General features: G+C 63.2%; 37 protein-coding genes (1 of these 37 only partly in view). 7 read left to right on the top strand and 30 right to left on the bottom strand.

Features of this window, described 5'->3' with window-relative positions; all coding sequences use genetic code 11:
* The 3 genes from fabA to fabV form a co-directional block, all read left to right on the top strand.
* A partial coding sequence (fabA, locus tag IVB22_RS37090) for a bifunctional 3-hydroxydecanoyl-ACP dehydratase/trans-2-decenoyl-ACP isomerase (protein WP_247522074.1) occupies positions 1-275 on the top strand: 275 nt, incomplete at its 5' end.
* Between the two features lie 78 nt (positions 276-353).
* The gene (fabB, locus tag IVB22_RS37085; RefSeq protein ID WP_247522073.1) at positions 354-1,577 is read left to right on the top strand and encodes a beta-ketoacyl-ACP synthase I; all 1,224 of its coding nucleotides are present in this window, start codon (positions 354-356) and stop codon (positions 1,575-1,577) included.
* A gap of 61 nt (positions 1,578-1,638) precedes the next feature.
* On the top strand, positions 1,639-2,808 hold the full coding sequence (gene fabV / locus IVB22_RS37080; RefSeq protein WP_249805604.1) for an enoyl-ACP reductase FabV: 1,170 nt from the start codon (positions 1,639-1,641) through the stop codon (positions 2,806-2,808).
* Between the two features lie 116 nt (positions 2,809-2,924).
* Here fabV and IVB22_RS37075 read toward each other — a convergent pair whose 3' ends face one another.
* The 4 genes from IVB22_RS37075 to IVB22_RS37060 all read right to left on the bottom strand — a co-directional run bounded on the left by IVB22_RS37075 (position 2,925) and on the right by IVB22_RS37060 (position 5,902).
* A complete protein-coding gene (locus tag IVB22_RS37075) occupies positions 2,925-3,521 on the bottom strand; it encodes a glutathione S-transferase family protein (RefSeq protein WP_247522071.1) in 597 nt (198 codons plus the stop codon).
* Positions 3,522-3,571: 50 nt separating this feature from the next.
* Complete coding sequence (locus IVB22_RS37070; RefSeq protein WP_247522070.1) at positions 3,572-4,423, bottom strand: hypothetical protein; 852 nt, start codon at positions 4,421-4,423, stop codon at positions 3,572-3,574.
* Between the two features lie 90 nt (positions 4,424-4,513).
* Positions 4,514-5,353 carry a hypothetical protein gene (locus tag IVB22_RS37065; protein WP_247522069.1) on the bottom strand — a complete coding sequence of 280 codons (840 nt, stop codon included), beginning with the start codon at positions 5,351-5,353 and terminating at the stop codon, positions 4,514-4,516.
* A gap of 81 nt (positions 5,354-5,434) precedes the next feature.
* The gene (locus IVB22_RS37060) at positions 5,435-5,902 is read right to left on the bottom strand and encodes a GNAT family N-acetyltransferase (protein WP_247522068.1); all 468 of its coding nucleotides are present in this window, start codon (positions 5,900-5,902) and stop codon (positions 5,435-5,437) included.
* A 105-nt stretch (positions 5,903-6,007) separates the two neighbouring features.
* Between IVB22_RS37060 and IVB22_RS37055 the strand changes: the two genes are divergently transcribed.
* Entirely contained in the window at positions 6,008-7,999 is a 1,992-nt protein-coding gene (locus tag IVB22_RS37055; protein WP_247522067.1) for an autotransporter outer membrane beta-barrel domain-containing protein, read from the top strand.
* Positions 8,000-8,009: 10 nt separating this feature from the next.
* Here the strand turns inward: IVB22_RS37055 and IVB22_RS37050 are convergent, their stop codons facing one another.
* Positions 8,010-8,945, bottom strand: a complete 936-nt coding sequence (locus IVB22_RS37050; protein WP_247522066.1) for a LysR substrate-binding domain-containing protein — start codon at positions 8,943-8,945, stop codon at positions 8,010-8,012.
* Positions 8,946-9,045: 100 nt separating this feature from the next.
* Between IVB22_RS37050 and katG the strand changes: the two genes are divergently transcribed.
* Positions 9,046-11,199, top strand: coding sequence for a catalase/peroxidase HPI (gene katG / locus IVB22_RS37045; RefSeq protein WP_247522065.1), 2,154 nt, complete (start codon positions 9,046-9,048; stop codon positions 11,197-11,199).
* A gap of 90 nt (positions 11,200-11,289) precedes the next feature.
* Here katG and IVB22_RS37040 read toward each other — a convergent pair whose 3' ends face one another.
* The 9 genes from IVB22_RS37040 to rimP all read right to left on the bottom strand — a co-directional run bounded on the left by IVB22_RS37040 (position 11,290) and on the right by rimP (position 22,746).
* On the bottom strand, positions 11,290-12,036 hold the full coding sequence (locus IVB22_RS37040; RefSeq protein WP_247522064.1) for a superoxide dismutase: 747 nt from the start codon (positions 12,034-12,036) through the stop codon (positions 11,290-11,292).
* Between the two features lie 227 nt (positions 12,037-12,263).
* On the bottom strand, positions 12,264-14,417 hold the full coding sequence (gene pnp, locus IVB22_RS37035) for a polyribonucleotide nucleotidyltransferase (protein WP_247522063.1): 2,154 nt from the start codon (positions 14,415-14,417) through the stop codon (positions 12,264-12,266).
* Positions 14,418-14,735: 318 nt separating this feature from the next.
* Positions 14,736-15,005, bottom strand: coding sequence for a 30S ribosomal protein S15 (gene rpsO, locus IVB22_RS37030; RefSeq protein ID WP_074272228.1), 270 nt, complete (start codon positions 15,003-15,005; stop codon positions 14,736-14,738).
* 2 nt (positions 15,006-15,007) lie between these two features.
* Complete coding sequence (gene truB / locus IVB22_RS37025; RefSeq protein ID WP_247522062.1) at positions 15,008-16,222, bottom strand: tRNA pseudouridine(55) synthase TruB; 1,215 nt, start codon at positions 16,220-16,222, stop codon at positions 15,008-15,010.
* Positions 16,223-16,245: 23 nt separating this feature from the next.
* Positions 16,246-16,659, bottom strand: a complete 414-nt coding sequence (gene rbfA, locus IVB22_RS37020) for a 30S ribosome-binding factor RbfA (protein ID WP_247522061.1) — start codon at positions 16,657-16,659, stop codon at positions 16,246-16,248.
* 180 nt (positions 16,660-16,839) lie between these two features.
* Positions 16,840-19,506 carry a translation initiation factor IF-2 gene (gene infB, locus IVB22_RS37015; protein WP_247522060.1) on the bottom strand — a complete coding sequence of 889 codons (2,667 nt, stop codon included), beginning with the start codon at positions 19,504-19,506 and terminating at the stop codon, positions 16,840-16,842.
* Positions 19,507-19,596: 90 nt separating this feature from the next.
* Complete coding sequence (locus tag IVB22_RS37010) at positions 19,597-20,277, bottom strand: RNA-binding protein (protein WP_247522059.1); 681 nt, start codon at positions 20,275-20,277, stop codon at positions 19,597-19,599.
* A 75-nt stretch (positions 20,278-20,352) separates the two neighbouring features.
* Complete coding sequence (nusA, locus tag IVB22_RS37005) at positions 20,353-21,963, bottom strand: transcription termination factor NusA (RefSeq protein WP_247522058.1); 1,611 nt, start codon at positions 21,961-21,963, stop codon at positions 20,353-20,355.
* A gap of 3 nt (positions 21,964-21,966) precedes the next feature.
* Positions 21,967-22,746: a ribosome maturation factor RimP gene (gene rimP, locus IVB22_RS37000; protein WP_247522057.1), complete on the bottom strand. Its 780-nt coding sequence runs from the start codon at positions 22,744-22,746 to the stop codon at positions 21,967-21,969.
* A gap of 340 nt (positions 22,747-23,086) precedes the next feature.
* On the opposite strand from rimP, the gene IVB22_RS36995 reads away from it, so the two are divergent.
* The gene (locus IVB22_RS36995; protein ID WP_247522056.1) at positions 23,087-24,157 is read left to right on the top strand and encodes a DUF2336 domain-containing protein; all 1,071 of its coding nucleotides are present in this window, start codon (positions 23,087-23,089) and stop codon (positions 24,155-24,157) included.
* A gap of 151 nt (positions 24,158-24,308) precedes the next feature.
* Here IVB22_RS36995 and IVB22_RS36990 read toward each other — a convergent pair whose 3' ends face one another.
* From IVB22_RS36990 to tsaB, 13 genes are all read right to left on the bottom strand, one after another.
* The gene (locus IVB22_RS36990) at positions 24,309-25,052 is read right to left on the bottom strand and encodes a tRNA (guanine(46)-N(7))-methyltransferase TrmB (protein ID WP_247522055.1); all 744 of its coding nucleotides are present in this window, start codon (positions 25,050-25,052) and stop codon (positions 24,309-24,311) included.
* Positions 25,049-26,176: a M20 family metallopeptidase gene (locus tag IVB22_RS36985; RefSeq protein WP_247522054.1), complete on the bottom strand. Its 1,128-nt coding sequence runs from the start codon at positions 26,174-26,176 to the stop codon at positions 25,049-25,051. The genes IVB22_RS36990 and IVB22_RS36985 overlap by 4 nt, the downstream gene beginning before the upstream one ends.
* Positions 26,177-26,275: 99 nt before the next feature.
* Positions 26,276-26,692: a helix-turn-helix domain-containing protein gene (locus IVB22_RS36980; protein WP_247522053.1), complete on the bottom strand. Its 417-nt coding sequence runs from the start codon at positions 26,690-26,692 to the stop codon at positions 26,276-26,278.
* Between the two features lie 240 nt (positions 26,693-26,932).
* Entirely contained in the window at positions 26,933-28,519 is a 1,587-nt protein-coding gene (lnt, locus tag IVB22_RS36975; RefSeq protein WP_247522052.1) for an apolipoprotein N-acyltransferase, read from the bottom strand.
* Between the two features lie 20 nt (positions 28,520-28,539).
* Positions 28,540-29,658: a hemolysin family protein gene (locus IVB22_RS36970; protein ID WP_247522051.1), complete on the bottom strand. Its 1,119-nt coding sequence runs from the start codon at positions 29,656-29,658 to the stop codon at positions 28,540-28,542.
* A 1-nt stretch (position 29,659) separates the two neighbouring features.
* Positions 29,660-30,163: an rRNA maturation RNase YbeY gene (gene ybeY, locus IVB22_RS36965; RefSeq protein ID WP_374207827.1), complete on the bottom strand. Its 504-nt coding sequence runs from the start codon at positions 30,161-30,163 to the stop codon at positions 29,660-29,662.
* A gap of 83 nt (positions 30,164-30,246) precedes the next feature.
* On the bottom strand, positions 30,247-31,302 hold the full coding sequence (locus tag IVB22_RS36960) for a PhoH family protein (protein WP_247522050.1): 1,056 nt from the start codon (positions 31,300-31,302) through the stop codon (positions 30,247-30,249).
* A 4-nt stretch (positions 31,303-31,306) separates the two neighbouring features.
* Positions 31,307-32,725, bottom strand: coding sequence for a tRNA (N6-isopentenyl adenosine(37)-C2)-methylthiotransferase MiaB (gene miaB, locus IVB22_RS36955; protein WP_247522049.1), 1,419 nt, complete (start codon positions 32,723-32,725; stop codon positions 31,307-31,309).
* Between the two features lie 134 nt (positions 32,726-32,859).
* Positions 32,860-34,890 carry a glycosyltransferase family 39 protein gene (locus IVB22_RS36950; protein WP_247522048.1) on the bottom strand — a complete coding sequence of 677 codons (2,031 nt, stop codon included), beginning with the start codon at positions 34,888-34,890 and terminating at the stop codon, positions 32,860-32,862.
* Positions 34,891-34,957: 67 nt separating this feature from the next.
* On the bottom strand, positions 34,958-35,647 hold the full coding sequence (locus tag IVB22_RS36945) for an HAD family hydrolase (RefSeq protein WP_247522047.1): 690 nt from the start codon (positions 35,645-35,647) through the stop codon (positions 34,958-34,960).
* 4 nt (positions 35,648-35,651) lie between these two features.
* Positions 35,652-36,101 carry a Fur family transcriptional regulator gene (locus IVB22_RS36940; protein ID WP_247522046.1) on the bottom strand — a complete coding sequence of 150 codons (450 nt, stop codon included), beginning with the start codon at positions 36,099-36,101 and terminating at the stop codon, positions 35,652-35,654.
* Positions 36,102-36,154: 53 nt separating this feature from the next.
* Positions 36,155-36,640, bottom strand: coding sequence for a ribosomal protein S18-alanine N-acetyltransferase (gene rimI / locus IVB22_RS36935; RefSeq protein ID WP_247522045.1), 486 nt, complete (start codon positions 36,638-36,640; stop codon positions 36,155-36,157).
* Positions 36,637-37,341 (bottom strand): tRNA (adenosine(37)-N6)-threonylcarbamoyltransferase complex dimerization subunit type 1 TsaB, encoded by a 705-nt coding sequence (gene tsaB, locus IVB22_RS36930; protein ID WP_247522044.1) that lies wholly within the window; start codon positions 37,339-37,341, stop codon positions 36,637-36,639. Before tsaB ends, rimI begins: the two co-directional genes overlap by 4 nt.
* Positions 37,342-37,726: 385 nt before the next feature.
* Between tsaB and IVB22_RS36925 the strand changes: the two genes are divergently transcribed.
* On the top strand, positions 37,727-39,412 hold the full coding sequence (locus IVB22_RS36925) for a PAS domain-containing methyl-accepting chemotaxis protein (RefSeq protein WP_247522043.1): 1,686 nt from the start codon (positions 37,727-37,729) through the stop codon (positions 39,410-39,412).
* A 146-nt stretch (positions 39,413-39,558) separates the two neighbouring features.
* Here the strand turns inward: IVB22_RS36925 and IVB22_RS36920 are convergent, their stop codons facing one another.
* The 3 genes from IVB22_RS36920 to trpS all read right to left on the bottom strand — a co-directional run.
* On the bottom strand, positions 39,559-40,128 hold the full coding sequence (locus IVB22_RS36920) for a NifU family protein (protein WP_247522042.1): 570 nt from the start codon (positions 40,126-40,128) through the stop codon (positions 39,559-39,561).
* A gap of 116 nt (positions 40,129-40,244) precedes the next feature.
* A complete protein-coding gene (locus IVB22_RS36915; protein WP_214488044.1) occupies positions 40,245-40,739 on the bottom strand; it encodes a universal stress protein in 495 nt (164 codons plus the stop codon).
* 275 nt (positions 40,740-41,014) lie between these two features.
* Positions 41,015-41,299, bottom strand: the 3' end of a protein-coding gene (gene trpS, locus IVB22_RS36910) for a tryptophan--tRNA ligase (protein ID WP_247522041.1). It continues 768 nt past the right edge of the window; 285 of the gene's 1,053 nt are visible here — the last part of the coding sequence; its start codon lies off the right edge, out of view — the gene reads right to left on this strand; it ends in the stop codon at positions 41,015-41,017.

Here is a 41,299-nt window from a genome sequence, read left to right as displayed (position 1 = left end):
TACTCGATGCGCTGTGGCAAATGGTCGGCTTTTATCTGGGCTGGAGCGGCGGTGAAGGTCGCGGTCGCGCGCTTGGCCTGAACGAGCTGAAGTTCTCCGGCCAGGTGCTGCCGAACGCCCGCAAGGTTGTGTACAACATCGACATGAAACGCGTGATGCGTTCAAAGCTGGTGCTTGGCGTTGCCGACGGCTGGCTTTCCATGGATGGCGAGATTATCTATCGCGCCAAGGACCTGAAGGTCGGGCTGTTCAAGCAAGGCACCGCGCCTGCCTGAGCACCGCGATCACGCTATCAAAATATCTTCACGCAAAATATCTTCACGGACGAACGGAAACGGTAGGGCGAGGCGATCATGAAGCGGGTTGTCATAACGGGGATGGGCATTGTCTCGTCCATCGGAAACAACACCCAGGAAGTGCTTGCGAGCCTTCACGACGCGAAATCCGGGATCACGCGCGCGGATAAATATGCCGAGATGGGCTTCCGTTCGCAGGTGCAGGGCGCACCGACGCTCAATCCGGCCGACGTCATCGACCGGCGCGCGATGCGCTTCCTCGGCGAGGGCGCGGCGTGGAATCACATCGCGATGGAGCAGGCGATCCAGGATTCCGGGCTGTCGCCTGAGGAAGTGTCCGACGTCCGCACCGGCATCATCATGGGATCGGGCGGGCCGTCCGCGCGCACCATCGTCGAAGCCGCCGACATCACCCGAAGCAAGGGGCCCAAGCGGGTCGGGCCGTTCGCGGTGCCGAAGGCGATGTCGTCGACGGCGTCGGCCACGCTTGCGACCTGGTTCAAGATCAAGGGCGTGAACTACTCGATCTCGTCGGCCTGCGCGACCTCGAATCATTGCATCGGCAACGCCTATGAGACGATCCAGATCGGCAAGCAGGACGTGATCTTCGCCGGCGGCTGCGAGGAGCTCGACTGGTCGCTGTCGGTCTTGTTCGACGCCATGGGCGCGATGTCCTCGAAATACAATGACACCCCCGCCACCGCCTCGCGCCCCTACGACATCAGCCGCGACGGCTTTGTCATTGCTGGCGGCGCCGGCGTGGTGGTGCTGGAAGAACTCGAACACGCCAAGGCGCGCGGCGCGCGCATCTACGCCGAAGTGGTCGGCTACGGCGCGACATCTGATGGTTACGACATGGTTGCGCCGTCGGGCGAAGGCGCCGAACGCTGCATGCGCATGGCGCTCGAAACCGTGAAAACCCCGATCGATTACATCAATCCGCACGCGACCTCGACGCCGGCCGGCGATCCCCCGGAAATCGAGGCGATCAGAAAGGTGTTCGGCACCGGCGACAAGTGCCCGCCGATCTCGGCGACCAAGGCGCTGACCGGCCACTCGCTCGGCGCCACCGGCGTTCAGGAAGCAATCTATTCGCTGCTGATGATGAACAACGGCTTCGTCTGCGAAAGCGCCAACATCACCGAGCTCGATCCGGTCTTTGCCGACATGCCGATCGTGCGCAAGCGCATCGACAACGCCAAGCTCGGCACCGTGCTGTCGAACTCCTTCGGCTTCGGCGGCACCAACGCCACGCTGGTATTCAAGCGGATGGATGCGTGATTTCGCTTTTACCCCTCCTCGCTTGCGGCGAGGCTTTGCAACGATCTGAAACGGGGCGGGCATGATTATCGAACCGCGCGTGCGAGGCTTCATCTGCACGACGGCACATCCCATTGGCTGCGCCACAAATGTTCGCGAGCAGATCGCTTATGTTTTCCGGCAGGGTTCGATTCCGGAGTGCCCCAAGCGCATCGCTGTGCTGGGGTGTTCGACCGGTTACGGTCTCGCGAGCCGCATTGTCGCGACCTTCGCTGGAGGCGCGGAAACCATCGGCGTGTCGTTGGAGCGCGAGCCTTCAGCGAGCAGGACAGGCAGCGCCGGCTGGTACAACAACCGCGCATTTGAGATTGAGGCCCAGAAGATCGGACGATCTCCCCTCACTTTGGAGGGCGACGCTTTCTCGAACGACTTGAAGAAAGCCTTCATCGACCGTGTGCGCGAAAAGTTCGGACAGCTGGACATGCTGGTCTACAGCATGGCCGCTCCTGTCCGGACAGATCCGGACACGGGCAAGACCTATCGCTCGGCGATCAAGCCGCTCGGCAAGCCCGTCGAAATCAAGACCCTTAACACTGAAACCGGCGAGGTCTTCGAGACGACGATTGCGCCGGCGAGTGAGGATGAAGCGGCCGCCACGGTCGCGGTGATGGGCGGCGATGACTGGAAGCGCTGGATCAACCAACTCGCGGACGCCGGTGTCCTAGCGCCGGGCTTCCGGACGCTCAACTACACCTATATCGGCAGCGAACTGACCTGGCCTATCTACTGGCAAGGTACTCTGGGTCGCGCCAAGGTCGATCTCGACCGCAAAGCGGAAGCGATCCGGGGCCGGCTCGGTCAGGATGCGGCCCGCGTGGTGGCGCTGAAGGCCGTGGTCACTCAGGCGAGTTCAGCCATTCCGGTGGTGCCGCTCTATGGCACGGTGCTGTTCAAGGTCATGAAGCAACTCGGGCTTCACGAAGGATGCATCGAACAGATCGATCGCCTGTTCCGGACACGCCTTGGCCCGGATGTCGCAGTTGACGAGGCGCAGCGCATCAGAGTCGACGACTGGGAGCTCTCGCCCGAAGTCCAGGCGGAGGTGTTGCGACGATGGCCCCTCCTCTCCACGGAAACGCTCGGCGAATTGGCAGACCTTCCAGAATACAGGAGACAATTCCTTCGCCTGTTCGGGTTTGGCATCGACGGCGTCGACTACTTGCAGGACGTGGACCCCCGCGTCGTCGCGTGAGTCATCCCCTAGATTCGTAGGGTGGGCAAAGCGAAGCGTGCCCACCATTTCAGGACAAAGCCTGACGATGGATGGTGGGCACGGCGCAAGCGCGCCTTTGCCTACCCTACGGCTTTTCACCCCGCCATGATCTTCTCCGCGCGCTGGAACGCAGGACGCGCCACGCAGCGGTCGATATAGGCGTCGAACGACGGCCGCGGCGGCACCATCTTGAACATCCGCACCGCGAAGTTCAGGCCCGAGCCCAGCATGATATCGGCCGCAGAGAATTTTTCGCCGAGAATCCATGGGCCCTTCTGCAAGGCGGCATCGAGCACGTCGAAGGTCTGGTCAGCACTTCCCCACGCCGCCGTGCTCGCCGGCACTTCGAGCTTGGTGAAGAGCTGGATCAGCGCCGGCTCGATGCAGCTTGGCGAAAAGAACAGCCACTGCAGATATCTCGCCCGCAGCGGATCGGTGGCGGCGGGCGCCAGTTCGGTTTCCGGATAGCGGTCGGCGATATAGGCACAGATCGCGGCCGCCTCTCCGAGCGCGGCGTCGCCGTCCTTCAACCCCGGCACCTTGCCCATCGGATTGATCTCGAGATACTCCGGCGCCTTCTGCGCGCCGGTCGAAATGTCGGTCAGCACGCGCTCGTAAGGCAGCCCAGTTTCTTCGAGCAGCCAGATCGCGGAGATCGAGCGCGAGCGGGGTGACCAATAGAGCTTTATCATTCTTCAACGTCCTCTTTGATCAGTTGAACGTGAGTTCAGGTGGCGCGATCTCACTCCTGCTTAAGGTAAGCCGCGACCGCCTTGTCCAGTCTGGCCGCAAGTAAGGCGCGGGTATGATCGCGCAAGGTCGAACTGGCAACTGCGTCCGCCGGGGCTGCCGGGAAGTCCGCCGCCTCGAGCTTGGTGAGCGGATCTTGTCCCAGGCGCCCAAAGCTTCCCGCAAGGATGGCGCCTAGATCCGCAGACGGCCTCTTAGCGATGGCGAAACTCTGACCGTCAAATACCCTCACCACAAAATTGGCGAACAGGGACGTGTTGCTCAGGGGTCCCGAGCCGTGATGAAGCACGCCAATGCCCGGGAGCGATTGATTGGTGCCCTGCAATTGTGCTGCGTAGGTCGTGAAAACGAAGTAGCGCGCGCAATTCGAACTTGCCGCGATCTGTCTGACGACGGCCGTCAGCTCTTCGTCGTCGTTCCGAAGCAGCCTTGTCGGGGGACGGTAATAGGGCTCGAACGCGCCCTTGGCATAGGCGATCTTCCGCACGTGAACCCCGGAAGTGGCCGCGCGAACGCGAGCGACGACGAGATCATCAAGGCTCCACGCGTCGATGGGCACCTCCGTCAGCTCGTTCCCGAACACGGTAAGGCCGACTTTCTGAACCGCAAACTTGTCGCCAATCGCTGAGATGATACCGATCTGGCAAGGCCCGCTCTCCGCCGGTGCGGACCGCTTGGCACCGGTTTTGGTTTTTGGCGCGGCTTTCTTGGCGGCGGGTGCCGCCGACGGCGCTGTGCCTCCCGGTGCGGGCTGGGTTTGTGCCGATGTGGAAATAGTGAAGCACGACAGCAGGATCGCGGCGGCGAAGGATCGAATCATGAAAACCCAGAGCTGGCAGAGCATGTGGCGGGAGTAACTAAACTAGAGCGTGTGAGCCTCCCTCGCAAGGCGAAGGTCGTCCACGTTCGCTCGCCCTGCTGCTGCGCTAACGCTTCAAGGCCGAAGCATATACGGTAGTGTCTTGTCCAGGCTCGCTGTCAGCAAGGCGCGCGCGTATTCACGAAAGGCAAGGTTGTTGGCCGCCTCCTCAGGCTTGGTTGGGAACGATGCCTCGGCCAGTTCGCTGTAAGGACCCAAAATCAGCGTGCCCAGCAGCATCCGCTTCACCAGCGGGTCTACGTGCGTAAGCGCCGAGCCGTGTCTGATGATCGAGAAATCGCGCCCGTCAAATACGCGGATGTAGCTGAGGGCGAAGAAATAGATTCGATGTCCGACCAGGACATCATGGTTCACGATGCCGATGCCGCGAACAGTGTAGCTGTAGGTGCTGAATCTGCTAATCGAGTTGCCCACCAGCACGTATCGCTGGCAACTTGTCCCTTGAGTAACCTTCCGCATGCGATCGGCCAGTTCCGCTCTCTCATCGCGAAACAACTCGTTCTTGGGCTCCTCACGTGCCGGAAATCTGGATTTGATATAGGGGATTCTGAGCACCGTAAGCCCGGGCGGGGCGGCGGCGCGGGCCCGTGCGAAGACGAGATCCTCAAGTCCCCAATTGATCGGCACCACCGTCTCCTTGCTCTGGAACACGGTCAGGCCGATCGTCTTCACCGTGAACTCGTCGCCAACGACGACAATGACGCCGAGCCCGCATGAGCCGCTGCCGCCGGAAGCTTGTTTGCCTGCCGTTACGCTTCGCGCCGCCGGCTTCCGGACGGCGGATTTGACGGTCGATGGTGCTGGCTGCGTCGCAGTTGTTTGCGGCGCAGGTTGGGCCTGTGCCGACGCCGAAAAACACGATAGAACGATAACGGCGGCGAACAATCGAAGCATGAAGGGTTCAGGCGGGAAGCACTGCAGGACAGAAGAGCTAAACTAGAACGTGCAATTCTGCTTCGCAAGGCTGCGTCGTGCCTATCGTCCCGCTTCCGAGGTCTTCTTCCATCGGTAATACTTCATCATGCGGCCCGTCATCGGCTCGATCTGTTCTTTCTCGAACACAAAGCCTTCGCGCTCGTACCAGCGCCAGGCCTTTTCATTCTCGCGCACGCAGCGCAGCCAGATTTCATTCGGCAGATGTCGGCGCGTAAAGGCGAGCAACTGGCGCCCCAGGCTGTTGCCCTGATATTCCGGCGCCACGAACAGCTGGTCGAGATAGCGGTCGGGCAGATGCAACGCGAGCATTGCCGCCAGCGCGTCATTGTCATCGGCGACGTAGAGGCTCCAGCCCTTTTCCACTTCCATCGGAACGCGGGCGCGCAATTTTTCCAGCAGGGAGTCGCTGGCGTCTTCCAGACCGGTCGAGACCCAACTGTCCATCCAGACTCTCGCGACCTTGTCATATTCATCCGATCGGGCAGGGCGGATCGTCGGCGGTGTCATTTTCCTCGTCCTCGGTGGCAGCGTGTTGTCATCCCATGAACGTGGGACGGACGCCCTGACGAATCTGATATAGCCCTGAAGGTTGGGGGAGGGGCGATCTTGTCGATGGCTGATTTGCTGGTCCGGCCTGGCGTCATGGGCTTCGCGGCCTGCGTCATGGTAGCCGGCGGCAACGTGCCGGCCTCGGCACAATCCGCCGTCTGGGATACGGCGATCTCGAACACGAACTGGTATGTGCCGGTCCCGCAGCTGCTGGCCTATGCGGCGCCGACGACCGGCTTTTCCAATCCGATTCCGATTGGCGATCAGACCCTTTGGGCGCTCGGGACCTCTACCAACGGCTCCTTCACCGGGACCAGCTCCGCGCAGCTTGCCATCGGCTCGAATATTTCTACCAGCAATTCCACCATCCAGGGATTTGTCACGACCTCGGGCCAGATCACCATGGTGTTCACGCCGACCTCCGGTGGGGTCACGACCGTCGGCCTGGGCCAGATGCGAACCATCAACGGCGTGGCGCAGATGGAAATGCAGATGATCACCGGGCAAAGTCTTCTGGTCACGCATTGGGCGTACATGCTCCCGTACAATCCGGCCACCTTCACGCCGCCCGCGCCGGCGCCGATTCCGGCCAATTCGGTGCCGGAATGGGCGTGGACGTTGGGCTCGCGCTGGCGGATCGCCAGCCCCGCCATGTTCGGTACCGCCTCGCCGGGACGCTTCGTGATCTCCAACTATCAGAACGGATATTTCTGGGGCAACGGCGCCGCGCCCGCGGGAAGCAGCAGTGGAAATTTCACCTTGCTCGGCTCCGTCACGCCCGAGGGGAGGGTGCTGTTCAACACCCTGTCGAACGGCAATCTGACGAGCCTCTATGGCGCAGCCACGGGCGACGCGTCCGGCTCACAAATGCTCACCAGCACCTACGATCTCGCGGGCAATCCTACCGGCGCGCTGGCCTACATGTCCCTGGTTCAGCCCTACGCCCAGGTGCTGGCGGGGCAGAACAATCGCGCCGGGCTTGGTGCCGCTGCGGTGCTTGACCAGATGGCGTCGACCCCGCTGGGGCTGACGGGAGCCATGGCGCCGACATTCTCGATTCTCGACAATCTCGATGCGCCGGCACTGTCGAGCGCCGTCAGCCAGACCCTGCCTGTCCTCGCCGGCGCGGCGTCGCAGGCGACCTACGTCACGCAACGTGCGCTTCAGCAGACGGTTGCCGGCCGCCTTGACGAGGCCTATGGGCTGCGCACTGCGGAGGCTGCGGCAGAACGGCATCTATGGCTGCGGCCGCTCGGCGGCGTCGCTAGCCAGAACGGTTCCGACGGCGCGCCGGGATATCGTGCAACCGGCGGAGGCGTTGCCGCCGGCATCGACGCGCCAGTGTCGCCGCGTGCGGTGCTGGGTGGCCTGTTTTCGTATTCGAACCAGACGATCACCGGCAGCAATGACGCGGCGCCCAATCGTCTGGGGCTGCAGACCTATCAGCTTGGCCTCTATGGCGCCTACGCGTTGAGACCCGGCACCGAGATCGCTTTCCTGGTTGATGGCGGCATCAATCAGAACCAGGGCAACCGCTCGCTGCTATTTGTGAACAGCATGGCTGTTGCGGATTATCTCAGCTACACCGGCCACGCCGGGGTTGCGGTTAAGCAGTTGATTCCGGTGCAGCCGGGCCTCTCGTTTCTGCCATCGCTGCGCCTCGACTATGCGGAGGTCCGCGCTAATGCCTACAGCGAAAGCGGCGCGGGCGGCTTGAGCCTCAATGTGGATTCGCAGATCTATCGCGAACTGATGCTAAGTGCGGGAGTGAAGGGGTCTTATCGGATCACCGATCGGATCCATCTCGTCGCCGATACGGGCGTCGGCTACAATTTGCTGAATGACCGGTTGCAGATATCAGCGACCTATGTCGCCGGTGGCGACAGCTTTGTGACGACGGCGTTCAATAGCTCGCCTTGGCTTTATACGGCGGGCATCGGACTGGTCGCGAACTGGACCGACAATCTCGATCTCAGCGCTCGCTATGGCGTGCAAACCAGCCCCTCCGGCTTTCTCGGCCAGTCCGGTTCGTTCGCGCTCAGGATAAATCTCTAGCGGGAACGTTTCAGGTCCGTGATTTGCGCGACGGCGGTCCCACCTTGCGCGCTTCGCGCAACGCGTCGGCTGCGAGGCAAACCACCTCAGAGATCTGCTGAAGCTGTCCAGCCAGCGGACTTGTCTTGCGCCAGACCATGCCGATGGTTCGCGACGGCTGCGGATTGCTGAAGCGCGCGACCGAGACCGTCGCCGAGCGTGTTTCCACCGTGACTGCCATTTCCGGGATCAGGGTGACGCCGATGCCGGCGCCGACCATTTGCACGAGCGTCGACAGCGAGCTTGCGTCCAGCACTTCCCGTGGCGGCGACTGCATGTTGCAGAACGACAGCGCCTGGTCGCGGAAGCAGTGTCCCTCTTCGAGCAGCAAAAGGCGCATCTCGCGCAGCGTCTCGTGGCTCGGGACCGGCGTTCCCTCGTCCTCGCCCGGCCGCACCAGCAGGAAGTTTTCTGAAAAACACACGACCTCGGTCAGCGAAGGTTCGGATACCGGTAGTGCTACGATCGCCGTATCCAGCCGGCCTTCGACGACCTCCTTGATCAGCTTCGGCGTCAGCGTCTCGCGGACGTGAATGTCGAGTTCCGGATGCATCCGCGCGAGGTTTTCGATCACCTTCGGCAGCAGATAGGGTGCAATCGTCGGGATCATGCCGATGCGCAGCCGCCCCGCGAGTCGGTCACGCGAGGCGCGCGCGAAGTCGCCGAGTTCGTCGACCGAGCGCAGGATCTCTCGGACGCGCTGGACGATCTCTTCGCCGAACTTCGTCAGCGTGACCTGTCGTGCGCTTCGCTCCAGCAGCACGCCGCCGAGGGTTTCCTCCATTTCCTTGATCTGCATCGACAGCGCCGGCTGCGAGATGGAACACGACTCGGCCGCGCGCCCGAAATGGCCGTGGCGTGCCAGCGCATCGAAGTAGCGGAGCTGTCTGAGCGTCATCTGGATCATCAGGACATCTTATCGGTTCGATCATTAAAATCAACTTTACCTGATGGAAGGCGATGCTTAGATTGCTTCCAATCCGACCAGGAACCATCAGGAGACGACCATGGATGACAAAACCAAATGCCCGTTCTCGGGCGGCAATCGCGTGCGCTCGAACCGCGACTGGTGGCCGGACGCGCTGGACGTTTCGGTTCTGCACCGGAATTCCACACTGTCCGATCCGATGGGCGAGGCGTTCGACTACGCCAAGGAGTTCAAGACGCTCGACCTCAACGCCGTGGTGAAGGATCTGCATGCGTTGATGACGGAATCGCAGGAGTGGTGGCCGGCAGACTTCGGCCACTATGGCGGTCTGATGATCCGCCTGGCGTGGCACAGCGCGGGCACCTACCGCATCACGGATGGCCGCGGCGGTGCGGGTGCGGGTCAACAGCGCTTCGCGCCGCTGAATAGCTGGCCTGACAACGCCAACCTCGACAAGGCGCGCCGGCTGCTGTGGCCGATCAAGCAGAAATATGGCCGGAAACTCTCTTGGGCCGACCTGATGGTTCTCGCAGGCAACGTCGCCCTCGAATCGATGGGCTTCAAGACCTTCGGTTTCGCCGGCGGCCGCACCGACGTCTGGGAGCCCGAAGAGCTGTTCTGGGGTCCGGAAGGCACCTGGCTCGGCGATGAACGCTACAGCGGCGAACGCCAGCTTGCGGAGCCGCTCGGCGCCGTGCAGATGGGCCTCATCTACGTCAATCCAGAAGGGCCGAACGGCAATCCGGACCCGCTCGCGGCGGCCAAGGACATCCGCGAAACGTTCTTCCGCATGGCGATGAACGATGAAGAAACCGTAGCCCTGATTGCCGGCGGTCACTCCTTCGGCAAGACCCATGGCGCCGGCGATCCGTCGCTGGTGGGAGCGGACCCGGAAAGCGGTGCCCTTGAGGATCAGGGTCTTGGCTGGAAGAGCAAGCATGGCACCGGTGTCGGAGCCGATGCCATCACCGGCGGTCCGGAAGTCACCTGGACGCAGACGCCGACCAAGTGGAGCAACCTGTTCTTCAAGAACCTGTTCGAAAACGAATGGGAGCTGACCAAGAGCCCGGCGGGTGCGAAGCAGTGGAAGGCGAAAGGCGCGGAAGCATCGATCCCGGACGCCTATGACACGTCGAAGAAGCATGTGCCGACCATGCTGACCACCGACCTGTCGCTGCGTTTCGATCCGGCCTACGAGAAGATCTCGCGGCGCTTCCTGGAGCATCCGGACCAGTTCGCCGACGCGTTCGCGCGGGCGTGGTTCAAGCTCACGCATCGCGACATGGGCCCGATCGCGCGCTATCTCGGCCCGCTCGTGCCGAAGGAAACGCTGATCTGGCAGGACCCGATCCCGGCGGTGGATCATGAGCTGATCGGCGAGCAGGACATCGCCGCGCTGAAGGCGAAGATTCTTGGCTCAGGCCTGTCGGTGTCCCAGCTCGTCTCGACCGCATGGGCGTCGGCGTCGACGTTCCGCGGCTCGGACAAGCGCGGCGGCGCGAACGGCGCGCGCATTCGTCTCAGCCCGCAGAAGGACTGGGAGGTCAACCAGCCGGCCGAACTCAAGACGGTGCTGCAGAAGCTCGAAGCGATCCAGAAGGAGTCCGGCAAGAAGGTTTCGCTTGCCGACCTGATCGTTCTCGGCGGCTGCGCGGCGGTCGAAAAAGCCGCCAAGGACGCTGGCCTGGACGTGAAGGTGCCCTTCACGCCGGGACGCGCCGATGCGTCGCAGGATCAGACCGACGTCGAGTCCTTTGCCCCGCTCGAACCGCGGGCCGACGGCTTCCGCAACTATGTCAGCGGCAAGAAGCATCAGTTCATGGCGCCTGAGGAGGCGTTGGTGGACCGGGCGCAATTGCTGAGGCTGACGGGGCCCGAGATGACGGTTCTTGTCGGCGGCCTGCGCGTCCTTGGCGCGAACGCCGGCAATTTCAAGCACGGTGTGTTTACCACGCGGCCCGAGACGCTGACGAACGACTTCTTCGTCAATTTGCTCGACATGAGCACGCAATGGCAGCCCGCCGGCTCTGACGGTGCGTATGAGGGCCGGGACCGCAAGACGAATGCGGTCAAGTGGACCGGCACCCGCGTCGACCTGATCTTCGGTTCGCACGCGCAGCTCCGCGCCTTCGCGGAGGTCTATGGGGCCGCCGACTCGAAGGAGAAGTTCGCCAAGGATTTTGTGGCGGCGTGGACCAAGGTGATGAACCTCGATCGTTTCGAGGCTGCCTGATCCGTAAGAGAAGCTTGCGCGGTTTGCGCGAAGTCATTCGTAAAATAAAAAGGGCGGCCGAAAGGCCGCCCTTTTTCACATGGCATGCGATCAAGCGCCCAGCGTACCGGCCTTCGCCGCCGCATAGCGCTCGGCGATCTTGGCCCAGTTCACTGTGTTCCACCACGCCTTGAGATAATCCGCGCGGCGGTTCTGGTAGTTCAGATAATAAGCGTGCTCCCAGACGTCGTTGCCCATCAAAGCCCGCTTGCCGTCCATCATCGGGTTGTCCTGGTTCGGACGGGTCTCGATCGCGAGCTTGCCGTCCTTGGCTACGGTCACGAACACCCAGCCCGAGCCGAACTGGCGGCCGCCGGCGGCGTTGAAGTCGTTCTGGAATTTTTCCATGCCGCCGAGATCGCGGTCGATTGCGGCCAACACCTCGCCTTCGGGCTTGCCGCCGTTCGGGCCCATGATCTGCCAGAACATGGTGTGGTTGGCGTGGCCGCCGAGATTGTTGCGGACGGTGAATTTGATGCTGTCGTCCAGCGCATTCAGATTGCCGAGTACGTCCTCTATCTTCGCCGTTCCCAACTGGGCATTGGTCTTGGCGACATTGTTCAGGTTGGCGACATAGGCCGCATGGTGCTTGTCGTGATGGATTTCCATCGTCTTGGCGTCGATGTGCGGTTCGAACGCATTGGTCGGATAGGTCAGCGGCGGCAGCGTGAATGGGCCGGTTGGGGCCGCGGCCGGTGCAGGAGCGGCGGCCTGCGCAAAGACAAGACGTGGGGCTGCCGCAACGGCCGCAATACCGGTTGCAGCAAACATCAGTTGGCGCCGAGACATGGATGACATCGATTTCTCCTTACCTGTGGGCAATTGGTTGGGTAACCTGTAAACGGGACGCCATAAGCCGCTGCACGCGGCAAGCTACGGGTGATTATCGGGATCGGGTTTCGTTTTCTGTCCTCGCGCCCCTGCGGCGGAACCGCACAGGTGCCTCAATACTCCCAATGTAACGCAGGCGGATAACAAAAAAGGGCGGCCTTTCGGCCGCCCTTTGTTCACATTCCAGCGATGCCTTACTCGCCGGCGGCTTCGCGCTGCGGCGCTTCCGCCTTCTGCTTGGCCTCGAGGTCCTCGCCGGTGGCCTGATCGACCACCTTCATCGACAGCCGGGTCTTGCCGCGGTCGTCGAAGCCGAGCAGCTTGACCTTGACCTTGTCGCCTTCCTTGACGACGTCGGAGGTCTTCTGCACGCGCGCCGAAGCAAGCTGGCTGATGTGGACGAGGCCGTCCTTGGCGCCGAAGAAGTTCACGAACGCGCCGAACTCCATCACCTTGACGACGGTGCCTTCGTAGATCTGGCCGATCTCCGGATCGGAGGCGATCGACTTGATCCACTTGATCGCGGCCTTCATCGCCTCGCCGTCGTTGGAGGCGACCTTCACGGTGCCGTCGTCCTCGATGTTGACCTTGGCGCCGGTCTTCTCGACGATCTCGCGGATCACCTTGCCGCCGGTGCCGATCACTTCACGGATCTTGTCAGTGGCGATCTTGAAGGTCTCGATGCGCGGCGCGTATTCGCCGAGGTCGGCGCGGGCATTGGTCAGCGCCTTGGCCATTTCGCCGAGGATGTGGATACGCCCGTCCTTGGCCTGGCCGAGCGCGACCTTCATGATCTCCTCGGTGATGCCCTCGATCTTGATGTCCATCTGCAGCGAGGTGATGCCCTGGTCGGTGCCGGCCACCTTGAAGTCCATGTCGCCGAGATGATCCTCGTCGCCGAGGATGTCGGACAGAACCGCAAAGCGCGAACCTTCCAGAATGAGACCCATCGCGATACCCGCGGTCGGCCGTTTCAAGGGAACGCCCGCATCCATCAGCGCCAGCGAGGCGCCGCACACCGAGGCCATCGACGAGGAGCCGTTGGATTCGGTGATCTCGGAGACCACGCGCACCGTGTAGGGGAATTCGTGGTGCGGCGGCAGGACCGGGTGGATCGCGCGCCAGGCGAGCTTGCCGTGGCCGATTTCGCGGCGCTTGGTGCCGCCGAGGCGTCCGGTTTCACCGACCGAGTAGGGAGGGAAGTTGTAGTGCAGCAGGAACGTCTCTTTGTACGTTCCCGACAGCGCGTCGATGTACTGCTCGTCCTCGCCGGTGCCAAGCGTGGTCACGACCATCGCCTGGGTTTCACCGCGGGTGAACAGCGCCGAACCGTGGGCGCGCGGCAGCACGCCGACTTCGGCGATGATGTTGCGCACGGTCTTGGAATCGCGGCCGTCGATCCGCTTGCCGGTGTCGAGGATGTTCCAGCGAACGATCTTGGCTTCGAGCTCCTTGAACACGGCGGCGATGCGCAGCTTGTCGTATTTCGGCTCCTGCCCTTCCGGGAAGTAGTGCGCCATCACCTTTTCCTTGGCCTTGCCGACCGCGGCGTACCGGTCCTGCTTGATCGGAATGGCGTAGGCGGAGCGCAGCTCCTGCTCGATCAGGCCGAGCATTTCCTTTTCCAGCGCGCTTTCGTCGACGACCTTGACTTCGCGCGGCTCCTTGGCGGCCTTCTCGGCCAGTTCGATGATCGCCTTGATCACCGGCTGGAAGTGGCGATGGCCGAACATCACGGCGCCGAGCATGATGTCTTCGTTGAGCTCTTTCGCTTCCGATTCCACCATCAGCACGGCGTCGGCAGTGCCGGCGACGACCAGGTCGAGCTGGGTCTCGACCATTTCGTCGAGCGTCGGGTTGAGCACATATTCGTCGTTGATGAAGCCGACGCGGGCAGCACCAATCGGACCCTTGAATGGAGCGCCTGATATCGTCAGCGCCGCCGAGGAGGCGACCAGTGCCAGGATATCGGGATCGTTTTCCATGTCGTGCGACAGCGTCGTCACGATTACCTGGGTTTCATTGCGCCAGCCGTCGACGAACAGGGGCCGGATCGGGCGGTCGATCAGGCGGGAGACCAGCGTCTCCTTTTCGGTCGGACGTCCCTCGCGCTTGAAGTAGCCGCCGGGAATGCGGCCCGCGGCGTAGGTCTTTTCCTGATAGTCGACGGTCAGCGGCAGGAAATCGACGCCCTCGCGCGGCGACTTCGCGGCGACGACGGTGGCGAGCACGATGGTCTCGCCATAGGTGGCGATCACGGCGCCATCGGCCTGACGGGCGATCTTGCCGGTTTCCAGCTTGAGGGGACGTCCACCCCAGTCGATCTCGACGGAATGCTTATTGAACATAGTGGTTTCTTTCATGGGTTCACGAGAGCGCGGGGCCCAGAAACACAAAGACCATGCGCAAGATTGCGGGACGTTGATCGCGATACGAGATCAGCATCCGGCGATCCTGCCATGGTCTTTATCTTTCGGATGGCGTCCATCCTCTCGGCAGTCACGGGCACCTTGCCCTGCCCAGCGGCCGGATTGCTGCTGGACGTTTGTCGGGCACGATCCATTCCGGATGATGCCCTTGCGCATGATCGTCTCCGAACAATTCGGAGTCCGTTTCTCGGAAGATCATGCGAAAACGCGCGCAAGCTGCGCGCGCGTACTCTCAAATCAACGACGAATGTTATGCTTTTCTAGCAGCGCCTTGTAACGCGCCTCGTCCTTCCGCTTGATGTAATCGAGCAGAGAACGGCGTGTTGCGACCATTTTCAAAAGGCCCCGGCGCGAATGATTGTCCTTCACGTGGGATTTGAAGTGCCCGGTGAGATTGTTGATGCGTTCCGACAGGATCGCAACCTGAACCTCGGGCGAGCCGGTGTCGCCGGCCTTGTTGGCATTCGTCTTGATGACTTCCGCTTTGCGTTCGGCGGTAATCGACATCGTCAAACTCTCTCATTGCTGCGACCGGAACTGGCAGTCAGTCCGGTCAGGTTGAACACGCGCTTGGGGATGAGTTCGCCATTGCCAATTTCGGCGAGGGCCAGAAGCCGGCCTGCCACCGTGACATAGACTGTGCCGCTACTATTGGGCGCATCCCGTCCGCGCAACAAAACGGCCTGGCCCCGGTGGAGCCTTGCCGCATCAGCCCGTGTGACGGCCAGTGCCGGGATGTCGTCCAGCGCGGTCTCAACGGGCAAAAGCGCGTCGGCGAGGCTTCCCTCGCCAGACGCGGCTCTATTGCATAAAGCCTCCAACTCTTCCAGCGGAATCATGTCCGTCTCGCGGAATGGGCCCACCAGGGTCCGCCGCAACGCGCAGATATGACCGAAACAGCCCAGAATCCGGCCGATATCGCGGGCCAGCGCCCGGACATAGGTACCCTTGCCGCACTCCGCCTCGAACACGGACTGGCCGTTATCTCCATGTTCTACAAGGGTTAATTCGTGAATCTCGACCGGGCGGGGCTTCAATTCGACGGTTTCGCCGTCCCGCGCCAGGTCATAGGCGCGTTCGCCCTGGACCTTGATCGCCGAATATTGCGGCGGGATCTGCTCGATCAAGCCGGTGAACTGCGGCAGCAGCGCCCGGACAGCGTCGGCCGACGGCCTGATCTCGCTGGTCCGGGTCACCCGGCCCTCGGTATCGTCGGTGTCGCGCTCCTCGCCCCAGGCGACCGTGAAGCGGTAGCGCTTGCGGCCATCCATCACGAACGGAACCGTCTTGGTGGCCTCGCCGAGCGCGATCGGCAGGCCGCCGGACGCCAGCGGATCGAGCGTGCCGGCGTGACCCGCCCGCTTGGCCTGGAACAGCCGCTTGAGCACGGCAACCGCGTGCGTCGAGGTCATGCCGATCGGCTTGTCGAGAATCACCCAGCCATGAACATCGCGCTTGTCGCGTCGCGGCTGGTTGTTCTGGCGCGGCTGCTTGTTGCGCGGATCGTTGTTGCTGCGGCGCTCGTTATCGCCAGCGCGGCGCTCGCCGTCGCCAGCGCGGCGCTCGCCGTCGCCAGCGCGGCGCTCGCCGTCGCCAGCGCGGCGCTCGCCGTCGCCAGCGCGACGTTCGTCGTCGCCAGCGCGGCTCTGGCCGTCGCCACGCGACTCACCTGAAAAAATATTTTTTTCAGGGTCGTGCGAATCGGCGGTCTGCTGCGCGATCACGCCGTTGGCGGTGGGCATCGTCATCACTTGTCGTCCGAATCGGGTGCAAGGTCTCTTTGCACCGCAGGTGTTCTCAGTAATTTCTCGATCCGTTCCGCTTCGTCGAATCGTTCGTCGACGCGAAAGCGAAGGTCAGGAGCAAATTTCAGGTTAACGCGGTGAGCGATCTCGCCGCGCAGGAATTTTTTGTTGCGCGCGAGCGCCGCGAGCACGACGTCGGTATCGCGGCCGCCGAGCGGCATCACGTAAATCGTCGCAAGCTTAAGGTCAGGCGACATCCTCACCTCAGGAACGGTGATGATGTGACCCTCCAGGTCAGGGTCGTGCACGTTACCCTGCGATAGAATATCGGCGACGGCATGGCGCACGGTTTCGCCGACGCGCAATTGCCGTTGCGAGCCGCCTGGGGCGGAACCCTTGGTATGATGGCGAGGCATTGTCGGAAATCCCAATTGTCGTCATCACCCGCCTTGTGCGCAATTGCGCACTGGGCGGGTGATCCAGCATTCCATGCTCAAAGCAAAATTTCGCTGACTACTGGATGCCCCGCCCCAGTGCGCAATTGCGCACAGGGCGGGGCATGACGGTTTAGAAAATAGCCCTTGTAAGATTTGGACTTACAGAGAGCGCTGGATGGTCTCCACGCGGTAACACTCGATTACGTCGCCGGGACGCATGTCGCCGTAATTTTCGAACGCCATGCCGCATTCCTGGCCGGACTGCACTTCCTTTACTTCGTCCTTGAAGCGCTTCAGCGTCGAAAGCTTGCCTTCGTGCACGACGACGTTGTCGCGGATCAGGCGCACATTGGCGCCGCGTTCCACGGTGCCGTCGGTGACGCGGCAGCCGGCGACCTTGCCGACCTTGGAAATGTTGAACACTTCCAGGATCTGCGCATTGCCCAGCATGGTTTCGCGCAGCGTCGGCGCGAGCAGGCCGGACATCGCCTTTTTGATGTCGTCCACGAGATCGTAGATGATGTTGTAGTAGCGGATCTCGATGCCGTTGCGCTTGGCGGCGGCCGCGGCTTCCTTGTTGGCTCGCACCGAGAAGCCGATGATCGCGGCGTTGAAACCTTCCGCCAGCGTGACGTCGGATTCCGAGATGCCGCCGACGCCTGCGTGCAGGATGCGGGCGGCGACTTCATCGGTGCCGAGTTTCTCCAGCGATCCCAAAATGGCTTCGAGCGAGCCCTGCACGTCGGCTTTCACGATCAGCGGGAATTCCTTGCGGCCCGCGGTCTTGAGCTGCGACATCATTTGCTCGAGCGAGCCGCGCATGCCGGAAATCGAGGCGGCGGCGTTCTCGCGCTTCTGGTGGGCGCGATAGCTCGTGACCTGGCGGGCGCGGGCTTCGTTTTCGACCACGGCGAGCCGGTCGCCGGCTTCCGGCGGGCCGTTGAAGCCGAGCACTTCGACCGGCACCGAAGGTCCGGCCTCGTCGAGATTCTCGCCCTGGTCCGAAATCAGCGCGCGGACGCGGCCCATTTCGGCGCCCGCCACGATGATGTCGCCGACCTTGAGCGTGCCGCGCTGAACCAGCACGGTGGCCACCGGACCACGGCCGCGATCGAGCTTGGCTTCGATCACGGTGCCTTCGGCCGGACGTTCCGAATTGGTCTTGAGGTCGAGCAGTTCGGCCTGCAGCGCGATCATCTCGAGCAGCTTGTCGAGATTGGTCTTGTTCTTGGCTGATACCTCGACGTCGACGACTTCACCGCCGAACGATTCGACCTGAACTTCGTGCTGCAGCAGTTCGGTGCGCACGCGCTCCGCCCTGGCGTCGGGCTTGTCGATCTTGTTGATCGCGACGATCATCGGAACCTTCGCCGCCTTGGCGTGGTTGATCGCTTCCACCGTCTGCGGCATGACGCCGTCATCGGCCGCGACCACCAGGATAACGATATCGGTGACCTTGGCGCCGCGCGCGCGCATCGCGGTGAACGCGGCGTGGCCGGGCGTATCGATGAAGGTGATTTTCTTGCCGCTTTCCGGCGAGGTCACCTGATAGGCGCCGATATGCTGGGTGATGCCGCCGGCTTCGCCCGATACCACGTTGGCGTGGCGAAGCGCGTCAAGCAGCGAGGTCTTGCCGTGGTCGACATGACCCATCACGGTGACGACCGGCGAGCGCGGCTCGGTATCGGTGGAATCGTCGACGACGTCGAACAGGCCCTCTTCGACGTCGGACGCGGCGACGCGCTTGACGGAGTGGCCCAATTCCTCGGCGATCAGTTGCGCGGTGTCGGCATCGATCACGTCGGTGATCTTGTGCATCGCGCCCTGCTTCATCAGCATGCGGATGACGTCGACCGCGCGCTCCGACATGCGGTTGGCGAGTTCCTGGATCGTGATCGCTTCCGGGATCGTCACCTCGCGGATGAGCTTTTCCTTCGGTTCGTTGGAGGCGTGTCCCTTCAGGCGCTGGGTGCGGCGGCGGAACGAGGCGATCGACCGTTCGCGCACGTCATCGGCGTTGAGCGCGGTGACCAGCGTCAGGCGCCCGCGTTCCTTTTGCGGGCCCGGCTTGTGGGTAGTCTTGGGGGGCACCGCGGGGCGCATGGCGCCGCCTGGGCCACGGCGAACCTGGCGCGGACCTTCGTCTTCATCGGAACCGTCGGCGGCAACGCCGGGCGCGCGTGCAGGGGGCACCGCTGCAGCCGGACGGGCGGCGGTGGGACGAGCGGCGGCGGGACGGGCAGCCCCGGGACGGGCCGTAGCAGCCGGCGTTGTCGTCGCAGTCTTGGCCTCGGCCTCGCCAAATCGCTTCTTGGCCTCGACTTCGGCCTTGCGCTTGGCTTCCTCTTCCAGCCGGTGCCGTTCTTCCTCGGCCTTGCGGCGGGCTTCGGCGGCCTCGCGCTCGGCTTGTTCGATGCCTTCGCGGCTGGCGCGGCGCTTGGCTTCTTCCTCGGCCAGCCGCCGTTCCTCGACTTCGCGCACCTTGGCGTCGGCCAGGGCGCTGGCGCGGGCGGAACGCTCGTCTTCCGTCAGCGTCCGAAGCACCACGCCGGAACCGCTGCGCGGTGCGCCGGGCGCTGCCGCGGGGCGGGAGAGGGGGGCCTTGGCAGGCGCAGGCTTGGCGACGACCGGCTCGGGCGCATGCGTTTCGGGCGCGGGCGCGTCTCCGCCAACGCGGCGCTTGCCACGCTTTTCGACCACGACCTGCTTGGTCCGGCCATGGCTGAAGCTCTGGCGTACGGTGCCCGTCTCGACCCGCGGCTTCAGCGTCAAGGTCTTGGTCGGAACACTCAGAGTCTTGTCGCCAGGCGTTTTGGTATCAACCATTCAGCAGTCCTAATCTCGTTACGTTGTGCGCATCCGCACAGTCATTGAAACAGGTCTTCGAAACAGGTCTTCGGAACCGGTTTTCGTCCGTCAGAATTTCTGGCCGCCATCCCCGGTCTTGTCGTCGTCGTCCAGCCGGTATCGAACCAGGATCTGGCAGCGCGACAGGAACGTTTTGCTCGCCGGGCCCGCGAGCAGCGCAGCATGTATCACATTTGACCGGCCCAGTGCCAAATCCAATTGTGCCGAGGTTAAAGCGGTAACAATCGGTAAACCCCGCGATTCACCGATATTTCCGGTCCTTTGCCCGGCGATAGCGTCCAATTTGCGGATTCCGTCGGCCGCGCCGTCGGAAGCGTGAATCAGAGCTCCGGCCCTGCCCTGTTCGAGCAGGCCCTCGACCTTGGCAAAGCCGGAAATGACCTGACCGGCCTTGGCCGCCATGGCCAGCGCCTCGGTGCAGCTTCGTTCCAGCAGTGCCTCGGTATCGGCGGGAAGGGTCGCCGCGGCGCGAACATTGCGCTTGAACCCTCTGCTAAATTGGTGACGCCGCACCGCTTCCGCAACGGTCCGGCGCGAGGCCTCGACCCACAGGCCGCGGCCGGGCAGCTTGCGCTTCAAATCGGGGATTACTTCGCCCGACGGGGCGACCACGAACCGGATCAGCTCGTCGATCGGGCGCACCTCGCGACTGACCGCGCACATCCGCACGGTCGCGGACTTGTCGGTCCGTGGCCCATGGTCGAGATCGGGGTCAGCCAAAGCGAGCATGCCTGTTTAGTGGCTCCGGTCATCTGCGCACGGTCTGCGCGCAGAAAGGATTTTCGGTTATGCGGAACACCCGCATTACGCCGTCTGGTCTTCGGTGGTCTCGGTCGCCTCGGATTGTTTGGCGAGTTCGGCTTCGGTGATCCAGCCGGCAATGACGCGGGCCTGCATGATCATGCGTTCGGCATCGTCGCGCGAGATCTCGTTGGCGTCGAGAACGCCCGGGTACTTGGTCGGCTCGCCGCCTTCCTTGCGCTCGGTCCAGCCGACCAGATCGTCGGTCGCACAGCCCGCCAGATCCTCGACCGACTTGATGTCGTTCTCGCCGAACTTGACCAGCATCTTCGAGGTCACGCCGGGCACCGTCTTCAAAGCATCATCCACGCCGAGCTCCTTACGCTTGTTTTCCAGCTCCGTTTCGAGCTGTTCCAGATATTCTTTCGCCCGGCTCTGCAGTTCGTTGGCGGTTTCCTCGTCGAAACCTTCGATGCCGGCCAGTTCCTTGACGTCGACCAGCGCGAGTTCCTCGACCGAAGTAAAGCCTTCCGACGCCAGCAATTGACCGACCACCTCGTCGACATTCAGCGCTTCCATGAACACCCGCGTGGAGTTCTCGAAATCGGCCTGGCGGCGCTCGGATTCTTCCTGCTCGGTGAGGATATCGATATCCCAGCCGGTGAGCTGCGAGGCGAGGCGGACGTTCTGGCCGCGGCGGCCGATCGCCAGCGACAGCTGATTGTTGGTGTCGGGAACCACGACCTCGATCCGCTCGCGGTCCTCGTCGATCACGACCTTGGCGACTTCGGCAGGCGCCAGCGCGTTGACGACGAAGGTCGCGATGTCGGGCGACCACGGAATGATGTCGATCTTCTCGCCCTGCAGTTCGTTCACCACCGCCTGCACGCGCGAGCCGCGCATGCCGACGCAGGCGCCGACCGGATCCACCGAGGAATCCCGGGAAATCACGCCGATTTTCGCGCGCGAGCCGGGATCGCGGGCCACCGCCTTGATCTCGACGATGCCGTCATAGATCTCAGGCACTTCCTGGGCGAACAGCTTTGCCATGAATTGCGGATGGGTGCGGGAGAGGAAGATCTGCGGTCCGCGGGTTTCGCGGCGGACATCGAAGATGTAGGCGCGGACGCGGTCGCCGTTGCGGAACACCTCGCGCGGCAGCATTTCGTCGCGGCGGATGATGGCTTCGCCGCGGCCAAGATCGACGATCACGCTGCCATATTCGACGCGCTTGACGACGCCGTTGACGATGTCGCCGATGCGGTCCTTGAATTCCTGGTATTGCCGGTCGCGCTCGGCCTCGCGCACCTTTTGCACGATCACCTGCTTGGCGGATTGCGCGGCGATGCGACCATATTCCAGCGGCGGCAGGGTGTCGGCGATGGTGTCGCCGACCTGGGCGCCCGGATTGGCGCGCTGCGCGTCCGCCAGCGAAATCTGGTTCGAGGAGTTCTCGACCTGCTCGACGACCAGCATGTGGCGCGATAGCCGCAGCTCACCCTTCTTGGCGTCGATCTCGGCATGAACGTCGGTCTCGCTGCCGTAACGGGCGCGGGCCGCCTTGGCGATGGCGTCTTCCATCGCAGCGATCACGATCCCGCGGTCGATCGACTTTTCGCGGGCGACCGCGTCTGCGATCTGCAGCAGTTCGAGTTTGTTGGCACTGACGGCCATGGCCTAGTCTCCTTCGGTAGGATCGAGGTCGCCTCTGCGCAGTCTTTCTGCGGCGAGGCGGTGTTTCTTGGTATTGGTCGGCTCGGGCTTTTTGGGCTCCGGCTTCTTGCCAGGCTTCGGCTTCGGTTTGTTGCTCCTGGCCGGATCGCTCTTCTTGGCGTGCGGCGGCGGTGGCGGTGCCAGCCCGAGATTCTGCTTCAACTCGCGCTCGGCCTGCTTGCCGCGCCGCATCGATTCCGCAATCAATTCGTCGGTCAAAACCAGTCGCGCGTCGGAGATGTCTTCCATCACCAGCAGCACGTCGGCATCTTCGCCCGCGCGTATGTCATCCCGATGTAACTGCACGGCATCGCCTTCGACGGCACCGAGCGTACCACGGAAACGCTTGCGGCCCTGATGGGCGACCGCCATCTCGATCTTCACGAGATGGCCGCTGAAACGCTCGAAATCGGAACGGCGCACCAGCGGGCGATCAATGCCCGGCGAGGAAATCTCCAGCCGGTAGGCCCGGTCGATCGGATCGGCGACGTCGAGCACCGGCGACAGCGCCCGCGAGATCGCCTCGCAATCCTCGATCTGCATCGTACCATCAGGCCGTTCGGCCATGATCTGGACGGTGCAGCCGGCCTCGCCTGAAATCTTGATCCGGACCAGCCGGTAGCCCATTCCCTGCAGAACCGGTCCGGCCACCGCCGATACCCGCGCGGCCGCGCCCGGCTCGACGACGAGACGGGGCTCGGCCAAGAGATCGGCATCCACGGAACCAGCAGTTGGATCGGTCATGTCCAGGGTCAAAAGCGTCTTACTTGCATGGGTTTAGGCCGGGCCTTAACCGGCGGTCCGGCCGGCTCCCCGAACCTCGCCTTTAAGGCCCTTCTGGGCCGGGCTCGTTCAGGTAATAAAAAAGAGCGGGTCCCGGGGGGCCCACTCTCAATACGCGATCGTATGAGAACCATAAGTTGCCGCGGATATAGCGGTTTTTCCGCAATCCGACAAGGCCCGCGATCCCGTTAAGTCCGATTTTGCCAAGCTTTGAAAGCGGGGGCAAAGTCTAACCCTTCATTCACGAACGCTGCCTAGATTTCCCGAAAACCAGCCAATTCAGGCCGGTTTGGGCGGGTTTATGATAATTTCACCATCGCTGATCCCGGAACTCGACGACATCGTCAGTCGTGGCGACCCGAAGCGCCGCGCCGATGCCGCGCGCCGCATCAGCGAGCTTTTCCTGCAGGGTGCGGCGAGCTTCCGCTCCGATCATGTCGAACTGTTCGACGGTGTCCTGACCAGTCTCGTCCCGCATGCCGAGCTTGCCGAGCGCGCCGAACTGGCCGAGCGCCTGTCGATGCTGGCGAACGCCCCGCGTGGTTTGGTCGGGCAACTCGCCCACGACGATGAAATTGCCATCGCAGGCCCGCTGCTGCGGCGCTCGCCGCTCATCGACGAAAAGATGCTGATCGAAATCGCGTCCGTGAAGGGCCAGGGTCACCTGCTGGCGATGGCGGAACGGCCCACGCTTTCAACCGATCTCACCGACGTCATCGTCGCCCGCGGCGAACGCGACGTCGTCAGGCGTGCCGCCGGCAATGCTGGCGCAGCCTTCTCGTCGGACAGTTATTCGACGCTGATCAAGCGCGCCGGCCAGGATGGCGTGCTGACGATCAGGCTCGGCCAGCGCGACGATCTGTCTTCCGAACAACTGAAGGACCTGCTGTCCGGCTCCATCGACGTCGTCCGCCGTCGCCTGTTCCAGGTCGTCAAGCCCGAACGGCAGGCCGACATCAAGCAGGCGATGACTATCATCACCGGCTCGTCTGAACGCGAGGAGCGGCGCGACTTTGCGCCGGCGCAGCGCACCGTGCTGAAGCTGCATCGCGAAGGCATGCTCGGCGAAGGCGCATTGCTCAATTTTGCCAGGGCCTTCAAATACGAGGAATCGATCGCGGCGCTGTCGGCGATGACCGGCGTCAAGATCGAAACCCTCGACCGCCTGATCAGTGGCGATCGTCACGATCCGATTCTGATCGCCGGGAAATCCATCGATGTCGAATGGGCGACCGTGCGCGCGCTGATCCTGCTTCGGCTCGGCCCGAACCGGACAGCATCTCCCGCCGACATCGAAAGCGCGCGGGTGAACTATGTGCGCCTGATGCCCTCGACCGCCCAGCGCGTCGTCGCGTTCTGGAAGACGCGGTAATCGGTCTCGCCGACCGCCTCTCCCGTCATTGCGAGCGAAGCGAAGCAATCCATCTCTCTGCTTGCCGAGCGATGGATTGCTTCGTCGCTTTGCTCCCTTGCGCAAACGCTTCGCGTTTGTCGCAGGCAATGACGGACAGAGATCGTGCTCGCTACCCCACCCGCCGAAACCGCAAATACGCCGCCACCCGTCTCTCGCGCTCGGCTTTGCGGCCGTAGCGCGTCATGGTGTAGCCGTCCCACGGTTGTCGCCAGTCGGTGGCGCGTTCGGCGGTCCAGAGAAAATCGGAGCTGCGCATCAAATGCGCCAGCGTCCAGGCGCAGTAATCGTCGATGTCGCTGACGAAACGAAACTCGCCGCCGGCTTCGATGATGCGCGCCATCGCGTTGACCGTTGCGTCCTGCACGAAGCGCCGCTTCCAGTGGCGCCGCTTCGGCCAGGGATCGGGATGGATCAGGTCGATCCGCGCCAGCGAACGCGGTGGCGCCCAGGCCAGCAATTCCGCGGCGTCGCCGGCATAGAGGCGGATGTTGCCGATGTTGCGGGCCTCGATCTGCGTCAGGATCTTGGCCATGCCGTTGACATAGGGCTCGCAGCCGATGAACCCGATGTTGGGAAAGGCTTGTGCCTCGGCGATCAGATGCTCGCCGCCGCCAAATCCGATTTCGAGCCTGACATCGGAGGTGTCGCCGTCGAACAGCTCGGCAAGCCGTGCCGGCGCGGGCGCCCCGATGTCGAGCGCCAGATGCGGCAGCAGATTGTCGATCAGGTCGGCCTGATGGATGCGGAGCTTGTGACCCTTGCGGCGGCCGAAGAACGAGCCGTGCGCATGTGCAGATGCGCCATCATCGGGCGGTGCGTCGCGGTCGCCGGTATCGCGCGGTGCTGATATCATCGCAGCGTCTGGTACAGCCGATACAACAGCCGCGCCCTCGGTTCGATCGAGGAGATGTACATCTGCTCGTAATGGGTATGCGCGCCCTTGCCGTCGACGCCGAGCCCGTCCAGCGTTGCGGTATGCGGCGCGGTGAAATTGCCGTCGGATCCGCCACCGGTCGCCGTGTCGACCAGATCAAAACCGATCTCCGCCGCTATCGTTTTGGCATGCTCGTAGAGCGCGGCGCCGGCATTGCTCTTTTCGTACGGCGGACGATTCAATTCGCCGATCACCCTGACGGTGACGCCCGCGGTACGCGATTTCAGATTGAGGATTTTCGCCGTGAGCTCGTCGGAATCTGAAATCGTCGGCACGCGCAAATCGACCTCGGCATAGGCCTCTTCCGCAATCACGTTCGGTCTTGTGCCGCCTCTGACGACGCCGACATTGACGGTGATGCCGCGCGCAAGATCGTTCATCGCCTCCAGCGTTTGGATGACGTTGCCGAGTTCGCGGATGGCGCTGCGGCCGTCCTCGGGTCGAGTGCCGGCATGCGAGGGCACGCCCTTGATGAAGACCTCAAAGCGCCCGACGCCCTTGCGCCCCGTCACGATCTTGCCGCCATCGCGCGCCGGCTCCGTGACCAGCACGTATTTCGCCTTCCGTCCCTCGGCCTCGATCAGCGCGCGCGAGGTCGGGCTGCCGATCTCTTCATCCGAGACATAGAGCTGGGTGATGCCAAGCGACGGCCGCGCGCCATCAGTGCAAACCTGCCGAAACGCATGATAGGCGAGATAGGCGCCGCCCTTCATATCGTAGATGCCCGGGCCGAAGGCGCTGTCGCCCTCGATCTTGAACGGCAGGCGCTCGACAAAGCCAAGCGGATGCACCGTATCGAGATGGCTCAGCACCAGGATTCCCGGTGCGTCCTGCCCCCATGACGAGCGCGCCACCAGATGATCGCCGCAGCCGGCGTGACCGGTGATCCGCTCCACGGTTGCGGGCAGGCCGCGATAGCCGTCAGCGACGAGGTCGGCGAGCTTGTTGACCTGCTCAGGTGCTTCGGTCGGGGTCTCGATCTCGACCCAGCGGCGGATGCCCTCGAGGATCGGATTGGCATCGAAGGGATTGGCTATCGTCATGTCGTATCCGATACAGCGTCATTCCAAGATGCGCAATTTCGCACCGGGAAATGATGGCATATTCCAGAACACGAAATTCTCAAACCGGCGCGGATGAAATCAGCGCGGATCGGGGCCGTCGCGCGAAGCGATCTGCTCGACCAGTTCGACGATCGAGCGCCGCATTTTGGAATCGCCGATGCGCGTGAACGCGCGCGTCAGAGCGAGACCCTCTGATGTGGCGAGGAAATCGGACACGTAGGCCGGGGAGGCGCCTTCGGCGAAGCCGTTGCCATTCACCGCGCCGCTCGGCCCGCCATCGAACAGAAACGACACAGGTACCTGCAATATTTCGGATATCTGCTGCAGGCGGCTGGCGCCGACCCGGTTGGTGCCTTTTTCGTATTTCTGAACCTGCTGGAAAGTGAGGCCGAGCGCTTCGCCCAGTTTTTCCTGGCTCATGCCCAGCATGATGCGACGCATCCGGACGCGGCTGCCGACATATTTGTCAACCGGATTGGGCGCTTTGGTGGACATCTGCATCGCTCCTGAGATCGCGCGCCGGGAATGAGGCAGTGGAAGGGCTATGCCCGCCGTGACCGTCATATCCTGCTCGAAGGATCGGGTAGAATTGCGGGACGATCTGAGCAATGAAGTGACTGGTTGTTGTTCTTGGCTTGCAACCGCAGAAAGCGAATCGCAGGCTGTCTGTCAACTGGTGGAACCGCGCAGTCGGCGTTTTTTAGTAAACCAGTGACAACCTGTGACGCGAAAATCTCAGGCAGCGCGTTTCGCTGTGCGGCGTCGGAAGACAAGCAGGAGTGCGGCGGCCACGATGATGGCGGCCGGGATATCTCCAAGGCGAGCATAAATCGTCGGCGGCAGCGCCGACGGCAGGCTGGCATCCAGTACGCCTTCGATGCCGAGGCCGAGCCGTGCGACAATACGCCCCGAGGGATCGATCACCGCCGAGATGCCGGTGTTGGCAGCGCGCACCATCGGCAGCCCTTCCTCGATCGCACGCAGCCGCGCCTGCTGCAGGTGCTGATAGGGACCCGTCGAATTTCCGAACCAGCCGTCATTGGTCAGGTTGACGATCCAACCGGGGCGATCGTCACGCGCTGCCACATTTCCAGGAAAAATCGCTTCGTAACAAATCAGCGGTAGCGCGCGCGGCGCGTTCGGTATCTCCATCGCGTGGCGCCGCGTGCCCGGAATGAAGCCGCCATGCACCTTTGTCAGCTGCACGAAGCCGAGCTTTTCCATCCACTCCTGAAACGGCAGGTATTCGCCGAACGGCACCAGATGCAGCTTGTCGTAGACCGACAGCACGCCACCGTCATGGTCGATCACATATATCGAGTTATAGGCACGGCTGACGCGGGCGCCGGGCGGACCGTCGGGGGCGCGCACCGAACCGGTGATCAGCACCGTGCCTTTGGGCAAGAGCTCGGCGATCTGCGCCATCGCGTCCGCTTCCCGCGTCAGGAAGAACGGGAAAGCCGATTCCGGCCAGATCAGGATCTGCGCGTCGCGTACGCCGGTGGATTGCGGTCCCGAAGCGCGGTCGGAAAGCGTCAGATATTTCTGCATCACCTCCGCCTTGGCGCCGTAGTTGAATTTGACGTCCTGCTGCAGGTTCGGCTGCATGATGCGCAGCTTGACCTTGGTCATCTCGGTCGGCTGCAGCGACAGTCGCACGGCCCCGTAGACGCTCATCGCCATCAGCAGCGACAGCGCCGCCACCGGCGCGATCCAGGGCTTTCGGCCGCGCGAAGACCCGTCGATCAGCACTGCCGGGCTGGCAAAGATCGCGACGCTGAGGAAAGTCATGCCCCACAGCCCGATCACCGATGCGGTCTGCGCCAGCGCCAAGGGTTCCGACAGCGCGTAGCCGAAGGCATTCCACGGGAATCCCGACAGCACATAACCGCGCAGCCATTCGCCGGCCGTGAGCCCGATCGCGAGCGCCAGCACCCGCGAAGCATCCCGCGTCCAGATCAGGCGCGCCAGCGCGAAGCCGAGCGCCGGAAATAAGGCAAGGTAGGCCGGCAGGCCGAGCACCGCGAACGGCATCAGCCAGGCAAAGGTCGGCGCATCGACCAGGAAGGCGTTGCCGGTCCAGTAAAGCCCGGGCACGAAATAGCCGAGTCCGAACCAGAAGCCCGACATCGCCGCCGCGGGCACACCGCGCCGTCTTCCGGCCGCCGCTCCGTCGATCAGCCAGACCACGACCGGAAAGGTCACAAACAGCACCGGCCAGGCATTGAACGGCGCCATCGCAAGCGCCGACATCGCACCCGCGACGAGCGCGATCGCCGCACGCCTCCAGCCCCAGGCCAGGATGATCGAGAGTCCCGCCATGCGGAATTTGCTGGTTGGAATCACTGCGAGCCGGCTCCATCGCCGGGGGGCGGCGGCGTATTATCATTGGTCGGCGGCACGTTGGTATCGGGCGCGGCCTCGCGGCGGCTTCGCTCGCGCGTCACGCGCGTCGCCGGGCGCTCCTTCCGAATCCCGATCCGCAGCCGCTTGACCCGCCGCGGATCGGCATCGAGCACCTCGATCTCGAAATTGCCGGGGCCCGCAATGACTTCGCCGCGCACCGGCAGACGGCCGACCTGCGCCACCAGATAACCACCCAGCGTCTCGACTTCCTCGCCGGCCTCGCCGGTGACGAATTCCTCGCCGATCATCTTGCGGGCATCCTCGAGGCTGGCGCGGGCGTCCGCGATGAATGCATTGTCGCCCTGCCGGACGATCGACGGCGGCTCGTCGCTATCATGCTCGTCGTCGATCTCGCCGACGATCTGCTCGACGATGTCCTCGATCGACACCAGCCCGTCGGTGCCGCCATATTCGTCGACCACCAGCGCCAAATGGATGCGCGAGGCCTGCATCTGCGCCAACAGGTCGATCGCCCGCATCGACGGCGGCACGAACAGCAGCTTGCGGATGATGTTGGCTTCCGCCAGCGGCAATGCGAGGTCGACGGCGCGCAGGTCGAGGCCCGCCGGGAACGGCTTCTTGCGCTTCGGCTTGGTGGTGTCGCCTATCCGCGCCTTCGAGGTCATGAACGCCAGCAGGTCGCGGATGTGAACGATGCCTTCGGGGTCGTCGAGGGTTTCGTTGTAGACCACGAGCCGCGAATGCGCCGCGCTTTCGAACAGGCTCATTAGTTCGCCGAGCGGAATATCCCGCTTCACCGCGACGATGTCGGCGCGATGCACCATCACGTCGGCGATGCGCCGCTCGTTGAGGCCGAGGATGTTGCGCAGCATGGTGCGCTCGATGGCGGAAAAGCCGACCTCGTCCGGCGTGGAGGCGTCGAGCACGACCTGGAGATCGGCACGAACCGATCCCGCCCTCCAGCCGAACAGCGTGCGGATCGCCCGCAGCAGCCAGTTGTCGGCGGCCGGGCGCAGCACCTCGCCTTCCTTCACCACCGCCGGCAGGTTGGGCGTGTCGCGCGGATTGTCCTGTATTGGGTCGGAGTCCGGCATTTCAGTCCACCCGCTCCCGGCCAGAATACGGGTCGGGAATACCGAGCTGCGCGAGAATCTCCCGTTCGAGACCTTCCATGGCTTCGGCGTCGTCGTCGTTCTCGTGGTCGTATCCGATCAAATGCAGAAAGCCGTGGACCGCAAGATGGCTGAGGTGATGATCGAACGGCTTCTCTTCGTCATCGGCCTCTTTCCGCGTGGTCTCGTAGGCGATGGCGATGTCGCCAAGCATGCGCGGCGCGTCGCGAGGTGCGCCCGCGGTCGGCTGCAGCGCCGGAAACGACAGCACGTTGGTCGGCTTGTCGATGCCGCGCCAGTTATTGTTGAGCGTGCGGATGCCGGCATCGTCGGTCAACATGACGGCAAGTTCCGCCTCGCCGACATCGGCATCGGCGATTTCGGCCGCGGCATTGATGGCGCGATGGATCACTGCCTCGGCTTCCGGCTCCGTCTGCCAGCAATCGGCGACGACGAGAACCTCGGTGAGGGGAAGGGCGGACGACACGGGCGTTCCAGCGCTTTGCATTTCAGAGTTGGGGTTACGGCCGCGGCCTGCCTGCAGCAGGTCCACGGCCGAAGATTGTTGGGTCAAGATTTTCCGGTCGCCGGTTTCTGCGGCAACCCCTCATAGGCGGCGACGATCCGCGCCACCAGTTCATGGCGAATGACGTCTTCCGCGGTAAATTTCACCTGCGCGATGCCCTCGACGCCGTCGAGCAGCTTGACGGCTTCGGCAAGCCCCGACGCCTGCCCGTTCGGCAGGTCGACCTGCGATGGATCGCCGGTAATGATCATGCGGCTGTTCTCGCCGAGCCGGGTCAGGAACATCTTCATCTGCATCGAAGTCGTGTTCTGCGCTTCGTCCAGGATGATGACGGCGTTGGTCAGCGTGCGCCCGCGCATGAACGCCAGCGGCGCGATCTCGATCTCGCCGGCCTGCAGCGCGCGCTCGACGATGCGCGAATCCATCAAATCGTACAGAGCGTCGTAGATCGGCCTTAAGTAAGGATCTACCTTTTCCCGCAAGTCGCCGGGCAGGAAGCCGAGCCGCTCGCCGGCCTCGACCGCGGGCCGCGACAGGATGATGCGATCGACTTCCTTGCGCTCGAACAATTGCGCGGCATGCGCCACCGCAAGCCAGGTCTTGCCGGTACCCGCGGGGCCTACGCCAAACACCATCTCGTGGCGTTTCAGCGCACGGATGTAGGAATCCTGCGCCGCGGTCCGTGCCCGCACCGGACGCTTGCGTAAATTGATGGTCTCGAACGACGATTTGGCGGTCTTGGCGTCGTACTCGAACAGCGAGCCCTGTGCCAGCACGGCGCGGATCGCGCCTTCGACTTCGCCCTGCGAGAGATCGTGACCTTGCAGAGCCTGCGCATAGAGCGTCTCCAGCACGCGCCGCGCGGCGTCGCAGCCGTCGCGGGAGCCGGCGATGGTGATGTGGTTGCCGCGGGAATCGACGACGATGCCGAGCCGCCGTTCGACCAGCGCCAAGTTTTGGCCGTAGGGGCCGACGAGCGCGGAAGCGGCGCGGTTGTCGTCGAAGTCGATGACGACCTGGGTCTCGGGCGGAATTTGCATGTCGCGGTCAAATTTGCGGCTGGGAGCAAGTGAAGGTGAATCCGATGCGCTTTTTGGCAAGGGTTCAGGCTCCCTGAGTTTCTTGAGAAGAATTGGACATGGTTGAAAGTGTTGAAGAGACTGGCTGCGCGGCTGCGCCGGCGAGTTCGCCGAGCAGGCTGTAACGCTCGAGGCTGTCGATTTTGACCGGCAGCACCTGTCCGATGATGTCAGGTGAGGCAAAGACATGCGCGGGCTGCAGGTACGCGGTGCGGCCGACGATCTGGCCGGGATTGCGGGCCGCGCGTTCGAACAGCACATCGACGGTGTTGCCAATCATGGCCTTGTTGAAGGCCGATTGCTGGCTGTCGATCAATTCCTGAAGCCGCACCAATCGCTCGTCCATCTCAGCCGCTGACACCGTCTCCTGCATGTCCGCCGCCGGCGTGCCGGGCCGTGGCGAATATTTGAACGAATACGCCCCAGCGTATCCGATTTGCATGACAAGCGCGAGGGTCGCGGCGAATTCTCCCTCGGTTTCGCCGGGGAAGCCGACGATAAAATCCGAAGAAAAAGCAATATCTTGGCGCGCGGTACGGAAACGGTCGATGACGCGCCGATAATCATCGGCGGTATGCTTGCGGTTCATGGCAGCCAGGATCCGGTCGGAGCCGGATTGCACGGGCAGGTGGACGAACGGCATCAGCGCGGCGAGATCGCGATGCGCCGCGATGAGCGAATCGTCGACATCGCGAGGATGGCTGGTCGAATAGCGCAGCCGCACGATACCCTCGATTTCGGCAAGCCGATGCAGCAGTCTGCCCAGCGGCCACGTCCGTCCGTCGGGACCTTCACCGTGATAGGCGTTGACGTTCTGTCCAATCAGGGTGATCTCGCGCACGCCGCTATCGGCGAGCCGCTTCACGTCGTCGACGATCTTCGCCACCGGGCGCGAGACTTCCGCGCCGCGCGTATAGGGCACCACGCAGAAGGTGCAGAACTTGTCGCAGCCTTCCTGCACGGTGACGAAAGCGGAGATGCCGCGCGCGCGGATCGCGGCCGGTTTGGGGGCCGGGAGGAAGCCGAACTTGTCCTCGACCGGGAATTCGGTCTCGAGCGCACGGCCTTCGCTCTTCGCGCGTGCCAATAGCTGCGGCAGATGATGATAGCTCTGCGGCCCGACCACGACGTCGACCGTTGGCGCGCGGCGGATGATCTCCTCGCCCTCGGCCTGCGCGACGCAGCCCGCGACCGCGATCCGCATCTCGCGTCCGTTCCGTGCAGCCTCATCCTTGGCGACGCGCAGCCGCCCGAGTTCGGAGTAGACCTTTTCGGAGGCCTTTTCGCGGATATGGCAGGTGTTAAGGATCACCAGGTCCGCATCCTCGGCGCTGTCGGTCTCGACAAAGCCCTCGGGAGCCAGCGTATCCACCATGCGTTGCGCATCGTAGACGTTCATCTGGCAGCCATAGGACTTGATATGCAGCTTGCGCGGCGGCTTCATGGAACCTGAGTGCGGGTGGAAAGGCGCCTGACGGCGGCTGGAGCTCAGATATAGCCTAAATGGCCAAAAAGCCAGAGTTGGGCCTGTCATTCCGGGTTCGAGCTGCGCATGGCCCCGCGGAATGACGGGCAGGCTCAGTTCGCCTTGCCCCACAGGTCGAACAGTTCGGGCGGCGGAACCTCCACCCATTCGTTGCCGAGGTTGATGCGGTAGGGGGTGCCGGCTGATGCGGACAGGCGCCACAATTTTGGATCGACGGGGCGGCCATTGGCGCGCACCCATCGCGCGATCGGATCGAGCGCCGCCGCCTGCTTTGCTGGCGCCAGGGTAAATCCGCCGAGCATCACGAAGCGCAGTTGCCTGTCCGAGGCCAGCCGTTCGATGTCGGAAGGCGTCAGAATCGGATCGTCGCCGAGATATCCGCCGATCGCCATGACGGGCAGGCCGGTCGAGATGATGAGCGGAGCGGCGACGTTGGCGTTGGGGACCGCGACGAGAAACTTTGCGGCCTCGCGATGGGCGATCAGGTAACCGGTGAGCTTCTGGCGGGCGGCTTCCAGCCGCGATGTCCTCAGTGTCGCACGCTCGGTATCCGGCGGCGCGAGCAGGGCGGTCATGTTGGCGACCGGCGCTGCGATGTTGGGGCGTCTCAGGACGACGCTTGCGGTGGTCAGGATCGGCGCCACGAGCAGCGCGCCGATGGAAGCACCGGCGAACAGTTTTGCGAATCGGCTGCCCTGCTGCGGCAATGCATAAAGGACACCAGCGCAAATCGTGGCGATCGCGATCGACGTCAGCCATGTCAGGCTGAGCCAGTCGGATCCGATTCCCTCGGACTGCGCCATGCAGAGATAGATTTGCCAGGCGGCCGTGGCCACGATGATCAGCGGCAGGTATATCCGCCCCTGCTTGCCCGCTTTCCACCTCGACCAGAGCGCGGCGACGGCGATGCCGGAAAACACGGCGAGCGGCGGACCAAGCACGGCGACATAGTAGGTGTGGATCAATCCGCCCGCAAAGCTGAGCACGATCCAGTACATCACGAGCCAGCCGGTCCACACACCGGCACTGATGCGGCGTGACACGGGCGTGCCCGCGCCCCATGCATCCGACCAGGCGAGAACAAGGCCCGCGAGCGCGAGCGGAAGCAGCCAGGCGAACTGTGCCGCGGCTCTTGGCCGAAACAGGCGGAGAGGGCCTGTCGGCGAATCGTCGGTCATAACAGGCTGCCGGACTTCGGTGGTTGCCGGCGCCGTCTCGCCGGAGGCGGCGGGCGAGGAGATTGCCGGATTGCCTGCGGGCGCGGACATCGCAAGGAAGCGGGCCGCGCCATTGTGCACCAACGCGAGCTCCAGCATCGAATTGTGTTTGGTGCTGCCCGCATAGGGCCGATTCTGGGGCGGCGCGAGATCGAAGAAGATCGCCCATGACAGCGCGACGGCAACGAGGATGATGCCGGCGATGGCTTGTCGCTGAACATGCCAGGTGACGGGAGCGCCCGGCCGGGCAAGGCTGAACGTCAAGGCCAGTACCGGAGCCAGCACCAGCGCAGCTCCCATCTTGACGTTGAAGCCTATGCCGATCGCCGTCATCGCGGCGCAGAATGTCGTGAGCCGGCCAGTTTCGGCTGCGCGCATCCCCAACCAAACGGCGGCCAGCAGCACCAGGATGAGACAGCTCTCGGTATTGTTCGACCGGTCGACGGCCACATTGATCGGGCTGCACGCGAGCGACAGCGCGGCGATAGCCCCAGCCGTCCCGCCCCAATATTTCCGCACCAGAATGTAAACGACGAGAATCGCGGCCAATCCCGCCATCACCTGGGCGGCCATGATCGAAAGCGCGCTAAAACCGAGCAGCTTGGCGCTGGCGACTTGCAGCCAGATCGCCACGGGCGGCTTGTCGATGGAAACAAAGCCTGCGGGATCGAACGAGTTGAAGATGAAATTGTGCCAGCTATCGAGCATGCTGCGCACGCCCGCGGCGTAGTACTGCCTTCCAAAATCGTTCTGCGAAAGCTGCCAGGTCCGCGCAAGCACAGCCACCGCCGCAACGATCGAGAGCGGCAAGGCTGCCTTAAAGATCAAGGCCGTCTTCAACATCTGGCTGTCGGGTGATTTCAGGATGCGCCGCTCCCCTCGCGCAGGTTCGCCTGAAACTATCACCTGCGGGTTCCGCGCCCAGTTAACTCGCGGCAAGATTGACGCCGGACTTCAACCAAGCGATGCGGGACTAACCAGCCTTTCGACCGATGCGTGCAATCAGATCGGGCAGTTGCCGCATATCGTCGAAGATCATGGCCGCTCCGGCGTCATGCAGCATCTCGGCATGGCCCGGCTGACAATGGCTGCCGCCGTGGAAACCGAGCACGGTCATCCCGGCGGCGCGGCCGCCGGTGACACCAGGAACGCTGTCTTCGATAACCAGGCACTGGGCCGGTTGCACCTTCATCTGTTCGGCGGCGAACAGAAACAGATCGGGTGCCGGCTTGCCGCGGCTGACCTGCGTAGCGGAGAAAATATGCGGCGCGAGTTGGTCGTAGAGGCCGGCGCAGCTGAGGCCGTGGCGAATCTTTTCGGGCGTCCCACTGGAGGCGACGCATTTGGGCAGGCGTATCGCGCCAATCGCCTCGCCGACATGCGCGATCGCCTGCAAATCGCCCTCGTAAAATTTCAGCGTGGCTGCGTTCACCTGTTGTTCGAAGTCATCAGGCAGCTTCCGGTCGATCTCGCGTTCGATCATTTGGCGCGCCTCGCGTTCAGACACGCCGAGAAAGCGAACGAGCACCTGTTCGGAAGTGATCGGATAGCCATGACGCGTCAACGTCTCAGCATGTGCGCGGCATGAAATGACTTCGCTGTCGACCAGCACGCCGTCGCAGTCGAAGATGATCAGATCGAAGTTCGGATTTGAGTTTTGCACGCGATCAGGATTTATCTTCGTCGAGCGGGACGCAATACAGTTCCAGCCGGTGATCGACCAGCTTGTAGCCGAGCTTGCGGGCGATCTCGGCCTGCAATTTCTCGATCTCCTCGGAGGTGAACTCGATCACCTTGCCGTCGCGCAGATTGATCAGATGATCATGATGGCTGTCGGGCATCTGCTCATAGCGCGCCCGGCCCTCGCGGAAATCGTGCCGCTCGATGATCCCGGCGTCTTCGAACAGTTTTACGGTGCGATACACCGTCGAGATCGAGATCTTGTCGTCCACCGCAACACAGCGCCGGTAAAGTTCCTCGACGTCGGGATGGTCGACCGAATCGGCCAGCACGCGCGCGATCACGCGGCGCTGTTCCGTCATGCGCATGCCGGTGGCGGCGCAGCGGGCCTCGATGCCGGTATTCTTGTGCGCAGGCGGGGATTTCAGTACGGGCATGGTCTCAGGGCCTAGGGACGTCAGGTCGGGGGTCTTTTGCCACCGCCCGCATATTACGACAAGTCACGCCGCATCAGAAGCGCATTCAATTGATCGCCGCCCGGCTGCTGATAATAGCGTTCCCGACGGCCAATGACCTCAAATCCGGCCCATTCATACAGGCGCCGCGCCGGCTGATTATTTTCTTCGACCTCGAGGAACACCTTGCATACGCCGCGGCCCGCGAGATGACCGAGATGCGTCAGCAACAGGTCGCGCGACAAACCACGGCCACGTTGGGTCGCATCGATGGCGATCGACAGTAACTCCGCCTCGTCGGCCGCCATGCGCGACACCGCAAAGCCGATGACCTTGCGTCCCTGTCTGAGCCGGTGAACGAGCGTATTGCGCTCGGTCAGCATGACCTCGAATTCGCCTTCGCCCCAGCCGCGGTGAAATGATGCGCCATGCAGTTGCGCCAGACGCGCCGCGTCGCGCGGACTGGCCGGTTCGATCACGGCCGTGCCGCCGCTCCACCAATCGGAGAACCATGTCATCATGATGCCGGCGGCTGCGCGGCGCCGGCCAGCGGATCCTTCGGCGGCTTGGCATCGGGCGCGCGCAGATAATAGGGCCGTGCCGGTGAGCTCTCGGGACTGACCGCGGCGCCGAGCCATGCCACCCAGGCGATATCGGGCGCGGCCTGCTGATCGATCTTGAAGGGCGGCGGCGCGTCGGCCGGCCAGCGGTCGGCCAGAATCGTCGCCGCATTGCCGACCAGGTGTGGCGCATCGGGACCGAAGCGTGCAGCGTCGAGAACTTCCGCGATCGGCGCCACCTTCGGCTTGATCAATGAACGGCCGTCGCCGGCCAGCACCTGGAAATAGACGTGATCATGCCGCGCATCTATCGCGGTGATGACGGGATGCTGTTCGTCGTTCTCGCTGACCATGGGGGCGGCAAACGCGGTCAATGTCGTCACGCCGACGACCGGCTTGCCGGCGGCGAGCGCAATGCCACGGGCGGCGGAAAGGCCGACGCGCAATCCGGTAAAGCTGCCGGGACCTGTCGTCGCGGAGATGCGGTCGAGCGCAGCAAAGGCAACGCCGGACGCCTTCATCACGCGGGCGATCAGCGGCATCAGGGCTTCGGCATGACCGCGCTTCATCGGCTGCGATTCCTGCGCGAGGACGCCTGCGCTGGTGTCGAGCACGGCCGCGGCGCAGGCATCAAGCGCGGTATCGATGGCGAGGATGAGCATCAGGCTACCCTATAGCGTTTTCGAGCGAAGTGGACACCGGTTCGCGTCAAGAAAACGCGTCAAAACAAGAATCTAGAGCCCGGTTATGATTCAATCAGGACCGAAAAAGAGCTCTCGAGATTCCCATACTGATTGGAAGATTTCTTCCCCGGTTTTGCGCCGGTCCGGCATCCCGGACGGGCAGCGCAAACTCGTTCCCGATTTTCGAAGCCCGAGCGGCGGATGCAACTTCTAGGATGACAAGTCATTGAAAACAAAGGGAATTAACAAAGAATTAGCCATCTGGTGCCACAACCGTCCACAGGGAAATACGGGTCAATAGCGATCCGGACGACGCATTTTCGGCAGGTAAAGCCACGCTCGTCCCCAGAACCGGAGGATTTTTATGCCTTTGTGGAAAAGCAGTTTTGCGGCGCGTGAGGCGCTGGCGCAAGCGATCGCAATCAGCAAGTCGCAGGCGGTGATCGAGTTCAATATGGACGGCACGATCATCACCGCCAACCAGAATTTCCTCGACACGATGGGATACCGCCTCGACGAAATCGCGGGCAAGCATCACCGAATGTTTGTGGCGCCGGAGCAGCGCGACAATCCGGACTATCATGCGTTCTGGGCGAAGCTCAATCGCGGCGAATATCAGGCCGCCGAATACAAGCGCGTCGGCAAGGGCGGCCGCGAAGTGTGGATTCAGGCGTCCTACAATCCGATCGTGGATAGCGCCAACAAGCCGATCAAGGTCGTCAAGTTCGCCACCGACATCACCGAGCGCAAGATCCGCAGCATGGAGGATGCCGGCAAGATCGCGGCGATCGCCCGGGCACAAGCCGTGATCGAGTTCAATCTCGACGGAACCATTATCACGGCAAACAATAATTTCCTCAGCGCCGTGGGCTATTCGCTCGCCGAGATCCAGGGCAAGCATCACCAGATGTTCGTGGCGCCTGCCGAGCGCGACAGCGCGGTCTACCGCGAATTCTGGGCAAAACTCGGCCGCGGCGAATTCCAGTCAGCCGAATACAAGCGCTTCGGCAAGGGCGGCAAGGAGATCTGGATTCTCGCGTCCTACAATCCGATCCTCGACGACGCCGGCAAGCCGTTCAAGGTGGTGAAGTTCGCCTCCGATATCACCGACCAGAAATTAAAGACGGCGAATTTCGCCGGACAGATCGAAGCCATCGGCAAGTCGCAGGCTGTCATCGAGTTCGGCATGGACGGCAAGGTGCTGATCGCGAACCAGAACTTCCTCGGCGCGCTCGGCTACTCGCTGGCCGAGATCGAGGGCGAGCATCACGGCATGTTCATGCCGCACGAGGCGCGCGACAGCGAAGGCTATCGCGCGTTCTGGGCTGCGCTGAACCGCGGCGAATTCCAGTCGGGCGAGTATGAGCGGGTCGGCAAGGGCGGCCGGCAGATCTGGATTCAGGCGTCCTACAACCCGATCCGCGACCTCAACGGCAAGCCCTACAAGGTCGTGAAATACGCCACCGACACCACGGCGCAGGTGATCGCGCGGATGCGTAGCGAGAAGGTTCGCGGCTTGATGGAGACGGTCGCTTCCGGTGCCGAGGAACTCAACGTGTCGGTGCGCGAAATCTCCAACGCCATGGCGAAGTCGAAGGAAACCGCGCACACGGCCGTCGGTCGCGTCGAGGCCGCCGACCAGCAGGCGCAGCGCCTGGCGGAAGCGTCGGAGTCGATGAGCAGCATCGTGCAGCTGATCGGCGCGATCACCGGCCAGATCAACCTGCTGGCGCTGAACGCCACGATCGAATCGGCGCGGGCCGGTGAAGCCGGCCGCGGTTTCGCCGTGGTCGCATCCGAGGTGAAAGGCCTCGCCAACCAGGCCAAGCAGGCGACCGACAAGATCGAGCAGGAGATCGGCAATCTCAACGGCATCTCCGGCGATGTCGTTGCGGCCCTCAACTCGATCAGGCAGGCGATCCAGGATGTCAGCGAGTATGTGACGTCAACGGCTGCGGCCGTTCAGCAGCAGAGCGCGGTGACGAGCGAAATGTCCGAAGGCATGCAGCGCGCCGCCGCCGAGGCCGCCGGCATCGGACAGGCAGCGTAGTGGGAAGCTTCGTAGGGTGGGCAAAGCCACCGGGTCGCGCGAATGCGCGCCCGATGACAGGCTCCGGGTGCCCACCATCTGACTATGCGGGTAAATGATGGTGGGCACGGCGCGAAGCGCGCCTTTGCCCACCCTACGGCACCAACTTACATCGGCCGGACTTCGACCACGTCGGGCACGAAATGCTTCAGCAGATTCTGGATGCCGTGCTGCAGTGTCGCCGTCGATGACGGGCAGCCTGCGCAGGAGCCCTTCATGTTGAGGTAGACGACGCCGTCCTTGAAGCCGCGGAAGGTGATGTCGCCACCGTCATTGGCCACTGCCGGCCGCACCCGCGTCTCGATCAGGTCCTTGATGGTCGCGACCGTATCGGCGTCGGCTTCGTTGAAGAACTCGCCTTCCTCATCCGCCGCCTCATCATTGCCGGCAGTCCCGTCCGCCAGAAGCGGCGCGCCGGACATGTAATGCTCCATGATGGCGCCGAGGATCGCGGGCTTGAGGTGCTGCCAGTCGCCATCCGCCTTGGTCACGGTGACGAAATCGTAGCCGTAGAAGACGCCGGACACGCCGGGCACGTCGAACAGTCGCTCGGCAAGCGGCGAGCGGGCGGCGGCTTCGCGGTTGGCGAATTCGATCGTGCCCGTGTCGAGCACGGTACGGCCCGGAATGAATTTCAGGGTGGCGGGATTGGGCGTGGCTTCAGTCTGAATGAACATTGGTTCTCTCCGGCGTCGCCGGTTCAAGGCCGGCGCGTGGGGTCTCCATAGCAGATGGCGACGGGGCGCGCACGATCAAGGGGGCTAAATCAGTAATTCTCTAGATGGATCAAGCCCTAAGACAGGCCATCGATGTCGGAATCGCTGAGATCGCCGGGCACGATGACGACCGGAATCGGGAATGAGCCTGCGACCTGGGCCATCATGGAGATCAGCGGCCCCGGGCCCTCGGGGCCTGGATTGGCCGCCAGCACCAGCATTGAAATATCGACGTCCTTGTCGATCACGTCGAGGATCTGAGTGGTCGGGTCGCCCTCGCGAATCACCCGCTCCGGCGTGATCGCGGCAATGCCGTTCGCGCGCCCCGAAGCGCGGTCGAGCGCCTCGTTGGCGGCGTCCTCGGCCTCGGCGCGCATCAAATCGGCCACTCCCAGCCATTGCTGGTTCTGGTCCTCGATGGCGATGATGCGCAGCATCACCACGCCGCCGCCGACGCGGACGGCCCAGCGGCTGGCGTAATACACCGCGCGGTCCCATTCCGCGGTGTCGTCAACGATGACAAGGCATTTTGGCTTGTGACCCGTCTCGTAGCTTCGTCGCTGGGTGGTCATGCATGTCCCGGTGCTGCGCCAAACCGACGCATGCTGCCACGGCGCAGCCGCCTTCGACAAGCGGCGTCGCTGTTCCTCAATCTCGCGGCGATGGAATCTTACCCTCCCCTGGAGGGGGAGGGTCGACGCGAAGCGGCGGGGTGGGGTGACGGTCTCTCGTTTCGATCAGTGCCCGAGTTGAGAGACTGTCACCCCACCCCGTCTCGCATTTCGCTGCGCTCATGCGAGCCGACCCTCCCCCTCCAGGGGAGGGTGAACACCACCTCGGATACGTTCTACCGCTTTCGGATGAAACCGACGATATCCCTGGCCGCACGCATGGTTTCATCGGCGATCACGCGGGCGCGGTCGGCGCCGTCGATCAGGATCTTGTCGACATGGCCGGGGTCGGCGACCAGCCGCTTCATCTCGGAAGCGATCGGCGCGAGTTTTGTCACGCAAAGTTCCACCAGCGCGTTCTTGAAGCTGGAGAACTGCCCGCCGCCGAATTCCTTCAAAACGTCGGCCTTGCTGCGCTCGGAAAGCGCCGCGTAGATGCCGACGAGGTTGTCGGCCTCGGG

Origin of the sequence: Bradyrhizobium sp. 190 (genome assembly GCF_023073415.1) — a bacterium.
GTDB lineage: Bacteria > Pseudomonadota > Alphaproteobacteria > Rhizobiales > Xanthobacteraceae > Bradyrhizobium.
This window is presented reverse-complemented; position numbering and strand designations above follow the sequence as displayed.

Bases quoted from the DNA above. Each gene is read 5' to 3' on its own strand.
- fabB (WP_247522073.1), top strand. From the start codon at position 354: ATGAAGCGGGTTGTCATAACGGGGATGGGCATTGTCTCGTCCATCGGA.
- fabV (WP_249805604.1), top strand. From the start codon at position 1,639: ATGATTATCGAACCGCGCGTGCGAGGCTTCATCTGCACGACGGCACAT.
- IVB22_RS37075 (WP_247522071.1), bottom strand. From the start codon at position 3,521: ATGATAAAGCTCTATTGGTCACCCCGCTCGCGCTCGATCTCCGCGATC.
- IVB22_RS37070 (WP_247522070.1), bottom strand. From the start codon at position 4,423: ATGCTCTGCCAGCTCTGGGTTTTCATGATTCGATCCTTCGCCGCCGCG.
- IVB22_RS37065 (WP_247522069.1), bottom strand. From the start codon at position 5,353: ATGCTTCGATTGTTCGCCGCCGTTATCGTTCTATCGTGTTTTTCGGCG.
- IVB22_RS37060 (WP_247522068.1), bottom strand. From the start codon at position 5,902: ATGACACCGCCGACGATCCGCCCTGCCCGATCGGATGAATATGACAAG.
- IVB22_RS37055 (WP_247522067.1), top strand. From the start codon at position 6,008: ATGGCTGATTTGCTGGTCCGGCCTGGCGTCATGGGCTTCGCGGCCTGC.
- IVB22_RS37050 (WP_247522066.1), bottom strand. From the start codon at position 8,945: ATGATCCAGATGACGCTCAGACAGCTCCGCTACTTCGATGCGCTGGCA.
- katG (WP_247522065.1), top strand. From the start codon at position 9,046: ATGGATGACAAAACCAAATGCCCGTTCTCGGGCGGCAATCGCGTGCGC.
- IVB22_RS37040 (WP_247522064.1), bottom strand. From the start codon at position 12,036: ATGTCATCCATGTCTCGGCGCCAACTGATGTTTGCTGCAACCGGTATT.
- pnp (WP_247522063.1), bottom strand. From the start codon at position 14,417: ATGTTCAATAAGCATTCCGTCGAGATCGACTGGGGTGGACGTCCCCTC.
- rpsO (WP_074272228.1), bottom strand. From the start codon at position 15,005: ATGTCGATTACCGCCGAACGCAAAGCGGAAGTCATCAAGACGAATGCC.
- rbfA (WP_247522061.1), bottom strand. From the start codon at position 16,659: ATGCCTCGCCATCATACCAAGGGTTCCGCCCCAGGCGGCTCGCAACGG.
- infB (WP_247522060.1), bottom strand. From the start codon at position 19,506: ATGGTTGATACCAAAACGCCTGGCGACAAGACTCTGAGTGTTCCGACC.
- IVB22_RS37010 (WP_247522059.1), bottom strand. From the start codon at position 20,277: ATGCTCGCTTTGGCTGACCCCGATCTCGACCATGGGCCACGGACCGAC.
- nusA (WP_247522058.1), bottom strand. From the start codon at position 21,963: ATGGCCGTCAGTGCCAACAAACTCGAACTGCTGCAGATCGCAGACGCG.
- rimP (WP_247522057.1), bottom strand. From the start codon at position 22,746: ATGACCGATCCAACTGCTGGTTCCGTGGATGCCGATCTCTTGGCCGAG.
- IVB22_RS36995 (WP_247522056.1), top strand. From the start codon at position 23,087: ATGATAATTTCACCATCGCTGATCCCGGAACTCGACGACATCGTCAGT.
- IVB22_RS36990 (WP_247522055.1), bottom strand. From the start codon at position 25,052: ATGATATCAGCACCGCGCGATACCGGCGACCGCGACGCACCGCCCGAT.
- IVB22_RS36985 (WP_247522054.1), bottom strand. From the start codon at position 26,176: ATGACGATAGCCAATCCCTTCGATGCCAATCCGATCCTCGAGGGCATC.
- IVB22_RS36980 (WP_247522053.1), bottom strand. From the start codon at position 26,692: ATGTCCACCAAAGCGCCCAATCCGGTTGACAAATATGTCGGCAGCCGC.
- lnt (WP_247522052.1), bottom strand. From the start codon at position 28,519: ATGGCGGGACTCTCGATCATCCTGGCCTGGGGCTGGAGGCGTGCGGCG.
- IVB22_RS36970 (WP_247522051.1), bottom strand. From the start codon at position 29,658: ATGCCGGACTCCGACCCAATACAGGACAATCCGCGCGACACGCCCAAC.
- miaB (WP_247522049.1), bottom strand. From the start codon at position 32,725: ATGAAGCCGCCGCGCAAGCTGCATATCAAGTCCTATGGCTGCCAGATG.
- IVB22_RS36940 (WP_247522046.1), bottom strand. From the start codon at position 36,101: ATGCCCGTACTGAAATCCCCGCCTGCGCACAAGAATACCGGCATCGAG.
- rimI (WP_247522045.1), bottom strand. From the start codon at position 36,640: ATGATGACATGGTTCTCCGATTGGTGGAGCGGCGGCACGGCCGTGATC.
- tsaB (WP_247522044.1), bottom strand. From the start codon at position 37,341: ATGCTCATCCTCGCCATCGATACCGCGCTTGATGCCTGCGCCGCGGCC.
- IVB22_RS36925 (WP_247522043.1), top strand. From the start codon at position 37,727: ATGCCTTTGTGGAAAAGCAGTTTTGCGGCGCGTGAGGCGCTGGCGCAA.
- IVB22_RS36920 (WP_247522042.1), bottom strand. From the start codon at position 40,128: ATGTTCATTCAGACTGAAGCCACGCCCAATCCCGCCACCCTGAAATTC.
- IVB22_RS36915 (WP_214488044.1), bottom strand. From the start codon at position 40,739: ATGACCACCCAGCGACGAAGCTACGAGACGGGTCACAAGCCAAAATGC.